The organism is Sinorhizobium fredii USDA 205 (assembly GCF_001461695.1).
GTDB lineage: Bacteria > Pseudomonadota > Alphaproteobacteria > Rhizobiales > Rhizobiaceae > Sinorhizobium > Sinorhizobium fredii.
In genome coordinates this window covers 57,672-103,230 of record NZ_AUTC01000120.1, presented here as the reverse complement: position 1 = coordinate 103,230, position 45,559 = coordinate 57,672, and the positions used below count along the sequence as shown (strand labels likewise).

Here is a 45,559-nt window from a genome sequence, read left to right as displayed (position 1 = left end):
CCTGCAGGGAATCCCATCAGATTCAGTCAAGCAATGAAACGCTCTAGTGGATAGGGAGGCCCGGCGGCGTGGGCTGGGGCTACAGGGGGGCAGCCGGGCCTCCGTTGGGAGGTTTCGATGTCTCAACCAACAACGCCGTTATAGGCACCCCGGCGCTCTCGTGTAACCCGAGAATTTTACTGGATTACGCGCAAACCGCCGATTTTCCTTCTCGGCCCACGACAGCGCCGCGCGTCTTATAAGACACGCAAAGTCGCTGTAGCACTTTGAATTGCTGCATGTTTTTATCCTCGGCTACGATTTAAGGAAACATGCAGTAGGGGAGGCTGAAAAGCCGGGACGAACCCGGCTTTTCCGTTCAGATTCCGAGCATTTTCTTCGCCTCGCCGAGTGCCGCCTGCGAACCGGCGTGATCGCCGGACTGGTGCAGTTGTTCGCCTTGCGCCCGCAATTCCTTGACCTTGGCCATGTCGGCGTCGGAAAGGGACGCGTTCGGCAGAGCCGCGTCGATAGCGGCCATCATCGTGGGGCACTGATTGGCAAAGGCGGTCATCGGCGCGAGCGCCAGCATAAGGGCAATCGAAATCCTGATAATCATTGTCGCTCCTCCGGAGCCGGAGGGCACATGCCTCTCCGGCATTGAAGGAATGATAGTCCAGGACCGTTTCTACGCCAAGCTGAACAGAAAGCGCCGCGCACCCTGCCCGGCGCCCTACAGCGCCGCGCGCCTTATCAGGCGCGCAAAGGTCGCTGTAGCATTTTGAATTGCTGCATGTCTTTGTCCTTAAATCGAGGTCGATTCAAGGAGACATGCAGTAGCCTACAGGATCAGGTGTCGGATCACCATCACCACGATCCAGCCGACGAGCAGCATCCGAAGCGACGAGAGGCGGAGCCCGACCGCAAAGGCGACAAGCATCGACGTGGCCACGTCGAAGCCGCCATAGACGAAGGCGGGCGCCACCAGGGTCGTCAGCACCGCGGCCGGAACGGCGTTCAGCGCCGCCTCGATGCGCGGAGGAATGTGTTTCAACTGCGTGATCAGGACGTAGCCGCCGACCCGGGTGGCGAACGTGGCGACCGCCGCGGCGATGATCAGATAGATCAGGGTGAGGTGCTGGGCGTCCAAGGTTCAGGCCTCCTTTTCGATGGCAGGCATCTCACCTGGTTCCCGTTCCTGCGGCAGGCAGGCGGCAAGCAGGACGCCGGCGAGCGCGCCGATGCTGACATGCCAGGGCGAACCGACGAAATGCATGGCGGCAACCGAGGCAACCGCGCTGGCCGCGACAACGGGAAGGAAGCGGTCACGCTGGCGGAAACCGAGCACCAGGCCGAGGAAATAGATCGGCAAGAGGACATCGAGGCCGATCGCCTTCGGATCGCCGATCAGCTGCCCGAAGACTGCGCCGATCGCCGTGTTGACGAGCCAGGGGAAATAGATGATCAGGCCGAAGCCGAGATACCAGGAGAAGCTGACTGGAAGCCCGCGCTCGGCCCGCCTTTCGCTCTCCGCATATTGCGGATCGATGAGCAGGAAGAAGGCGAAGAACTTCTGGACCAGCGTGAAGTGGCGGATGTGTTTGGCGATCGAGGCCGAATAGAGCACGTGGCGGAAATTGACGGCGAAAACCGAGAGCACCACCAGCCAGGGCTGGACATTGTTGCCGAACAGCTCGATGCCGACCATCTGGCTTGCACCGGCATAGACCGCGGCGCTCATGAACACCGCATCGGCGATGCTAAAGCCGTTGTCGACGGCCAGCGCCCCGAACAAAGCGCCGAAGGGCGACGCCGCCACCATGATCGGGAAGCCGCCGCGCAGGCCTTCGCGGAACTCATCTCTGTTCATGGAATTCCTCCCGTCGGAGCGTCGGCGCGCGACCGACGCACCCGAAAGCTCCTTGTGCGGGACAGATAGGCCCTGCCGCAGGCCGCTACAATTCAATTACACTGATGCACAGATTGAATTTTCTGATGGCTGGACCAGCGCCCATGAGCCGCCAAGGGCTCGTACCCACTCACCCTCGCCGAAGCGACGCGGGATCCCTGTGACAGGACTGGGATGAGGAATTGCGCACAGGATCGGCCAGTTACGCGACGGATGCGCAGCAAGCTCGCCCCATGCGCTCAGCGCTTCACCTGGAACGTATGCTCGATGCCCGGGAAGGTGCGGGCCCTGACCTCGTTGGCATAGTCCTCAACAGCCTTCGAGATCGCCGGGGCGAGCTCGGCAAAATGCTTGACGAAGCGCGGCTTGAAATCGTTGAAAATGCCGAGCATGTCGTCGGAGACGAGGATCTGGCCGTCGCAGGCGGGCGATGCGCCAATGCCGATGGTCGGGCAACGCAGGGTCGCGGTAATCTCGCGGGCGACCGGCTCGACCGTGCCTTCGACCACAATCGCAAAGGCTCCTGCATCATCGATCGCCTTGGCATCGCGGCGGATCTTCGCCACTTCCTTCTCGTTGCGTCCGACTGAGCGATAGCCGCCGGTCGTGTTGACCAGTTGCGGCATCAGCCCGACATGGCCAAGCACCGGAATGCCGCGGCTGACGAGGAAATCGACGGTCTCGGCCATTTCCGCCCCGCCCTCGAGCTTGACAGCGCTGCAGCCGGTTTCCTTCAGGATGCGCGCCGCACTGCGGAAGGCCTGTTCCTTCGATTCCTGATAGGAGCCGAAGGGAAGGTCGATAACGATGCAGGAGCGTTCAGAGCCGCGCATCACCGCCTGGCCATGGGCGATCATCATGTCGAGGGTGACGCCGACCGTCGTGTCGAGGCCGTAAAGCACCATGCCGAGCGAATCGCCGACGAGGAGGAAATCCACATGCGGGTCGAGCAGCCGGGCGATCGGCGTCGTGTAGGCGGTGAGGCTGACGATCGGGCGCTCGCCCTTCAAGGATTCTATACTGGCGGGGCTCAGCCGCCGCTTCGTGGTCTGGACGCTCATTCTCAGGCAACCTTTGCAAAACGGGCGGATTTCGGGGCGATGACGCGATTGTCGAGCAGCTTCGTCGCGCCGAAGCGGACGAAGAGCAGGAGCAGCACCGGCTTCTCGCCGATCTCGCTGACCGGCTCGAGCGTCTGCGGATCGCGCAAGGCCACCACCTCGGGTCGCGCCAACGGCTCGCTCGAAAGGAATTCTGTGACGCCCTTCTCGACCAGGGCCGGGTCGGTGACGCCGCTCGCGATCAACCGATCGGCCTCGTCCAGCGCCTTCGGCACGATCGCCGCCGCCCGGCGCTCGTCCGTGGTGAGATATACGTTGCGCGACGAACAGGCGAGCCCGTCGGCTTCCCGCACTGTCGGGACTCCGACGACGGTAACGGGCTGGGCGAGATCCTCGACCATGCGGCGGATGATCTGGAGCTGCTGGAAATCCTTTTCCCCGAAATAGGCCCGATCCGGCTGGACGATGTTGAAGAGCTTGGTGACCACCGTCGCAACGCCGGCGAAATGCCCGGGCCGAACCGAGCCTTCGAGCTCGGAGCCCAGCTTCGGCAGGTCAACCACCGTCTCCATCGGATGCGGAAACATGTCGGCCACGCCCGGTGCGAAAAGAAAATCGACGCCGCCTTCGGTCAGCATCGTCTCGTCACGGGCAAGGTCGCGCGGATACTTGGCGAGATCCTCGTTGGGTCCAAATTGCAGCGGGTTGACGAAAATACTGGCGACGACCACGTCGTTCTCGCCGCGGGCGCGACGCACGAGTTCCATATGGCCGACATGAAGATAGCCCATCGTGGGCACCAAGCCGATCGTCTTGCCGGCGCGCCGGGACTCGGCAAGGGCTGCGCGCAACTCGGCGATGCTGGTTATGGTCTTCATCTCCGGACCCTCCAATCCGCCGGGGCGGCGAGACACGCCCCGCTCCGCTGATATGGCGCCTAGCCAGCTCCGCGAAAAGGCAATTGCACAAATTTTGGCTGCAAACCTCTATCTTGTGCGGCGCAAAAACACAAATGGAATTGGGCCGACGAAGGATCGCCGGGCCTCGGCTGATCGGGCACTTGAAAGCCGCAAACATGGCGCCAGATAATTTCTCTCCCACCTGTCGGCAGCGAGCATTCGCCTTCGTCCTTGGCACATCAATCATCTTCACGAGGAGCACCCCATGCGCATGATTTTCGTCAACCTGCCCGTCAAGGACCTGAAGGCCTCCCGAGCCTTCTTCTCCGCTCTCGGCTTTACCTTCAACGAACAGTTTTCCGACGAGACCGCCGCCTGCATGGTCATCGACGAAAATATCTTCGCCATGCTCCTGACCGAACCGAAATTCCGCAGCTTCATCATCGGCGAGATCAGCGACACGGCGAAGGGCACGGAGGTCATCACTGCGCTTTCCGCCGCGAGCCGGGACGAATGCGACGACAGGTTCGCAAAGGCGATCGCTGCCGGCGGCAAGCCGTGGAAGCCGGCGATCGACTACGGCTTCATGTACGGCATCAGTTTCCAGGACCTCGACGGTCACGTCTGGGAATTCGTGTGGATGGACATGACGGCGCAACAACAGGCTTGAACGGCCGGACCGACATCGAGGAAAGAACGCCCGCCGGGTCGCTCCCACGCGGGCGTTCTTCGTTCAAGCTGCTGCATGATTCCTTAAATCGGAATCGATTTAAAGAATCACGCAGCATTTCAAAGTGCTACAGCGACCTTAGCGTGTCCGATTGGACGCGCGGCGCTGTACGCGGGCGCGCAAATCGGCTACCCGCCGATCAACGCCAGCCACGCGTCCTCGTCCATGGTCTGAACGCCAAGTTCGCGGGCCTTGTCGAGCTTCGAGCCGGCACCGGGACCGGCGACCACGATGTCGGTCTTCTTCGAGACCGAACCGGCCACCTTGGCGCCGAGGCTTTCCGCCTTCGCCTTTGCCTCGTCGCGCGTCATTTTTTCAAGCGACCCGGTGAAGACCACCGTCTTGCCGGCGACGGGGCTGTCCGTCGCAACCGGCTTTCGGCGCTTTCAGGCCTCACCTCTTCAAGCAGGGCTGACACGACCTTGAGATTGCGCGGCTCCTTGTAGAACTCGACGATGGCGCGGGCGACGACCTCGCCGATACCCTCGATACTGTTGAGCTCGTTCCAGGCATCCCCGGCGAGGCTCCCCGCCTCGACCATCGCTTCGCCGAAATGATCGTAACTGCCATAGGAGCGCGCCAGCAGCTTGGCCGTCGTCTCGCCGACATGGCGGATGCCGAGCGCATAGATGAAGCGATGGAGCGCGATCGTACGGCGCTTTTCGATCGCTTCGAAGAGCTTCTCGACGCTGACCTTTCCAAAGCCATCGATGTTTTCAAGCTTCGTTAGCTCGGACTTCTGTTGCCGCCGCTTAAGTGTGAAAATCTCAGGAGCGGTGCGTATCTGCATCGCAGAATCTTCCGCCTCGAAAAAGAACTCGATCTGCTTTGATCCAAGTCCCTCTATGTCGAAGGCGTGCCGGGACACGAAGTGCTTCAGGTGCTCGACGGCCTGGGCCCGGCAGACGAAGCCGCCGGTGCAGCGGCGTACCGCATCCACCTTGCCGGTCTTCTCGTTGATATCGCGCACCGCATGGCTGCCACAGACCGGGCATGTGGCCGGGAACCGGTAAGGCTCCGCCCCCTCCGCCCGCTCGTCCATCACGACGTCGACGATCTGCGGGATGACGTCCCCCGCCCGCTGGACGATGACCATGTCGCCGATGCGGATGTCGCGCCCTTCGCGGATCGGCTCGCCGCTGTTGCCGATGCCGCGGATATAGTCCTCATTGTGAAGCGTCGCGTTGGTGACGACGACCCCGCCGACCGTGATCGGCTCCAGCCGCGCGACCGGCGTCAGCGCCCCGGTGCGGCCGACCTGGATGTCGATGCCCTTCAGCCGCGTGAAGGCCTGCTCGGCCGGGAACTTGTGCGCCGTCGCCCAGCGTGGGCTGCGCGAGCGGAAGCCCAACCGCGCCTGCAGGTCGAGGCGGTCGACCTTGTAGACGACGCCGTCGATATCGTAGTCGAGGTCCGGCCGCTCGCGCTCGATATGGTGATAGTGCTGAAGCAGCTCGTCTGCGGAAGACAAGCGCTGCATCAGCGGATTGACCGGGAATCCCCAGGCCTTGAAGGTCTCGACCATGCCGAACTGCGTCTCCGCCGGCATTGCGGAGATCTCGCCCCACGCATAGGCGAAGAAGCGCAGCTTGCGGCTCGCCGTCACTTTCGCATCGAGCTGCCGGAGCGATCCGGACGCGGTGTTACGCGGATTGACATAGAGCGGCCTACCCTGCGCCGCCATTTCGGCATTGAGCGCGGCGAAATCGGATTTCGCCATATAGATTTCGCCGCGGACTTCGACAACATCGGGCGCATCGGCCGGCAAGGTCTGCGGGATCATCCGGATCGTGCGGATATTGGCGGTGACGTTCTCGCCGGTCGTACCGTCACCACGCGTCGCCGCCGTGACCAGGCGCCGGTTTTCGTAGCGCAGCGACATCGAAAGCCCGTCGATCTTCGGCTCGGCCGTGAAGGCGATGGAATGATCCGGTAGTTTGCCGAGGAAGCGGTAGACGCCGGCGACGAAATCGCGGGCGTCCTCGTCGGAAAAGGTGTTGTCGAGCGAGAGCATCGGCCGCGCATGGACAACCGGCTGAAAGGTCAGCGACGGCGCCGCGCCGACCTTGCGCGACGGGCTGTCCTCGCGGATCAACGCCGGAAAGCGATCCTCGATCAGATCATTGCGGCGCTTCAGGGCGTCATAGTCCGCATCCGAGATCTCCGGCGCATCCTGTCCGTGATAGAGCGCGTCGTGGCGGGCGAGCTCGCTCGCGAGGAAGGCGAGCTCCTCCGCCGCTTCCGTTTCGGTCAGTTGCTCGACGGGTTTCTTCTCGTTCAGCATGGATGGCGACTCCGGATTGGGAGTCGTTTTGTAGAACAACCTGCGAGAAAGAAAAGCCGCTTTCCGGTGGCGCGAGCAGTCCTGACGGCATGCTTTGGGGCCGTCAACGCAACCGACAATATGCTCGCCTTTAACCGATAAGCATCAACGTCAGAATTGGCTCGCGACCGGCAGTGACACTCCGATTGTTCACCGAGGCGGTGCATTCAATCAGCGCTTCGTATTGCTCCGGACACCGGCGCATGAAGGACACAGCATCATCGATCCGAAGCGCGGCGACTTCACCCACCGCCACGGAAAAGGTCGTCATCCCACTCGAAGGGTCGTCGAGATAAGACATACAATCAATCCAAGCGTCCAGATTGCGGCCGTAGAACGCGGGAAAACCGAGCACCGTTTGGAACACGGAATGAAAACTCTGCCAATCGACGATTTCATTGGCAGGAATGGCGATAAATTTAGTTCTCATGTCCGACCGGATTATTAGTTGGCAAGCGCAGAGTCGTCTTTGTCGCCAGCAGCTATCCGTTTCCCGCCAGCAACCGCGCAGCCGCCGCCCTCGCCTCCTCGGTGATCGAGGCGCCGGCCAGCATGCGGGCGATTTCTTCGGTGCGCGCCTCGTCGTCCATGCGGGCGACGCGGGTCGAAATCATTTCGGCCTTTTGCGCCGATGGACCCTTCGAGATCAGGAGGTGCGTCGCGGCGCGCGCGGCAACCTGCGGCGCGTGCGTGACGGAAAGCACCTGGACGGTCTTGGACAGCCGCTTCAGCCGCTGGCCAATGGCATCCGCCACGGCGCCACCGACGCCCGTGTCGATTTCATCGAAGACCAGCGTCGGCGCCGAACCGCGATCGGCGAGCGCCACTTTCAGCGCCAGCAGGAAGCGCGAAAGCTCGCCTCCCGAGGCCACTTTCATGATCGGTCCCGGCCGCGTCCCCGGGTTTGTCTGCACGTGGAATTCGACGACGTCGATGCCGTCGGCCGACGGGGAATGGGGATTGCTCGCGACCTCGACCATGAAGCGGGCCCGCTCGAGCTTCAGCGCTGGCAGTTCTTCCATTACGGCGGCCGAGAGCGCGGTCGCCGTATTGTGGCGCTTTTCCGATAGCGCGCGTGCCGCGACGTCGAAAGCCGCTTTCGACTCGGCCACCTGCGTTTCCAGTAGCTTCAGCTTCTCCTCGCCGGCATCGAGATCGGCAAGATCGGCGATCATCCGGACGGCGAGCGCCGGCAGTTCAGTGACGGGAACCGAATATTTGCGGCTCGCGGCGCGCAGCGCGAAGAGCCGCTCCTCGACACGCTCCAGTTCCTTCGGATCGAACTCGGTGTCGCGCAGCGCCCGCTCCACCGCCATCTGCGCGTCGGAAAGCTGGTTGAGCGCCCCATCCAATAGCTCCACGGTCTCTTCCAGCAGGCCGGGCGCCTCGTGGCTCTTGCGTTCGAGCCGCCGGACGAGCGAAGCGATCAGCGGCACCGGCGAAGCGTTGCCGTTCAGGAATTCGCATGCTTCGCTGATGTCGCCGGCGATACGCTCGACCTTCATCATGCGCGCCCGGCTTTCGGCCAGTTCCTCCTCCTCGCCGTCCCGCGGAGCCAGCGCCTCGAGTTCCTCGACTGAAGAGCGCAGATAATCCGCCTCGCGTGCTGCCGCCTCGACGCGCTCGCGGTGTTTCTTGAGACCGCGCTCGGTGTCTCTCCAGGCGCGGTAGAGCGTCCCAACCTCTTCGGCCGTTTCGGTGGTCCCGCCGAAGGCGTCGAGCAGCGCCCTGTGCGCGTCGATGTCGACAAGCGCTCGGTCATCATGCTGTCCGTGAATTTCGACGAGCACCTGCCCGGCCTGGCGCATCAGCTGCACACTCACCGGCTGGTCGTTGATGAAGGCCTTGGTTCGGCCGTCGGCCGATTGCACCCGGCGGAAGATCAGGTCGCCGTCGTCGTCGATGCCGTTTTCGCGCATGAGAAGCCGTGCCGCATGGCCAGGCGGGACGTCGAAGACTGCGGTCACCTGCCCTTTATCTTCGCCATGGCGCACGAGCGAGCCGTCACCGCGGCCGCCGAGCGCCAGCGACAGGCTATCGAGAAGAATGGATTTGCCCGCACCGGTTTCACCGGTCAGCACCGAGAGCCCCGCGTCGAAGCTGAGGTCAAGCCGTTCGATCAGGACGATATCGCGGATCGAGAGCTGGGCGAGCATCCGGTGTCATATCTTCGTTGGAAGCGCCGAGGAAATCAGGCGCCGATGAGTTTCTTGCCGGCGCGCGCGATCCAGGACGTGCCGCTTTCGCGCGGTTCGAGACCGCCCGATTGCAGCAGCTTGTAGGAATCGGCGTACCACTGGCTGTCCGGGTAGTTGTGCCCGAGAACCGCTGCCGCCGTCTGCGCCTCCGCCGTCACGCCCATTGCGAAATAGCCCTCGACGAGGCGCGCCAGCGCTTCTTCGACCTGGTTGGTGTTCGGATATTGCTCGACGACGACGCGGAAACGAGAAATGGCGGCAAGATATTCCTTGCGCTCGAGGTAATAGCGCCCGACCTGCATCTCCTTGCCGGCGAGCTGGTCGCGCGCGAAGCGGATCTTTGACTGCGCGTCATCGACATATTCGGAGTCGGGATATTTATCGACGACCACCTGCATCGCGTCGATCGCCCTCTGCGCCGGCTTCTGGTCCTGCGTCACCGACGGGATCTGCTTCGTATAGGCGAGGCCTTGGATATATTGCGCATAGGCCGCGTCTTCCGACTGCGGATAGAGGTTCAGATAACGATTTGTGGAGTTGATGGCGTCCTGGTACTGGCCGTTGCGGTAGGCGACGAAGGCGTTCATCACCAGTGCCTTGCGGGCATATTCGGAGAACGGATGCTGCCGGTCGATCGCGTCGAATTTGCGCCCCGCTTCCGTCGTCTTGCCCGCATTCAGGTTGGCGAGGCCCTGGTTATAAAGCACTTCCGGCGGATCGGTCTCCGCGGTGAGCTTGGTGATATCGATATCCGGGTCGTTCTGGCAGGCGGTGATCAGGGTGCTGCCGGCGACAGCCGCAAGAACGACGGCGACGACGCGTACTGATTTTCTCATGTCAAAAGAAACTGCAAGGACCATCGGATATTCCCGTTTCACCTACAGCGCCGCGCGTCTTACCAGACGCGCAAAGGTCGCTGTAGCACTTTAAATTGCTGCATGTCCCTTAGCTCGAGGTCGATCTAAGGTGACATGCAGTAGCGGTTGGTATCCGCCAGACTTGCGCGTTTTAGAGCAAGTTGCCTCAAGATCGCAACGTCATGATCGGCAATTCATGCAAATTTGTGGCGTTCTGCCGGCTTTCCGCGGGTTGTGCACCCTTTTCCACCCGCAATTCGCCGCATCTTACTCCACTCACTATGAAAAACGCCGGCCTTTCGGCCGGCGACTGGAGAGAAGTGAGCTGTCTTTTTTTATGCCGACCAGGGCGCAAAACCCGGAGCGGCGACCGCGACCAGTTCGCGGGAGCGCGTGCGCTGGCGCTGGGATGCGGTTTCCACGACCTCATAGGCGGTCGGGTCGCTCAACAGAGCTTTGAGGGCATTGGCGTTCATCTTGTGGCCGCCGCGATAGGAGCGATAGCAGCCGAGGAACGGCGCGCCTGCAAGCGAAAGGTCACCCACGGCGTCGAGCGTTTTGTGACGGACGAACTCGTCCGCATAGCGAAGACCTTCGACATTGACGACCGTATCGTCGTCCGAGATCACCACGGAGTTTTCGAGCGAGGAGCCAAGCGCAAAGCCGGCAGCCCACAGCCTCTCGACGTCGCGCATGAAGCCGAAGGTCCGCGCCCGCGACAGTTCACGCTTAAAGACCCCCGGGGTCATATCGCCCTTCCACGCCTGACGGCCGATCAGCGGGCAATCGAAATCGATCTCGACTTCGAAGCGCATGCCGTCATAGGGCGTGAATTCAGACCAGGAAGCGCCCGATTCGATACGAACTGGCTTAAGGATGCGGATGTAGCGGCGCTTCACGGCCAGCGCCCGAATCCCCGCCTGCTCGATGGCGTCGATGAAAGGCTCGGAACTGCCATCCATGATCGGCATTTCCGCGCCATGCACTTCGATCAGCAGATTGTCGAGGCCAAGCGCATAGATCGCCGCCATGACATGCTCGATGGTGGCGATCGATGTCGCCGGCGAAAGGCCGAGGACGGTGCACAGATCGGTGTTGCCAACCTGGGACGAAACGGCCCTGAACTCGCTCAACCGCCCGCCGGCGAGAACCCGCTGAAAGGCAATGCCGGCATCAGCCTCGGCTGGATGAAAGGTGATCTCTACCTCGGCGCCCGAATGGACGCCAATTCCCTTGAGGGTTATCGGGCTTGCAATCGTTGTCTGAAACCCGAGCAATTCGATTCCCATTCTCTTCGTCACTTTCAATCAAATACGGCCGAAGCCAAACTCTTGCGGGACGGCGATTGTCAGCGCAGACCTACCAATCGTGACCGGCGGCTGTCGGCCGAAGCCACGTTCGAACTGACAGCGATGGAATCGCATGCGTCCCTTATCCGATGCTGAAAATAAGAGTTCGGAGGCACCATTCCAAATCACTGTTCGTTTCGCTTTGTTACGCAATTGATATGCGCACAATGGAAATTTCAACCTATTGAAATAAAACAGCAAAATGAAAATGCCCGGGCTATCGCCCGGGCACCGGCAAGGTAAAGGAACGGGTCGAGAATCAGTTCGATTGACGGCGCAGGAACGCCGGAATCTCGAGCTGATCGTCCTCCTGCGAGCGCATTTGCGGCGCTGCGCGACCATGATCGTCGAGCTGGCCGCGACGCGGCGCGTAGAGGCTCGCTTCCGGCGACAGCGGCCGGCGCTGCTGAGAAGCGGCACTCGGCGCCGCCGACGTCATGTCCGACGCGACGTTCTGGCTTTCCCGCTCGCGCAGCCCGAGCGAGCTGGTGATCCGGTTGAGGAGGCCCATCGGGCCGCGCTCTTCCTGAAGCGCCGCCGCGGGCTGTGCGCGGTGGTCGATCTCGGCCTTCACAACGGGCGGAAAGTCCTCGACCTTCGGCATGCGCACCGGTTCGGCGTGCTGGCGAACGACCGGAGCAGGCTCCTGGCGAACCGGCTGCGGTTGAACCTGCGGCTGAACCTGAGCCTGCATCGGAGCTTCGGCGGGCCGCGGCATCGGCTGCGTCGGGCGTGCTACGGCAACGGTTTCCACCGGGGCAGTGCCGGCAAAGAGCTTGCTCTGCGGGCGAAAGGCTTCTTCCTGGACCTGCGGAGCCGGCTGGGTGACCTGGGCGCGCGTGGCGATGTCGAGCTCGCGTTCCATTTCCGCTTCGCGGATAGCAAGGGCGATCTGATCGACCTGCTGGACCGGTTGCGGTGCGACCTGCTGCACCGGCTGCGGCTGGGGTGCCGGCTGCTGGATAGCGACGGGCTGCTGCGGGGCCGGAACGGCGGCAGACGGACGGACGATCGGCTTCGGCGCTACCGGACGAAAGTCGGCGGAACGGCCGGATACCTCGGCGGCTCCACGATCGATACCGGTTGCGACGACCGAAACCCGGATCAGGCCTTCGAGGTCTTCGTCGAAGGTCGCGCCGAGAATGATGTTGGCGTCCGGATCCACTTCCTCGCGGATGCGCGTTGCCGCCTCGTCCACCTCGAAGAGGGTGAGGTCGCGGCCGCCGGTGATCGAGATGAGCAGGCCCTGTGCGCCCTTCATCGAGGTTTCGTCGAGCAGCGGGTTGGCGATCGCCGCTTCCGCAGCGGCCATGGCGCGGCCTTCGCCGGAAGCTTCGCCGGTGCCCATCATGGCGCGGCCCATTTCGCGCATCACCGAGCGGACGTCGGCGAAGTCGAGGTTGATGAGGCCTTCCTTGACCATGAGATCGGTGATGCAGGCGACGCCCGAATAGAGAACCTGGTCGGCCATGGCGAAGGCGTCCGCGAAGGTCGTCTTGTCGTTGGCGATCCGGAAGAGGTTCTGGTTCGGGATGACGATCAGCGTATCGACCGACTTCTGCAGGTCGGCAATACCCTGGTCGGCGATACGCATGCGGCGCCCGCCTTCGAATTGGAACGGCTTGGTAACGACGCCGACGGTCAGGATGCCCTTGTTGCGGGCGGCCTGGGCGACGATCGGCGCAGCACCCGTGCCGGTGCCGCCGCCCATGCCGGCGGTGACGAAGCACATATGCGTACCCTGCAGGTGATCGATGATCTCATCGATGCATTCTTCGGCGGCCGCACGGCCGACTTCGGGCTGCGAGCCGGCGCCGAGGCCTTCTGTGACGGCAACACCCATCTGGATGATCCGTTCGGCCTTGGTCATGGTGAGTGCCTGCGCGTCCGTGTTGGCGACGACGAAGTCGACGCCCTGCAGGCCCGCGGTGATCATGTTGTTGACGGCGTTACCGCCGCCGCCGCCGACGCCGAAGACCGTGATACGCGGCTTCAGCTCGGTAATGTCCGGCTTTTGCAAGTTAATGGCCATAGTACCGTTCCTTCTCTTTTTCTGGCCGCCTTGCCGAGCCGGCCAAATCCTTCAAACTCAAATACCCGTCTGCCCGGCGCCCGACGTGCGCCGGTGAAACTCAGAAACTCTCTTTCAACCACTGGCCCATCCGGGCGATACGGCTGTTGCCGCCGCCCAGGGCGGAGAACACGCCGCCTTGGCTGGCATGCGTCTCGAGATCGGCGACCTGCGGATAGATCATCAGCCCGACGGCCGTGGAGAATGCCGGGCCCTTGGCGGCGGCCGGCAGGCCGGCAACGCCAAGCGGGCGGCCGATGCGGACGTTGCGCGCCAGGATCCGTCGCGCCGATTCCGGCAGGCCGGTCAACTGGCTGGCGCCGCCCGTCAGCACGATGCGCTTGCCGACGATCGGGCTGAAGCCGGACCGTTGGATGCGATCGCGGATGAGCTCCAGCGTTTCCTCGATCCGGGCGCGTACGATGCGCGAGACAAGCGCGCGCGGCACGTGGGTCGGCTGGTCGCGGTCGTCCTCGCCGATCGGCGGGACGGAGACGATGTCGCGTTCGTCGGCGCTGTTCGGGAGCGCCGAGCCATGCACGACCTTCAGGCGCTCTGCATCCTCGATCCGCGTCGAGAGTCCGCGCGCCAGATCGGTCGTCACGTGATGGCCGCCGAGGTTGACGGCATCCGCATGGACAAGCTTGCCTTCGGCAAAGACCGAGATGGTCGTCGTACCGCCACCCATGTCGATTGCCGCGCAGCCGAGCTCGACCTCGTCGTCGACAAGGGCGGCGAGCCCGCTCGCATAGGGAGTGGCAACAATGCCTTCGACGGAGAGATGGGCGCGATTGACGCAAAGCTCGAGGTTCTTCAACGCCGCCCGTTCGGCGGTCAGAACATGCATGTCGACGCCGAGCACGTCGCCGAACATCGCCAGCGGGTCGCGGATGCCACGCTCTCCGTCGAGCGAGAAGCCGGTCGGCAGCGAATGGAGAATGGCCCGATCGGTCCTGAGCGACTGCTGGCCGGCAGCGGCGAGCACCTTCTTGAGGTCGTTCGCGTCGACTTCCTGGCCGCCGAGATCGATCGTCGCCGTATAGACGTCGCTCTGCAGGCGGCCGGCCGACACATTGACGATCAGGCTGTCGATTGTCAGCCCTGCCATCCGCTCGGCTGCGTCGACGGCGAGCCGTACGACGCTTTCGGCGGCATCCAGGTCGGCGATGACGCCATTCTTCACACCGCGCGACTTCTGGTGGCCGATGCCGATGATCTCGATATTGTGAGTGCGGCCGGGCAGGATCTGGCTCTCGGCGCGCGGCGTCAGCCGGCCGATCATGCAGACGACCTTGGTCGAGCCGATGTCGAGCACCGAAACGACGTGCGACCGCTTCGAGGAGAGCGGCTTCAGACGCGGCAGGCCGAAACTGGCGGAACCGAACAGACTCATATCCGCTTCTCCTGCGCCTTCAGCATCTTCTCCCTCGCCTTCAGCGCCACTTCCCGGCGCGCAACCGCTTCTGGTGTGAGCTGCACCGTCGTGCGGTCCTCAAGCCTCAAATCGACAGCAGCGATATCGCGCTCGAGAAGCTGATGACCCTCTTCCATCCCTGCGAGAACCCGCATCGCCCGGGCGACGTCCTTCTCCGGAAGTTTGACGACGACGCCGTTGTCGAGGCGCAGATCCCAGCGCCGGCCAGAGACACGCACGAAGGCCTTGACGCGCGAGCGGAATTCCGGCCAGCGGGAAAACTCGTCATAGAAGGTAGCCGCAGCCGTCTCGGCATCGCGGCCGACGAAGAGCGGCAGTGCGGCGAACTTGTTGTCCCGCAAAGGGGCAATCACGCTGCCGCTGCGCTCGATAAGCGACAGGTCAGAGCCGTGCTGCCAGATGCCGAAGGCCTGGCGCTCCTTCAGGTTCACCTCGATGGTCGCCGGGTAGATCTTGCGCACGGTCACGCTCTCCACCCACGGCAATTCGCCGATCAGGCGGCGCGCCTCGGCGATATCGAGCGCCACGAGCGAGGTTGTCCCGTCAAGTCCGAGCTGCTGGAGAATGTCGATCTCGGAGGTCTGCTCGTTGCCGGAGACCCGAACGTCTTCGATGGCAAAGCCCGCAGCCGTCGTCGAAGCCTGCGCGAAGTTCTGCGTGTGACCGCCGAGCGACATGCCGTAGAGGCCGGTCGCCAGAAGAAAAGCTGCAGCGGCGACCGTACCGGTATGGGCGGGAAAGCGGACGCGGCCAGCCCCGAGGCTGACCAGAAAGCGGACGCCCTTGCGCAGCGGGCGCGGCAAAACGAATGCCTCGTCACCCTCGGCGGCGACGCCGAGCGCAGGACGAACCCTTCTGCCCCTTCTGCCCCTCAACGCAAGCACGATGCGTCCTCCACCATCCACCTTAGAAACTCACCAAACTGAAGGCCCGCATGCTGCGCCATTTCAGGCACCAGGGAGGTCGGGGTCATGCCGGGCTGCGTATTGATCTCCAACCAGATCAACTCGCCCTCGCCATCGCCGCGATCATCGAATCGGAAATCGGATCGACTGACGCCGCGGCAACCGATCGCCTGATGCGCCTTCACCGCCAATGATTGTATTTTTTGGTAAATATTTGGTGAAATCTGCGCCGGAATGACGTGTGTCGAACCGCCTTTTACGTATTTGGAATCATAGTCGTAGAAGGCATGCCCCTGCGGGATGATCTCGGTGACGCCAAGCGCCACGTCGCCCATGACGCCGCAGGTGAGTTCGCGGCCGGCAATGTAACGCTCGACCATGACCCGGTCGCCGTAGCGCCATTCGCCGGAGGTGATGACCTGGGGCGGATGCGACTGGTCTTCCTTGACGATGACCACGCCGAAACTCGACCCTTCACGGACCGGCTTCACCACGTAGGGCGGCTTCATCGGGTGGACATTGCCGAAGTCGCGGCGGTCCATGATCAAAGCCTCGGCAACGGGAATGCCGGCGGCCTTGGCGACGTGCTTGGCCTGCGCCTTGTCCATCGCAAGCGCCGAAGCGAGCACGCCGGAATGGGTGTAGGGAATCTCCAGATATTCCAGAATGCCCTGGATCGTCCCGTCCTCGCCGAACGGTCCATGCAGGGCGTTGAAGACGACATCGGGACGCAAATCGGCGAGCACGGCGGCCACATCACGCCCGACATCGACGCGGGTGACGCGGTAACCCTCGGCCTCCAAGGCATCTGCGCAAGCCGCCCCGGAAGACAGGCTCACCGGCCTCTCCGAGGAAAATCCGCCCATCAGGACAGCAAGATGCCTGCCGCTCATTCAGACCCCCAAACAGTACGCCACTATCGCAAAGCTTGCTTGCGTCTGGCTGTTTCCGACAGCCCGAGTCGCGAGATCTCCGCGTAGGGCCACTACAACGACATTATGGTTAATGAATCGTTTACTTTGGTTAACTCTTGTTGCGGTGCCCGCAGTCGCCGTCAGCGAGAATCGACCAATACACAGGGCTTCGACGCTGAATCGGCACTTTGTAAGGCGGACGCGAGAAATGTCCCGCACGTCCCGCGAGCCTTTCGGCGGAGGCTCAAGAAACAGCAAAAAGCCGCGGCGGTTTCCCGTCGCGGCCCTACCGCATGTTTCATTATGGCCGTCTCGCCTCAGCCCGTGGCGCGGCCGAGGAATTCCTTGATCTCGTAGCCCGGCATGAAATTGCCGATCCGCTTGATTTCCCATTCCAGCTTGATGCCGGAATGCTCCAGCACTTGCGCGCGCACCGTCTCGCCGAGATATTCGAGTTCGTAGCCGCTCGCCTGGCCGGTATTGATCATGAAGTTACAGTGGAGCGGCGACATCTGCGCGCCGCCGATCATCATGCCGCGGCCACCAGCTTCGTCGATCAGCTTCCAGGCCGAATGCCCCTCCGGATTCTTAAAGGTGGAGCCGCCGGTCTTCTCGCGGATCGGCTGCACCGTCTCGCGATGCTGGCGCACCGCATCCATGTCGTGGCGGATCTTCGCCTTGTCTTCCGGAAAGCCCTCGAAGATCGCATGGGTGAAAATCAGATCCTTGGCGGCGGCGGTGTGCCGGTAGGAGTAGCCCATGTCGGCATTGCTCAGCACATACCTGTTGCCCTTGCGGTCGACCGCGTGGACCTCGACGACGCGTTCGCGCGTTTCGCCGCCATTGGCGCCGGCATTCATCCTCAGCGCGCCGCCGATCGAGCCCGGGATGCCGTAATAGAAATAGAAACCGCCGATACCATGGTCGAGCGCCATCGCCGCGATGTTCTTGTCCGGGCAGATCGCCCCCGCCTTGATGCGGTTGTCCCCGACGATTTCCAGGTCGCCGAAGCCCTTGGCGGAGAGGCGAATGACGACGCCTGGAATGCCGCCGTCGCGCACCAGCAGGTTCGAGCCGACGCCGATCACCATCACCGGCACTTCCTCCGGCACCAGCTTCAGGAATGCGACGAGATCGTCGGTGTCGTGCGGCTGGAACATGAGCTCGGCGAGCCCGCCCGCGCGAAACCAGGTCACCCGGTCCATCGGGGCATCGGGCGTGATTCGACCGCGGATTGCACTGACGCCGCTTCCGAGCGCGTCCAGGAGTTTCTGACCGTTAACCTGCTTCATGCTTCAACTTCCTGAAATTTCCGCGAGTTCCTTGGGAAGCGCCGCGGCCCAATAGGTGATGCTGCCAGCCCCCAAGAGAACCACAAAGTCACCCGGCTGCGCAATCTTCGAGACGACCGGCGCGAGTGCTTCCGGGCCGGTGAGGTAGCGGGCATCGCGATGGCCGGCGGCCTTGATACTGTTGACGAGCGTCTCTGAATTGGCGCCGTCGATCGCATCCTCGCCTGCCGCATAGACCGGCGCGATCAGGATTGTATCCGCATCGTTGAAGCAGGCGGAGAAATCCTCGAACAGGCTCGACAGTCGCGAATAGCGGTGCGGCTGGTGAACGGCGACGATGCGCCCCTGGCAGGCCTCGCGCGCCGCCCGCAGGACCGCCTTGATCTCGACCGGATGATGGCCGTAATCGTCGAAAATGCTCGCCCCGTTCCATTCGCCGGTAAGCGTGAACCGGCGCTTGACGCCGCCGAAGGAGGCGAGTCCCCTGGCGATCGCCTCCGGCTTCATGCCGAGGCGCTGGGCGACGGCGACGGCGGCCGTGGCGTTCGAGACATTGTGGCGGCCGGGCATCGGCAGGCGCAAGTCCTTGAGCTGGATCACCTGGCCGGTGCGGCGGCGGCGGATCTCGACATCGAAGATAGAGGTTGCGCCGTCCATTCGGATATTGTGATAGCGCACGTCGGCCTGCGGGTTCTCCCCGTAGGTCACGACCTTGCGGTCCTCGATCTTGCCGACCATGGACTGGACTTCCGGATGATCGAGGCACAGAACTCCGAATCCGTAGAAGGGCACGTTCTCGACGAACTGCCGGAAGGCAGCACGCACGGCGTCGAAATTGCCGTAGTGGTCGAGGTGCTCCGGGTCGATATTGGTGACGACGGCGATGTCGGCCGGGAGCTTCAGGAAAGTACCATCGGATTCGTCCGCCTCGACGACCATCCACTCGCCGGCGCCCATGCGCGCATTCGTGCCATAGGCATTGATGATGCCGCCATTGATCACCGTCGGATCAAGGCCGCCCGCGTCGAGCAGCGCGGCCACCATCGAGGTCGTCGTCGTCTTGCCGTGCGTGCCGCCGATGGCAATCGCATTGCGGAAGCGCATCAGCTCGGCCAGCATCTCGGCGCGGCGCACCACCGGAAGGAACTTCTCGCGCGCCGCGATCAGCTCGGGATTGTCCTTCTTGATCGCCGTCGAGACGACCACCACTTCGGCGTCGCCGAGATTCTCCGCCTTGTGGCCGACCGAGATCCTGATGCCCTTTTCGCGCAGGCGCTGCACATTGGCGCTGTCCGACTGGTCCGAGCCCTGCACCCGATGGCCGAGATTATGCAGCACCTCGGCGATGCCGCTCATGCCGATGCCGCCGATCCCAATGAAATGTACGAGCCCGATGGTCTTCGGCATTTTCATGAGCGTGCTTCCTTGAATTTCGCGACTGTCGAGCCGCTCGCAATAGCCTCTACCAGGGAGGCAAGCAAGCGCGCGGCATGCGGTTTGCCGGTTTCGCGGGCGTTCGCCGCCATCTGCGCCAGCGCCTCGGGGGTGTTCATGGCGTCGGACAGGATGCCGGCGAGCCGTTCGGCGCTGAGCTCCGCCTGGGCGATGACCCGCGCCCCGCCCTTGGCGGCAAGTGCCGCGGCATTTGCCGCCTGATCGTGATCGAGCGCGTAGGGATAAGGAACGAGGATGGCAGGGCGACCAATCACGGAGATTTCCGAAACGGTCGAAGCGCCGGAGCGGCAAACCACCAGATGCGCCGAAGCGATGCGCGCGGCCATATCGGTAAAGAAGGGCGACACGTCGGCCGGGACGCCGAGCTTGTCATAGGCCGCAGTCACGCCTTCCCGGTCTTCCGGCCGCGCCTGCTGCGTCACCCTGAGCCGCTGGCGTTGCGCGTCGTCGAGACGGCAGATCGCCTGCGGCACCGCCTTCGAGAAAAATTGCGCGCCCTGGCTGCCGCCGAAGACGACGAGACGGAATGGCCCGCCATTCGGCGCCTTATAGGCGACGCCGGCCGCCTCCAACACGGCGGGTCGAACCGGGTTTCCGGTCGTCACGGTTTTCGCCGCGAAGGTTCCAACCCCCTCGGGAAGAAAGCCGCCGGCAATCGCCTGTACCCGCGAAGCCAGCATCTTGTTGGCGCGGCCCATGACGGCATTCTGCTCGTGAATGACCGACGGAACGCCCAAGCCGGTCGCCGCAAGCAGCGGAGGCACCGTTGGATAGCCGCCGAACCCGACGACCGCCTTGGGCCTGTGACGGGCAATCAGACGCCGCGCAGCGCGCAGACCTGTCCAGAGTTTCCAGACCGACTGCGCGAACTTGATCGGATTCTTCGAGCCGATCGTGGCGGATGGGACGATGTGTACCTCGTCGGCCGGGAACTTTCCCGCATAGCGCTCGGCACGGCTATCGGTCACGAGATGCACGGCGTAGCCGGATGCCTTCAGCTCATGCGCAAGCGCCTCCGCGGGAAAGAGGTGCCCGCCGGTCCCTCCGGCTGCCAGAAAAATGATGCCCTTGTCCATGTCTTACTCCGCCGGCACGCCGACGCCGGATCGAAAGAGGCTGCGCTCGACGGCGCGCTTTTCCGGCCGGTGACGGGTGAGCGCCAGGACGAAGCCGGCGGTCACGCAGATCGCCACCATCGACGAGCCGCCATAGGAAATCAGCGGCAGCGTCATGCCCTTGGCCGGGAGCAGTTCGAGATTCACGCCGATATTGATCATCGACTGGATGCCGATCTGCAGCACCAGTCCGGCAACGGCAAAGCGGTTGAAATCGTTGCGTTCGCGGAAAGCATGGTTGAGCCCGCGCATCACCAGAAAGGCGAAGATCAGCACGATGACCATGCAGAACACGATGCCGAACTCTTCCGCCGCAACCGAGAAGACGAAGTCGGTGTGGCTGTCGGGAATGATGCGCTTGACGATGCCCTCGCCCGGCCCGCGGCCGAACCAGTCGCCACGGATGATGGCGTCGCGCGCCGTATCCACCTGGAACGTGTCGCCCTCGCCGGTCATGAACCGGTCGATACGACCGGCGACGTGCGGCAGCATCGTATAGGCGACGAAGAAGCCGCCGGCAGCCGCCCCGGCCAGCACGACGATCCACAGCCAAGGCATGCCGGCCATGAAGAACATGCCGCCCCAGACTGCGGCCGTAAGGATCGTCTGACCAAGGTCCGGTTGGGCGACGAGCAACGCGCCGACGATGCCGAAGAGCAGGATCGACAGCAGGTTGCCGGGAATTTCCGGCTGCTTGGCGTGCTCGGCAAAGAGCCAGGCGCAGACGACGACGAAGGCGGGTTTCATGAACTCGGACGGCTGGATCGAGATGCCGGCGATCGAAATCCACCGAAGCGAGCCCTTGACCTCCTCGCCGACGAAGAGGACGAGAACCATCATGCCGAGCGACGCACCGAGCAGGATGATCGCCGCGCGCCTGACCTGTCGCGGCGACAGGAAGGATATGCCCACCATCACCACCAGCGAGGGCAACAGGAAGACCGCATGACGCTTGACGAAATGGAAACTGTCGAGCCCGAGGCGCTCGGCGACCGGAGGACTGGCGGCAAAGGAAAGCATGAAGCCGACGCCCATCAGGAGGATGAAGGTCGCCAGGAAGAACCTGTCTATCGTCCAGAACCAGTCGGCCACGGGGCCACGTTCGGCTCGGCTTACCATCTGTCTGTCCCCTTTTCCGGCGCACTATACGCCAACTTCCGAAATCCCGGCTCCGCCGCGCCGATCCCGACCGGGAAAGCGCGCCTCAGATGAGCATGGTGACGCCTTCGAGCGCCGCCACATGGCCAACAAAGGCATCGCCCCGCACCTCGAAATTCTTGTACTGGTCGAAGCTTGCGCAAGCCGGGGAAAGCATCACGGCGGCCGGGCCCTCATGATCCCGTGCTGCATCCGCCGCCGCATGCGCGACAGCCTTTTCCAGGGTACCGGAAATCTCGTAGGGCACCGCCTCGCCGAGCGTCGCAGCGAAGGCGGGCGCCGCCTCGCCGATCAGGTAGGCCTTGACGATCTTCGGGAAGTACGGCGTCAGCGAACTGATGCCGCCCTCCTTCGGCAGGCCGCCGGCGATCCAATAGATCCGCTCGTAGCTCGAAAGCGCGGGGGCCGCCGCATCGGCATTGGTCGCCTTGCTGTCATTGACGAAGACGATGTCGTCCCTTTTGGCGATCGGCTGCATCCGGTGCTTGAGGCCCGGAAAGCTCTGAAGTCCGCGGACGATGTCCTGCTCGTCGACGCCGACGGCAAGGCAGGCGGCAACGGCTGCCGCCGCATTCTGGGCGTTGTGGCCGCCCCGCAGCGTCTCGATGCCGGCAAGATCGGCGAAGAGTGCCCGCGTCCCGCCGTCGGCACGCAGGAGAGACGAGCCTTCGGCATAGATCCCGTCAACCAGCCCATGACGGCGCGAGATCCGCACGACCTTGGTTCCGGCCCGCTCCACCCGGTCGGCGATCAGGCTCGAGAAACTGTCGTCGACGCCGACCACGGCCGTGCCGCTTCCCGCCACCAATCGTTCCTTGATGTCGGCATAGTGCTGCATGGTGCCGTGCCGGTCCAAATGGTCGGGCGTCACGTTGAGGAGGATACCGGCCGTGGGGTCGAGCGTCGGCGCAAGGTCGATCTGGTAGGACGAGCATTCGACCACAAAGAAGCGCTCTGCCCTCGGCGGATCGAGTGTCAGCACGGCCCTGCCGATATTGCCGCCAAGCTGGGTGTCGCGTCCGCTCGCCTTCAGGATATGGGCGATCAGCGCCGTCGTCGTCGACTTGCCGTTGGTGCCGGTGATGGCGATGAATGGGCAATCGGGAGCATGGGCGCGTCGCTCGCGCACGAAAAGCTCGACGTCGCCGATGATCTCGACGCCGGCTCGATGGGCGAGATCGACCGTCCAATGCGGCTTCGGATGGGTCAGCGGCACGCCTGGCGACAGCACGAAGGCGGAAAACGCGTTCCAGTCGACATCGCGCAAATCGGCCGTCGCGATCCCGGCAGCAGCGGCTTTGGCGACGCTGTCGGGATTGTCGTCCCAGGCGGTGACCTGTGCGCCGCCCGCGACCAGCGCCTCGGCTGTCGCCAACCCGGAGCCGCCGAGGCCGAACAGCGCGACCTTCCTGCCCTTGAATGTGGTGACCGGGATCATCGCATTACCGCAACTTGAGGGTCGAAAGACCGACCATTGCCAGAATGACCGCGATGATCCAGAAGCGGATCACCACCTGGCTCTCCGTCCAGCCCTTCTTCTCGAAGTGATGGTGGATCGGCGCCATCAGGAAGACGCGTCGGCCGGTGCGCTTGAACCAGAAGACCTGGATGATGACCGACAGCGTTTCGATGACGAAGAGGCCGCCGATGATGATCATGACGATCTCGTGCTTGGTGGCGACGGCGACGGTGCCGATCAACCCGCCGAGGGCAAGCGACCCCGTATCGCCCATGAAGATCGCCGCCGGCGGCGCATTGAACCAGAGGAAGCCGAGGCCCGCGCCGATCACGGCGCCGAGGATGACCGCCAGTTCGCCGGTGCCGGGCACGAAATGGATCTGCAGGTAGTTGGCGAACACTGCGTTACCGGCGAGATAGGCGATCAGCCCGAAGGCGGCGGAGGCGATCATTACCGGCACGATGGCGAGACCATCGAGACCGTCCGTCAGGTTCACGGCATTGCCCGCACCGACGATGACGAAACCGCCGAAGAGCACGAAGAAATAGCCGAGATTGAGCATCAGGTCCTTGAAGAACGGGAAGGTCACCGACGACCCGAAGGTCGACCCCGCGCTGCCGGCGGACTGCGCCGCCTGCATCATGAAGAAGACCGCGATGGCTGCGATAATGAACTCGATGCCGAGGCGCGCCTTGCCGGAAAAGCCCTTGTCCGACTGCTTGGTGACCTTGAGATAGTCGTCATAGAAGCCGATCGCACCGAAGCCGAGCGTCACCAACAGCGTCGACACGACATAGATGCTCGAGAGATCGGCCCAGAGCAGCGCCGAGCCGACAATGCCGGCGAGGATCATCAGCCCGCCCATGGTCGGCGTGCCGGCCTTCTTGAAATGCGTCTGCGGCCCGTCGGCCCGGATCGGCTGACCCTTGCCCTGGCGAATGCGCAGCGAGGAGATGATGGCCGGCCCGAACAGGAACACGATCAGCGCGGAGGTGAAGAGAGCTGCCCCCGTGCGGAAGGTGATGTAGCGGAAGAGATTGAAGAATTGAAAGTGGTCCGCCAGTTCCACGAGCCAGATCAGCATAAGGGACCTTTCCCCAAAGGTTTAGAATCGGACATCGCCCAACAGAATCGTCTGGCGAACGATACCCACTTGCGTTTGACTATGTTAGGCCAATTCCCCTGGCCCGGGCCTTATCCACCAGCATTGGTGGCACTGCCCCTATACTTCCCCCGCTTCCGACGTCTCTTCGGAATAGGCATCGAAAAGAGCCTGAACGATCTTGGCGCAGCCGGTACCCTTCGATGATTTGACCATTACCACATCCCCGGCAGCAATCTCGCCAAGCGCGTAGGAGGTAAGATCGCCGACCGCCTCGCGGTAAACGACCGTAACCTCGGCCGGCAACGCGTCACGCAGATGCGCCATATCGGTCCCGGCGAGCCAGACGTCGGTAATGCCAGCTTCCACGATCGGCTCCGCCAGAGCGGCGTGGACAGCCGCCGCGTGCTCGCCCATCTCCAGCATGTCGCCGAGAATCGCGATACGGCGGCCACCGGCCCGTGGCTCGGCGTCACGCAGGAGGGCGATCGCCGCCCGCATCGACGCCGGGTTGGCATTGTAGCTTTCGTCGATGAGTGTCAGGTGGCCGCCACCGATCTTCAGACGGTGCCGCAATCCCCTTCCCTTCTCCGGCTGCATGGTGGCAAGCGAGGCAAGCACACGGTCGAGGTCCGCGCCGGCGAGTTGCGCTGCGGCAATCACCGCCAGGGCATTCTCGGCAATATGCCTACCCGGCGCGCCGATCGTCACCTCCCGCGTCCTGCCGCCGATTCCGGCCCATAGACCGGAACTCTCGGCTCCTCCGGCGAACTCGATCAGCCGATACTCCGATTTCGGATTGGCGCCGAAGGAGTGGATATGGCTGACGCCCGCCGTCGCGGCTGCCCTCTCGAGAAGGTCAAACTGCGGGCTGTCGCGGTTGATGACCGCATGTCCACCCTTGACGACCCCCTCGAAAATCTCCGCCTTCGCCGTGGCGATTTCGTCGAGACTGGCGAAGTTGCCGAGATGGGCAGCGGCAATGCTGGTGACGACGGCCACATGCGGACGCACCATCGCGGTCAACGGCCGGATCTCGCCATGATGGTTCATGCCGATCTCGAAAATGCCGAACTCGGTCGTCTCCGGCATGCGCGCCAACGTCAGCGGCACACCCCAATGATTGTTGAACGATGCGATCGAGGCGTGGACACGCCCGAGCGGCGACAGGACATGCCTCAGCATCTCCTTCGTCGTCGTCTTGCCGACCGAGCCGGTAACGGCGATGACTTTCGCGGCGCTGCGGTCGCGGGCCGCGCAACCGAGACGGATCATCGCCTCGAGGACATCGTCGACGACGATCATCGGTGCGATCAACCGCCCGAGCGCCGGAAGCTTTCCTTCGCTGACGACGAGCAGAGAGGCTCCATTGGCAAGGGCGATGCCGGCATAGTCGTGGCCATCGACGCGATCGCCTCTGATCGCGAAAAAGGCCTCGCCCTTGGCGATCGTGCGGCTGTCGATTGAGATGCCGATGATCCCTTCGGGCAGGTTCCCGACCGGGCGGCCGTTCATCGCCGCCAGCAGATCGCTGCATGTCCAGAGCCAGTTCAAATCACTGCCCTCCCAGCGCCTTGCGTACTTCCGCATGATCGGAGAACGGCAGCGTCACGGAGCCGATCGTCTGCCCCTCCTCGTGCCCCTTGCCGGCAACGATCAATGTATCGCCGGCCTTCAGCATGCCGACGGCGGTACGGATCGCCTCGGCGCGGTCGGCGATTTCGGTAGCGCCCCTGGCGCCCGCCATGATCTCCGAGCGGATCACCTCGGGGACTTCCGAGCGCGGATTGTCGTCGGTGACGATCACGACATCGGCAAGCCGGGCGGCAATTTCGCCCATGATCGGCCGCTTGCCCTTGTCACGGTCGCCGCCGCAGCCGAAGACGATGATCACCCGGCCAGTCGTGAACGGGCGCACCGATTCCAGCACGTTTTCGAGCGCGTCGGGCTTATGGGCATAGTCCACATAGGCAAGCGCGCCATCCTTGGTCTGCCCGACCAGTTCCAGCCGGCCGGAGGCGCCCTGCAGCTTTTCGAGCGCCGAGAAGGCTGCCTTGGCTTCAATCCCCGTCGACATGGCAAGGCCGGCGGCGACCAACGCGTTGGCCACCTGGAAATCGCCGGCGAGCGGCACGTGGATTTCGAAGATGTCGTCGCCGACGTGGACTTCCGCCGACTGCTTGTGGCGGAAATGCTCGACCCGCTTCAAGCTGATGAAATCGCCGTTGCGGCCGACGGTGCGCACGTCGTGGCCCGCCTTGCGGGCCGCGGCGATCGCCTCGGCCGACCATTGGTCGTCGGCGAAGATCACCGCCGGCGAACCTTTCGGCAGCAGCGCCCCGAAGAGGCGCATCTTCGAGGCCATGTAGTGCTCGACGGTCGGATGGTAGTCCATGTGGTCGCGGCCGAGATTGGTGAAGGCGGCGGCGGCGAGCCGAACCCCGTCGAGCCGGCTCTGGTCGAGGCCGTGGCTGGAGGCCTCCATCGCCGCGTGAGTGACGCCCTCGTCGGCGAGTTCGGCAAGCAGCTTGTGCAGCGACACCGGGTCCGGTGTGGTCAGCGAACCATAGTCGTTACGGCCCGGCGCGGTGACGCCCGTCGTGCCAATCATCGCGGCCGCGAGGCCGGAATGCGCCCAGATCTGCCGCGTAAACGAGGCGACCGAGGTCTTTCCGGCCGTCCCGGTCACCGCCACCATCGTCTCGGGCTGGCGCCGATAGAAGCGAGCCGCGGCCTGTGCAAGGAAACGGCGCGGTTCGGAAAGCTCGAAGACCGGTGCACCGGCCGCCGCGCCGGATCCTTTTGCGACAATCACCGCCGCTGCGCCGCGCGCCAGGGCGTCGGCGATATAGGCGGTGCCGTTCGCTTTCGTGCCGGCGACGGCGACGAAGAGATCGCCCGGCTTGACCTGCCGACTGTCGGCGGTAATGCCGGCAATGTGGATCTCCGAGGCATTGCCCTTCAGTTGAGCCGAAAGTTCCGGGAAATTCGTTCCCGCCAGGTCCTTGATCTTCATGAACTGCACGTCTCACACCGATATCGATCGCCGAAATCGCGAATCGTCCGCATTCTCATTTCACGGTCAATAAGACACAAGCAAGGCAGAGCCGTCTTCTCCGAATTTCGGCTCGACGCCGAGCAGCGGCGCGGAGCGGCTGATGATGTCGCGTACCATCGGGGCGGCGTTGGAGCCAGCGGTCCGCCCGCCGCCCTCACCGGTCTTTGCTGCGTCGATGAAGGTCAGGACGATGTATCGGGGATCGTCGATCGGGAAGGCGGCCAGGAAGGCGTTGAAGTTCTGGTCATTGACGTAGCGGCCGTTGACGACCTTGTCGGCCGTTCCGGTCTTGCCGCCGACGTTGAAGCCCGGCACGAGCGCCCGCTTGCCGGAGCCGGCAATGCCGTTCCAGCGGAGCAGGAACCGCATGTCGTCGCTCGTGCTCTTCTTGACGACCGCGGTCGCAAGTTCGTTCGCCTGCTCCTCCGTGCGCGGCAGGAAGGTCGGCGGGATGAGCTTGCCGCCATTGACCAGCGCCGCGCCGGCGACCGCCGTCTGCAGCGGCGTGGTCGAGACGCCGTGGCCGAAGGAGATGGTTATCGAGTTGATCTTCTTCCATTCGCGCGGCTGGGTCGGCGTTTTGACCTCCGGCAGTTCCGTCGGCAGCTTGGAAAGCAACCCGAGGCGGGTGAGGAATTCCTTGTGCCCGGGGATGCCGACGAGGTCGGCAACCTTCGCGGTGCCGATGTTCGAGGAATACTGGAAGATTTCCGGCACGGTCAGAACCCGCCGCTTGCCATGAAAGTCCTTGATGGTGAAGCCGCCGATGCGGATTGGCGCCGTCGCATCGAAACTGCTGTTGAGCGTCACCTTGCCGGAATCGAGGCCCATGGCGATGGTGAAGGTCTTGAAGGTGGAACCCATCTCGAACGTGCCGTTCGACATGCGGTTCATCCAACCCTCTTCGGCGCCTTCGGCGGGCTTGTTCGGATCGTAGTCCGGCACCGATGCCATCGCCAGCACCTCGCCGGTGTGGACGTCCATGACCACGGCACCGGCGGCGATCGCCTGATAGTTCTTCATGCCGGAATCGATGACGTCGCGCACGATGTTCTGGACGCGCACGTCGATCGAGAGCTTCACCGGCTCGAGCTTGGCGTCGCTGGTCATGCCGATCGCCGCCAGGTCGGCGAGCCCCTGGCTGTCGATATAGCGCTCCATGCCGGCAACGCCGCGGTTGTCGATGTTGACGTGGCCGAGGATATGGGCGGCAGTCGGCCCGCCGGGATAGAAGCGCCGCTTTTCGGGCCGGAAGCCGATCCCCGGAATGCCGAGTGCCAGGATTTCGCTCTGCTGCTTGGGCGTCAATTGCCGGCGCAGCCATTGGAAACGCGAGTTCGATTTGAGCTTGTTGTAGATCTCGCGCGCGTTGAGGTCGGGCAGAACCGTCGCCAGCCGCTCCACCGCCTCGTCGGCATCGACGATCTTGTGCGGCTCGGCATAGAGCGAAACGGTGCGGATGTCGGTCGCGAGGATCTCGCCATTGCGATCGAGAATGTCGGGACGCGAGGCCATGAGATTGTCGGCGCGCCCGATCGACGACACCGTCTCCGGCTGCGCCACACCGTATTGCACGAGGCGACCGCCGATCACCGCATAGGCGATGCCGAAGCTTGCGATGACGATCGCAACGCGGCTTTTCGCCTGGCTGGCGCTCTTCTTGCGCGTCCCTTGGAAGGTCACGTTGACACCCGTCTCTCCGGGACGGTTGTTGCCGCCGGCAGAGAAATGTGCCTTGCTCTTCAGCACCATGATACGGGAGAGAAACGACATCAGCGCGCCACCGAACCTGTTGCGATATTATCGGCATTGATGACGGCGGCGATGCCATCGTCCTTCTTGCCTTTGCCCTTCTTGTCCTTGCCCTCCTCCGGAGGCGGCACATCCGCTTTCAGCATCGGCAGTTCCTCGGGCCTGGCAAGTTGTGTCGAGGGCGTCGGCGCGAGTTGCAGGTCGGCGGCGAAGGCACCGACGAGCCGCTCCAGCCGGTTCGGCTGGGTCAGCAGCGCCCAGTCGGCCTTGAGCAGGTCGATCGTGTCCTCCTCGAGCTTGATCGCGGCGTCGAGCCTGCGGACCTCCTCGAGCTTGTTCTCGGCCTGATGCTTGATCGTGTAGGTGACCGTAGCGGCCCCCGTCATGACGACTATCAGTACAATATCGAGCGTTCTGAGCATCGTCTCTTAGCCCCCTAGTCTGGCAAGGCTTGCCAGCTCCGGCAGATTGAAAATCGACAGATCGTTTCCCGGCGACGCAGTGGGTGTGCGGATACCAGCCCTGAGTTTCGCCGACCGGGCGCGCGGATTTTGGGACGCCTCCTCCTCGCTCGCCGCAACCATAGGCTTGCCGACTGGAGTGAAGGTTGCGTCCCGTGCCGTCACCAGCGGAAGATGGCGTGAGCCGCCCGCCTTGCCCGAGCGGTCCTGGAAGAATGTCTTGACGATCCTGTCCTCGAGAGAATGAAAGGTGACGACGACGAGGCGCCCGCCGGGCTTCAGGACCCGTTCGGCCGCAAAAAGCGCATTGGCGAGTTCGCCGAGCTCGTCGTTGACAAAGATGCGCAGCGCCTGGAAGACGCGCGTCGCCGGATGGATCTTGTCCTTCGCCTTGCGCGGCGTCACCGTCTCGATGAGGTTGGCAAGATCGCGGGTCGTTTCGAAAGGCACCTCGGCGCGGCGCCTCTCGATCGCACGCGCGATGCGCCCCGCCTGCTTCTCCTCGCCCAGGAAGCCAAAGATGCGGATGAGATCGGAGACCTTGGCCCGGTTGACGACATCGGCGGCGGAGACGCCGGCGGCCGACATGCGCATGTCGAGCGGCCCCTTCTTCTGGAAGGAGAAGCCGCGCTCCGCCTCGTCGATCTGCATCGACGAGACGCCGATATCAAACACGACGCCATCGAGTCCGCCGTCCGGTACATGATCCGCCAGCTCGGAAAAACGCGAATGAATGAGTCTGAGCCTGCCTCCGGCAGCGGCGACCATGGGCTGGCCCGCGGCGATCGCCGTCGGATCTCGGTCGAGCGCGATGACGTCGGCACCCGCATCCAGGATCGCGCTCGTGTAGCCGCCGGCGCCGAAGGTTCCGTCGAGGATGACCTTGCCGGGCGCCGGATCGAGCGCCGCCAGCACCTCGGCGAGCATGACGGGAATGTGACGAACCGGTCCGCCATCGGCTTCAGAAGCTCTGTCGCCTTGATCCGTCACCATTCCGCCTCTCCACTCTATTCTGAACGCAGCCCCCGTTGCTTGCGCCCTTCCCGGGCCTCCGCCTGCGCCCTCGCAAACGCCTGCGGCTCCCAGAGCTGAAAATGATCGCCCCGCCCGACGAACGTCACGTCGGTCGAGATGCCGGTGAAGTCGCGGATGAAATCCGTCACCATCAACCGGCCCTCCGGGTCGAGCTTCACGAAGACGCCGCCCCCATGAACGAGGAGCGACATCTGGTTGGCCGCATCCGAAAACGGATCCTCGGCGGCCATCTGTTTCTCGAACCGGTCCAGAAGCTCCGGACCACCGACGCTCACCGCCGGAAAGACGAAGTCCTGGAAGCAGTATAGCTCCCGAACACCCGCCTCCAAAAGCACGGCGCGAAACGCCGAAGGCACGGAAACCCGCCCCTTGGCATCGATCCGGTTCGTAGCATGTGACAAGAAGCGGTTCATGACGCGAAACGGCCGCCCCCGACTGGCGGGCCATGATCATCGACCCACGCGAACACTGGGCTGCGCACGCAAAAGACCCCCGCCGGACACGAACGTGCCCGCCTGAACCTTCCGAGGAAGGACCCCTGGAATTTCGCGATGATGGGCCACGACGCAGCCCTTGCGCAGTACCATTATGGGATAACATGGGACCATATGGGCGTCAATGGGAGAAGCTCGTAAACAGCCTCACGAATGATCAAATATTGATAGGTTGTTAAGTTTAACAAAGAGTTACGATCGAGGATCCTAACGCCTTGGAATGCCGCGTAAAAGCAGCGCAGGAGGGCGTGTCAGCGCGCCCTGACGCCCTGGTTTGCTCGGGCATGACGGAAAGCCTCGGTTCCCGGCGCTCACGCCCGAAACCGCGCTCTGAATGTGCTGAGGAAAAATCGCCAGTTGGCCTGTAAGCCGGGTTCTGTATGGCTCCGCCTCCGAGGAAGCGGAACGTGGCAGCCATTCATCTGGGACTGCGCTTGCGCGCAGCCTCGTGCAACCCACCCGGATGACCGGCCTGGAAACCGGCTGGACGCTTGCGCGCCCGTGTCATCCCTATTCGGTTTTGCTCCCGGTGGGGTTTACCGTGCCGTCCATGTCGCCATGTCCGCGGTGGGCTCTTACCCCACCCTTTCACCCTTACTCCGCGAGGCGGAGCGGTTTGCTTTCTGTGGCACTTTCCCTGGGGTCGCCCCCGCCGGACGTTATCCGGCACCGTGTTTCCGTGGAGCCCGGACTTTCCTCACCCCGCGGCCTTTCGGCGCTTGCGAGGCGCGGCTGCCCGGCCAACTGGCAGAGGCTCATTAACCGACCGGGGCGAGAAGCGCTAGAAAAATCGACGCCTCACCTCGGCTGGAGCGGTGCCGCCTATCGATAGGCGACGGCGAAATCGGTCTCGTATTCCCCGGCATCGAGCCGGCCGTTCTTCACCAGCGCCGCGCCGAGCCGGCCGATCTCGTCGGAACTCTTGGCCGCCTGACCATTGCCGCCGGTGAGCACGGCGACACGATCGCTGACAAAGCCGATATAGGGGTAGCCGTGCCGCGTGAACGAGGTGACGCATGGCGAAAAATGCGTCGATACCGGTCTGAGCCCCGACATCACGCCGGCAAGCAAGCCACGCATATGGTTTGCCGCCTCGGCGCTCGCAGCGCCGCGGAACCATGCCCGGACCGCCGCTTCACCGGCAAGGATCTGGTCCGTCGGGTCACCGCCGATCTTGATGTAGTGTTTGCCGTCGGCGTAGGCAACCGGCGGCAGCAGATAGTAGCTTTGGTCCTGCGCGGGTGCAGCGCCGATCAGCGACGGCATGCCGTCAAACCCGGCGAGGTCGTCGGGGCTGATTTCTGCGAAGAGCACCGTGCGGGCCTTTACCGTCAAATCGATCGGCTTTGGCAGCAGCGCCTCGGAGAGTGAAAAGCCGCCGGCCGCCACGAGGACGCGCCCTGTCCGAAGCGTGTGCCCCTCGATAGTCGAAACATTCACCGCACCGGCCGCCTCCTCGACGCAAACGACCTCTTCGCGGATGACGCGCGCACCCAGTCTCTCCGCCGCGACCGTCTGTGCCCGGACCAGGGCGCGAGGATTGACATAACCGGCGCCGCGCACCTCGTGGATGCCGGCATAGCCCTGCGGAAAGCGAAACCAAGGAAAGCGCTCGGCGAGATCCCCGCCGACCATCAACGGCGCCTCGACCCGAAGCCTGTCACGGGCACAGGCAACCCTATCGAGATAGTCGAAGCCGCTGCTCGGCGCCGGCGCGGCGATCAGGCAGCCCACCTCGTAGTAGAAATCGATCCCGCTTGCCTCTGAAATCTCGCGATAACGCTCGATCGATCGGTGGGCGAGACGTGCCCAAGGGGGATCGTTGTCGATCGTGCGGGTAATACGGGCATTGTCGTAGTGGCTGGAGAAGACGCCGCGATGGTTCGCCCAGTCGTCCGGCTCGTCCGGCCCGACAAGAGCGACGCGGGCACCTGCCAGGCTCAAATGGCGCGCCGCCGCAGCGCCCATCATGCCCTTGCCGACGATAACGAAATCAAAGCTTTCCGACATGGATATTCCTCGACGCTTCGCTGCGGGAATAGCATGCCGCCCGGGCAATGACACCGAGCTCTTTCAAAATTTAGTACGCCGGAACGCGAGACCTATCCGGCCGTGTCCTAGAACCCGCATGAGTTCCAGAGCTTATCGGCCGCCCACCCCGGAGCGGCTCGTTTTTTCGACTTTAATTGAGGATGTTCTGGACCTTGCCGCAATAGCGCTTCGATACGGGGTTCATGCGCTTGGCAGCATGGCCGGCGTTGTATTTGAGGATGGTGCCGCAGGTCGTGCCGTCCGAGAGCTCCTGGGCCTTCGCCAGATACATCATGCCGAACTTGATATTGGTTTCCGGGTCGTAGAGGCCCTTGGCGGAACCGGAATAGCCCATCATGCGGGCCGTGGCCGGCTTGATCTGCATGAGGCCGATTTCACCGGCGCTGCCCCGGGCGCTCGCATCGAAATTGCTTTCGACCTTGACGATGGCATGCGCCAGATCAGCAGCGATCCCGTACTGCTTCGCATAGGACTGGATGAGGATCGTGTACTGGGAGCCGCGCGTGAGGTCGAATTGGGGAGCAGGATAACCTGTCGTTCTGGTCACCGACTGCAACGACGAAGTCTTGATGGTCTTGTCGACACCCCCTGCGTACGACGTACCCATCCCGGCGATGAACATGCCAAGGCATGCCGCCGCCGCAGCAACAAACGATATTCTCATGTAGTTTGAAGTCTCCGGTCTGGGGAACTGGCCGGACGGCGCACCCCACCGTCACGACCGATTTTCCTGATCGATTTCATTGACAGGAGCACCGGCGCCAGACGCCGCATCTCCTGCGTTGATGCACCGGAAATGAAGGGCCTAACATGGTAAACATGTGGCAAACGCAAAAAAATCGCGCGGCAAGGCGTCGAGGCCGCTAAATCAGTGCGGCCGAAAATTGCAGCCTAGGCAGCGAAATTCGGCAGTTCCGAGAGCAATCGATGTAGCGTATCGATGGTGGAGACGTCGGCGATGCCGTCTACCCGAGATTGACGGAAATGCCGCTGGAAAGCGGCCACCACGCCTTCCGTCCGCTCGCAGAAATCTCCCGTAACTTCAATGTTGTAGCCATAGAGCGATAGCATCGACTGCAGAGCTTCGACCGGCTGCCCGCCGTCGCCGCGCTGAAAGAAGCGGCCGCCGCCGACCGGCGCCGGCTCGACCCAGTGGCCGACCCCGCGGCGATGTAGCACATCCCAGGGAAAATTTTCTCCCGGATCGACCTTGCGAATCGGCGCCACATCGCTGTGCGCGAGCACCCTTTCGGGGGCAATATGCCAGCGCTCGCCACAGTCACGACACAATTCGACGACCGCATCGATCTGCGCTTCAGGGAAGTCCGGCAGCCCGGCCGGGTGACCGCCATTGGCGATTTCAATACCGATGGAACAGGAATTGATGTCCGCCTCGCCCTTCCAGAGGCTCTTGCCGGCGTGCCAGGCACGCCGCTCTTCAGGCACGAGCTGGTCGATCCGGCCGTCCTCGTGAACGAAATAGTGGCTGGATACCTGGCTTTCCTCGCGACAGAGCCAATCGAGCGCCGAGATCGCCGTTTCCATTCCGGTATAGTGGAGGAGGATCATGTCCGGCCGGCGCCCACCGGCCCGCTCGCTGTGGTTGGGCGACGGCACGAAGCGAGCGCCCGGAAAGTCGCAGGTCCTCAAAGTCATGCTGCGCGGCGTTCTCTCTCGATCGCCTCGTAAGCGGCATTCAACGCCGCCATGCGGTCATTGGCGATTGCATGGAATTCCTCCGGCACGCCCCGCGCGACCAGCATGTCAGGATGATTCTCGGAAACGAGCACCCGATAGCGCCGACGGATATCGGAGAAATCATCCTTCGGCGAAACACCGAGAACCTGATAGGGATCGCGACCGTCGCCATGGACATGGCGTGCCATGATGCGCTCGAAATGCGGCTCGTCCATGTTGAAGATTTCCGCAACGCGCATCAGGTAGGCAAGTTCCTTGTCGTGCACCGCGCCGTCGGACTTGGCGATATGGAAGAGTCCGTCGACGATGTCCTCGAGGATCGGGCAGTTGCGCTCGCAGGACGAGCAGAGCGACGCCATCTTCTCCGCATAGGCCCCGTAGCCCGCCACATCCTGGCGGGCGAGGTTGTAAAGCCGAGCGACGTTCTTCGCCTGGTCCGCAGGGAACTTGAAGATATCGCGGAAGGCGGCGACTTCGGCTTCGTTGACGATACCGTCAGCCTTCGCCATCTTCGCCGACAAGGCAATCATAGCCACCGAGAAAGCCACCTTGCGGCGCGTCTCGGGATCCCCTTCGAAGAGTGTACGGACCGCCTCGACCACACCGGCGAGCGCATTGCCGGTGGCCGTTACGATCTTGATGAGGCTATCCCAGAATGACATGAGTGCGATTGTTCCCTGTCCACGACCAAGCATGGCCCGATGTGGTGGCATATTGCAAGCGGCCGACGATGCCAAAACGTCACGGATGACGGAATTGTGATGGCCCCTCAATAAATCACCTCGCCGTAAATCTCAAGGTGAATTGCATTGATCGAGTCTTTTGCCGGGCTGATGGGTCCCTTTTCAGACATCCACAGCCCTGTCATTTTATTTCCGTCGGAATTGCGTTAGACCACCGGTGGTCTTTGACCTACGCATAAATTGAGAATGCGGTCGATCTCCCGAACGATCGCATGATGCCGAAATCCGAGGAGGAAACATGGCCAAGAAGAAAGTCGCAATGCTGACGGCGGGGGGGCTCGCGCCCTGCCTTTCATCCGCTGTCGGCGGACTCATCGAACGCTATACGGATATCGCCCCCGACTACGAGCTGGTGGCCTACCGTTCCGGCTATCAGGGCCTGCTTCTCGCCGACCGCATCCAGATCACGAAGGACATGCGCGAGCGGGCGCATGTCCTTCACCGCCACGGCGGGTCGCCGATCGGCAATAGCCGCGTGAAGCTCACCAACGCGGCCGACTGCGTCAAGCGCGGCCTCGTGAAGGAAGGCGAGAACCCGCTTCGTGTCGCAGCCGAAAGGCTCGCTGCCGATGGCATCAACATCCTGCACACGATCGGCGGTGACGACACCAACACGACCGCCGCCGACCTGGCCGCGTATCTTGGCGCGAACGGCTATGACCTGACCGTCGTGGGCCTGCCCAAGACCGTCGACAACGATGTGGTGCCGATCCGCCAGACGCTCGGCGCCTGGACCGCCGCCGAATACGGCGCACGCTTTTTCGACAATGTGAGCAACGAGCAGAGCGCCGCGCCGCGCACGCTGGTGGTGCACGAAGTGATGGGCCGGCACTGCGGCTGGCTGACCGCAGCGACAGCGCGCGCTTACATGCAGATGACCGCCGACAAGGAATATGTCGATGGTTTCATGATGGATGCGCAGTTGAAGAACATCGACGGCCTCTATCTGCCGGAGGTGAAGTTCGATCTCGAAGCCGAAGCCGAACGCCTGCGCCAGACGATGGACCGGAATGGCTATGTCACGCTGTTCGTCAGTGAAGGTGCCTGCCTCGACGCGATTGTCACCGAGCGTGAAGCCGCCGGCGAAACGGTCAAGCGCGACGCCTTCGGCCATGTGAAGATCGATACGATTAATGTCGGCAACTGGTTCTCGAAGCAGTTCGCCGCCCTGCTTGGCGCCGAGCGGTCGATGGTCCAGAAGTCCGGCTACTATGCCCGCTCCGCGCCGGCGAACGGCGACGATCTGCGCCTGATCCAGAGCATGGTCGACCTTGCGGTCGAGAGCGCGCTCAACAAGGTCTCCGGCGTCACTGGCCACGACGAAGACCAGGGCGGCAAGCTGCGCACGATCGAGTTCCCCCGCATCAAGGGCGGCAAGCACTTCGACACCTCGGCCAAGTGGTTCGGCGAGGTGATGGGCGCGATCGGCCAGAAGTGGCAGGCGGCAGACTGATCTGATCCTTCTTCTGGAGGCTCAATAGCAGTTGACGGCTCCGCGTTTGAATGGCTCCCTCCGATTTCTCGGCGGGACGCCGTTCAAACGCGGAGCTCTTTCATGTCTTTCGAACACTGGTTTGCCTTCGTCGCCGCCTCGGCCCTGTTGCTCGCCATCCCCGGCCCGACGATCCTGCTGGTCATCTCCTATGCGATCAGCCACGGGCGCAAGGCAGCGGGCGCAACCGTTGCTGGCGTGGCGCTTGGCGATTTCACGGCGATGACCGCCTCCATGCTGGGCTTGGGCGCGCTGCTGGCCGCCTCGGCCACCATCTTCACGGTCCTGAAATGGATCGGCGCCGCCTATCTCGTCTGGCTCGGCATCAAACTCTGGAAAGCCCCGGTTCCCGCCAACGGCGAGAATGACAGTGAAGGGCCTGCCGCGGAACGGCCTCTCAGGATATTCCTGCACGCCTATGCCGTGACCGCGCTCAATCCGAAGAGCATCGTCTTCTTTGTCGCCTTCCTGCCGCAATTTCTGGATCTGTCGCGGCCCCTTCTTGCTCAGATGGCGATCTTCGAGACAACATTCCTTGCCCTCGCAGCCGCGAATGCAATGCTCTACGCATCGCTTGCCTCGGCCGCCGGAAACACGATTCGCAAACCGAATGTCCGGCGGTTCGTGAACCGCACCGGTGGCTCGCTGCTCATCGGCGCGGGGCTGCTGTCGCTCGGCCTGAAACGGGCGACGGCGTGAAATTCGCCCGCGCGCTTCCGCAACTGGCGGCATAGGTTAATGGAAATTCAAGCGCAGTGGTTGGCAGCCGCTGATTTGCACGGGGCTACGGGGCCCAGAAGCACGAAAGTGACCGCATGGCGAAGATCCGTATCTCCCTTTCGAAACAGGCATTTACCGCCATCGCACTGACATCGGCACTTGCTTCGGGATGCTCCACGGTCGAGCGCACCTCCCTCGAAGAACTGACTGCCGTGCAAACGGTCACCCCGATCGCGAAACCCGGAACGGAGATGACGGCTTACGCTCTCCCGGCGCCGATCGGCGTCGCGTCGAGCACCTCGGCGGCACTGAGCACGCAGACGGCGGCAACCGCCGCCGCGCCGACGGATGCCGCAACGGCCGCAATCGCTGCCGCTCCGGCCGGCCAGGCCGGCATCACGCCGGCGACGGATGCGACGCTCGCCTTCGCGGCTCCGCAGACCGTTGCCGTACCCACGGCCAAGCCGGGCCAGGCCTTCGAAGTGGCCATGGCAGCGCCCGTCCCAGCCGATCTCTCGCCAGCCGCGGCTTCAACAGCCGTTGAAAAGAGCGCCGAGTCGCCCGCCGTACCGTCCCTCGGAGTTGCCGCCCTGTGGGAATCGGATTTCGACACCGGCGAACCGGTCGGCCTCGAGACGCTGGTGGCCAAACGCATGATCGTCCCGACGGAGCGTCCCAGGACCGGCGTCATCGGCTCGGCCGTCGGCGCGGTCGCAAGCGTCATTCCCGATTCGCTGAAGCTGACGAAATCGCCCACCAGTTCCAAGCCCGAGCTCGACCGGCTGATCAAGCACTATGCCGAGCTCAACGGCCTTCCGCTCGAACTCGTGCATCGGGTCGTCAAGCGCGAGAGCAACTACAATCCGCACGCCTATAGCAAGGGCAATTACGGCCTGATGCAGATCAGGTACAACACGGCTCGGGGCCTTGGTTACGACGGACCGGCCGAGGGTCTTTTCGACGCGGAAACCAACCTCAAATACGCGACCAGGTATCTGCGTGGTGCATGGATGGTCGCCGACAACCAGCACGACGGTGCCGTGAAGCTCTATGCCAGCGGTTATTACTACCACGCCAAGCGCAAGGGCATGCTCGACATGCTGGATATGCGCTGACGGCAACGCCTTCGCTTTGCCAATCCACAACTGTGACCGGTGCGGCGCTCAATCGAGCGCCTCGATTATTTTGGCGTTCAGTTTCTGCACGTCGTGGCCGGTACGCGAGGGCGTGAGGCCGAGCCGAACGACCGCCAGCCGCAGCGACGGAACGAGCATGATCGCCTGTCCGTCATGCCCGAGCATCCAGAACGTATCGGACGGGAAATTGCCCGTGCCGGCGCGGATGCCGTTCTCCATGAGCCAGACCTGGGCGGAGCCATAGTCGCCGCCCGATGCGGCAGTGGGGGCTCGCATGAACTCCACAAAGCCGTCGGGCAAAAGCGCCCTTCCCTTCCAACGGCCATCGTCCAGCAGGAACTGCGCAAATCGCGCCCAATCCTGTGCCGTGGCGTACATGTAGGACGAACCCACAAAGGTGCCGCTCGCGTCCGTCTCCATGACCGCGCTGGTCATGCCGAGCGGATCGAACAGGGCTTGGCGGGGATAGGCGAGCGCCGCAGCCGGTCCGTCGAAAGTCCCCATCCACAGGCGCGACAGGAGGTTCGTCGTGCCCGTCGAATAGCTGAACCGGGCACCCGGCGCCGCTTCGAGCCGCTTCGATGCGGCGAACCCTGCCATGTCGCCTTCGAGAAAGAGCATCCGCGTCACGTCGGTGACGTCGCCGTAATCCTCGTTAAAGGCGAGCCCGCTCTGCATCGCCAGGAGGTCCGCAAGCTTGATCCGCGCGCGGTCATCGCCGCTCCATTCTGGAATAAGGTTGGCCTTTTCCGGATCCATACGCCCGTCGGCGACCCGCAAACCCACGAGTGCAGCCGTGACGGACTTCGTCATCGACCAGCCGAGCAACGGCGTATCGCGGTCGAAACCACTGCCATACGCCTCCGCCACCAGGCGCCCATCCCTGATGACGGCGACCGCACGCATGCCTGGGCCGGCCAGTTCCGGATCATCCACCAGACTCTGGAATGCCGGTTCGATGTCCGCCTTGCTTCCCTCGGGCCAGTTTATGTCCGGGCTCGGTAGAGCGCCCGCGCCGCCGGCGGTGTTCCCGATTGCCGGCGCAGCCAGCGCCTGCATGGTCGCGCCTGCGGTGACCGTGCAGCCAAAACCCGGGCGATGGACAGCCCGAACGGGTGCGGCGAAGCCGAAGATGCGCGCCGTCACCGTCTGCTGATCGCGATCGACCGCCACACCGACGAACTTCAGCAATGGATGACCGGGCGCCTGTACGTCCTCGGCGAGAACCGCCTCAGGCTCCCGCCCCGCCAGGAAGACGTTGGAGCAAACGATCTTGGCGGCATAACCATCGCCGACCTTGAGCAACTCCGGTGGAAAGAAGGCCAGCCAGCTGGCGGCCGCCGCCGCGACCGCGACGGCCAAGGTACCGGATTTCCGCAACAAACCCTTCATAGCCGCCTCCTGCCGACGACAGGAAAACAGGTTTCCAGAGAAAGGAAAAGCCTCTTCGGTGCTTAGGAAGCCCGTGGGCAACTCGTCATCAAAGTGTAGTCGAGTCACTCTAGAAGCGCCTCCAGTTTCAACTGGATGGCAGACAAATGACGGAACTCGCCCCCGATGCCGGCTTCGGCGGAAAGAATGCGAAGCTGAAGAGCGCGCTCCTCCAACACAAGGCCCTGTCCTTTGCCGGGCTGTCGGAGCGCCTGTTCGGATTGCTATTCTCCGGGCTCGTCTACCCTCAGATCTGGGAAGATCCGATCGTCGACATGGCGGCGATGCAAATCGAGCCCGGCCACCATATCGTGGCGATCGGTTCGGGTGGCTGCAACATGCTGACCTATCTCTCCGCCGGACCAGCGCGCATCGACGTCGTCGATCTCAACCCCCATCACATCGCCTTGAACCGGCTGAAGCTCGCCGCCTTCCGTCACCTACCGAGCCATAAGGATGTCGTACGGTTCCTCGGCAGCGCCGGCACGCGCTCGAACGACGAGGCCTTCGATCTCTTCATCGCGCCCAGGCTCGACGCCGGCACGCGCGCCCACTGGAACGGCCGCGACCTGACAGGCCGACGCCGCATCGGCGTCTTCGGCCGCAATATCTATCGTACCGGCCTTCTCGGCCGCTTCATCGCCGCCAGCCATATTCTGGCGCGGCTCCACGGCGTCAACCCGGCAGATTTCGTCCAGGCGCGCTCGATGCGCGAGCAGCGGCAGTTCTTCGACGACAAGCTCGCGCCGCTCTTCGACCGGCCCGTCATCCGCTGGATCACCGGCCGCAAGAGCTCGCTTTTCGGCCTCGGCATTCCGCCGCAACAATTCGACGAGCTCGCCAGCCTGAGCGAGGAACGGTCGCTCGCCGCGGTGCTTCGCCACCGCCTCGAAAAGCTCACCTGCCATTTTCCACTGCGCGAGAACTACTTCGCCTGGCAGGCTTTTGGCCGGCGCTATCCGCTCCCCCACGAAGGCGAGTTGCCGCCTTATCTGCAGGCATCGAACTACGAGGCGATCCGCAATCACGCCGATCGCGTCGCGGTCCATCACGAGAGCTTCACGGATTTGCTCGGCCGCAAGCCGGCATCTTCGGTCGACCGCTACGTGCTCCTCGATGCACAGGACTGGATGAGCGATCGGCAATTGAACGATCTCTGGAGTGAAATAACCCGCACCGCCGCGCCGAACGCCGCGGTGATCTTCCGCACGGCGGCAGAAGCGAGCATTCTGCCCGGGCGTCTTTCTTCGGCCCTCATCGACCAGTGGCACTATGACGCCGAGACCTCGTCAAAGCTCGGCATCGAGGACCGGTCGGCGATCTATGGTGGCTTCCACGTCTACCGGAAGAAAGCATGAGCGCCGCGCAGTCTGCAGGCAATAGCCACGCCAAACTCATGGACCGGATGTATCGCTACCAGCGATACATCTACGATTTTACCAGGAAGTACTATCTGTTCGGGCGCGACACGCTGATCCGCGAGCTGAGCGTCCCATCGGGCGGTTCCGTGCTCGAAGTCGGCTGCGGCACGGGGCGCAACCTGGCGATGATCGGCGATCTTTACCCCGACGCCCGGCTTTTCGGTCTCGACATCTCCGCCGAGATGCTGGCGACCGCCAAGGCGAAACTCCGGCGCCTGGGTCGCACGGATGCAAATCTGCGCATCGCCGACGCCACGAACTTCACGGCCGCATCCTTCGGCGAAAATGGCTTCGACCGAATCGTCATCTCCTATGCGCTGTCGATGATTCCCGACTGGCAGAAGGCGATCGACGCGGCGATCGGTGCGCTCAACCCGGGCGGCTCGCTCCATATCGCCGACTTCGGCCAGCAGGAGGGATGGCCGGGCGGCTTCCGCCGCTTCCTCCAGACTTGGCTTAAACGCTTTCACGTCACGCCGCGCGAATCGCTGTTCGACGTCATGCGTGCCAAGGCAGACCGTGACGGCGCCGCACTGGAGCTGAAGTCGATCGGCAGGGGCTATGCATGGATCGCCGTGTACCATCGAGCGACAATTGACCGGGTGCAATGATCCGCAGACACGGCGCCGATGCAATTGCCGCTTGAGCTAACTCAATTTTTACGATGATATGGTGAAAAGGAGGTAACGCCTCCCTGGGGGACATCACCGTCATGGAAACCATCGCGTGAGGCAGGATCGTCGTTCGTCTCGTAACGGAACCCTCATGCGCCGGCTTCTCCTGGCTTTGCTGCCCATCGCCACCATCCTCTCCGCCTGCACGTCGACCGACTACGACCTCGTGCGGACCGCCTCCATACCGCCGCGCTTCCGGGACACCGACCCGCAGGATTTCGGCGGTCGGACGCCACATCACCACAGCATCCACGGCATCGACGTTTCCAAATGGAACGGCGACATCGACTGGATGAAGGTGAAGAACTCCGGCGTTTCCTTCGCCTTCATCAAGGCCACAGAAGGCAAGGACCGCGTCGATGCGCGCTTCCAGGACTATTGGCCGCGGGCGCGCGCCGCCGGCCTCGCCTACGCCCCCTACCATTTCTACTATTTCTGCTCGAGCGCGGACGCACAGGCCGACTGGTTCATCGCCAATGTGCCGAAGAGCGCCGTCTATCTGCCGCCCGTGCTTGATGTCGAGTGGAACGGCGAATCGAAGACCTGCCGTTACCGCCCGTCGCCGGAGACCGTGCGCTTCGAGATGAAGCGCTTCATGGACCGGCTGGAAGCGCATTACGGCAAGCGGCCGATCATCTACACCTCCGTCGATTTCCACCGCGACAACCTCGTCGGCGCCTTCAACGACTATCACTTCTGGGTCCGTTCCGTCGCCAAGCATCCCAAGGACATCTACGTCGATCGGCGCTGGGCCTTCTGGCAATACACCAGCACCGGCGTTATTCCGGGCATCCAAGGCCACACCGACATCAACGCCTTCGCGGGCTCCCCCAAGAATTGGAAGAAATGGGTGGCAGCCGTTTCGCAATAGGCGGGAATTGCCGCGCGCATTGAAGCCGTGGCGGACCGACTTCTTCATTCGGTCATAATGCTCTGAGAAAGCACCTGCATATTGACCTGCGACACAGCGCAAGCCCGACGGCCACGCCAAGCCGCCCCGGGGCATGGAAAGGAACTATGATGATCGGCAAGGCCCGCAACGCTCTTCTCATTATTGGCCTGCTCGCCCTCTCCACCACGTCGGTCCTGGCGCAGACGCAACCTCAACCGCAGTCCTCTCCGGCCTGCGGCGGCGACCTCGCCGCCTTTCTCGACGGTGTAAAATCCGAGGCGGTCGGCAAGGGCATTCCGGCCGATGTCGTGGATCGGGCGCTCGCCGGTGCTGCCATAGACCAAAAGGTGCTGAGCCGCGACCGCGCCCAGGGCGTCTTCAAGCAGACCTTCACCGAATTTTCCAAGCGTACCGTCAGCAAGGCGCGGCTCGACATCGGTGTGCAGAAGATGAAGGAATATGCCGACGTCTTCGCCCGCGCCGAAAGCGAGTTCGGCGTGCCGGCGCCGGTGATCACCGCTTTCTGGGCCATGGAAACAGATTTCGGCGCCGTTCAGGGCGACTTCAACACCCGCAACGCGCTGGTGACGCTGGCGCATGACTGCCGCCGGCCGGAAATGTTCCGGCCGCAACTGCTTGCGGCCATCGAGATGGTTCAGCACGGCGACCTCGATCCGGCGATGACCGCAGGCGCCTGGGCCGGCGAGATCGGCCAGGTGCAGATGCTGCCGGAGGACATTATCGCCTACGGCGTCGACGGTGATGGCGACGGCCACGTCAACCTGAAGAAGAGCTCGCCTGACGCGATCCTCACCGCGGCAAAGTTCATCAAGAGCCTCGGCTTCACGGCGGGGCAGCCCTGGATCCAGGAAGTCAGCGTGCCGGACCAACTGCCGTGGGAGAAGACCGGGCTGCAGCCGGGCATGACGGCCAGCGATTGGTTCGCTCTCGGTGTCGCGCCGCGCGACGGCAACACATCCCACGGCGCGCTTGAAGCAGCCCTGGTCCTGCCGCAGGGACGCAAGGGCGTCGCCTTCCTGACCTATCCGAATTTCAAGATCTACCTCGAGTGGAACCAGTCGTTCATCTATACGACGTCCGCTGCCTATTTCGCCACCCGTCTCGCCGGCGCCCCGCCCTATCAGGCCGGCAATCCGGAGCCGGGACTTGGCGACACGGAGATGAAGGCGCTTCAGGCCAAGCTGCAGGCGCTCGGCCACGACGTCGGCAAGATCGACGGCATTCTCGGCTCGGGTACACGCACCGCGCTGCAGAAGGAGCAGTTGAAGCTCGGCCTGCCAGCGGACGGCTGGGCGACACCGGATCTGCTCCAGGCACTCTGACACGAATTTCGGAAACGGCCGGACAATATTGCAAGAAGCGGGTGGCAACGCCCGCGTCTTCGCATTAACGCTTGCGCAATCGCAAATTGCTGGATTGGATACGCTACTGCATGATTCCTTAAGTCGGTACCGACTTAAGGACAAAATCATGCAGCAATTCAAAGTGCTACAGCGAACCTTTGCGCGTCCGATTGGACGCGCTGCGCTGTAGGCGAATCCAATCCGGCTTCGATCGCAGCAGGGCCGACATGCTTTCATCCACCACAACCGCCACCACGCACATGACCCTGCGGCTTTGGCTGCTGCTGATGCTGCTCGGCCTGATCTGGGGCGGCTCTTTCTTTTTCGCCCGCGTCGCGGTTGCCCATGTCCCGCCTTTTACGCTCGTATTTCTGCGCTTGAGCCTCGCAGCAATCGCCCTGCACATTTACTTGCGCGGCAACCATGGCCTCTATCCGGCGCTCGCCGCGCGTTGGCGCGAGTTTTTGGTCATGGGGCTCATCAACAACGCCATTCCGCACGCTTTCATCTTCCTCGGCCAGACGCATATCGGCGCCGGGCTTGCGGCCATCCTGAACGCGACGACGCCGGTCTGGACGGTGCTTATCGCCAATGTCGCAACGGAAGACGAAAGGCTGACCGCTGCCAAGCTCAGCGGCTGCCTGCTCGGGCTCGCCGGCACGGTGGCACTCATCGGGCCGAGCGCGCTCGCCGGTCTTTTCGGGGCCGCCGGCGACGTGCCGCTCTGGGCGCTCGTGCTGCCGGTTCTGGCGGCCGTGAGCTATGGCTTCTCCGCCACCTATGGCAAGCGCTTCCGCAACCTGGCGCCGCCGGTGACCGCCGCCGGACAACTGACGGCTTCGACGATCGTCATGCTGCCGGTCGCCGCTTTCGCGGACATGCCCTGGACCCTGCCCATGCCGCCCCTCTCCGCCGTGCTGGCGAT

At 63.3% G+C, this 45,559-nt stretch carries 39 protein-coding genes, 1 other RNA gene and 1 pseudogene (1 of these 41 running past the window's edge); 9 read left to right on the top strand and 32 right to left on the bottom strand.

Going from position 1 to position 45,559, the window contains the following annotated elements:
• Positions 1-358: 358 nt before the first annotated feature.
• The 5 genes from N181_RS12710 to panC all read right to left on the bottom strand — a co-directional run bounded on the left by N181_RS12710 (position 359) and on the right by panC (position 3,827).
• The gene (locus N181_RS12710; protein ID WP_037396893.1) at positions 359-598 is read right to left on the bottom strand and encodes a hypothetical protein; all 240 of its coding nucleotides are present in this window, start codon (positions 596-598) and stop codon (positions 359-361) included.
• 222 nt (positions 599-820) lie between these two features.
• Positions 821-1,129 (bottom strand): AzlD family protein, encoded by a 309-nt coding sequence (locus tag N181_RS12705; RefSeq protein ID WP_037396897.1) that lies wholly within the window; start codon positions 1,127-1,129, stop codon positions 821-823.
• Positions 1,130-1,132: 3 nt separating this feature from the next.
• Complete coding sequence (locus N181_RS12700; RefSeq protein WP_037396901.1) at positions 1,133-1,849, bottom strand: AzlC family ABC transporter permease; 717 nt, start codon at positions 1,847-1,849, stop codon at positions 1,133-1,135.
• 278 nt (positions 1,850-2,127) lie between these two features.
• Positions 2,128-2,949 carry a 3-methyl-2-oxobutanoate hydroxymethyltransferase gene (gene panB, locus N181_RS12695; RefSeq protein WP_037469262.1) on the bottom strand — a complete coding sequence of 274 codons (822 nt, stop codon included), beginning with the start codon at positions 2,947-2,949 and terminating at the stop codon, positions 2,128-2,130.
• A 2-nt stretch (positions 2,950-2,951) separates the two neighbouring features.
• Positions 2,952-3,827, bottom strand: coding sequence for a pantoate--beta-alanine ligase (gene panC, locus N181_RS12690; RefSeq protein WP_037396909.1), 876 nt, complete (start codon positions 3,825-3,827; stop codon positions 2,952-2,954).
• Positions 3,828-4,113: 286 nt separating this feature from the next.
• On the opposite strand from panC, the gene N181_RS12685 reads away from it, so the two are divergent.
• Entirely contained in the window at positions 4,114-4,518 is a 405-nt protein-coding gene (locus N181_RS12685) for a VOC family protein (protein WP_060563414.1), read from the top strand.
• Between the two features lie 188 nt (positions 4,519-4,706).
• Here N181_RS12685 and ligA read toward each other — a convergent pair.
• From ligA to N181_RS12555, 26 genes and pseudogenes are all read right to left on the bottom strand, one after another.
• A pseudogene (gene ligA, locus N181_RS12680) lies at positions 4,707-6,862 on the bottom strand (NAD-dependent DNA ligase LigA).
• A gap of 130 nt (positions 6,863-6,992) precedes the next feature.
• Positions 6,993-7,331: a barstar family protein gene (locus N181_RS12675; protein WP_037396919.1), complete on the bottom strand. Its 339-nt coding sequence runs from the start codon at positions 7,329-7,331 to the stop codon at positions 6,993-6,995.
• Between the two features lie 52 nt (positions 7,332-7,383).
• Positions 7,384-9,057, bottom strand: a complete 1,674-nt coding sequence (recN, locus tag N181_RS12670) for a DNA repair protein RecN (RefSeq protein WP_037396922.1) — start codon at positions 9,055-9,057, stop codon at positions 7,384-7,386.
• Positions 9,058-9,092: 35 nt separating this feature from the next.
• The gene (locus tag N181_RS12665; protein ID WP_037431034.1) at positions 9,093-9,959 is read right to left on the bottom strand and encodes an outer membrane protein assembly factor BamD; all 867 of its coding nucleotides are present in this window, start codon (positions 9,957-9,959) and stop codon (positions 9,093-9,095) included.
• 332 nt (positions 9,960-10,291) lie between these two features.
• Positions 10,292-11,245, bottom strand: a complete 954-nt coding sequence (gene lpxC / locus N181_RS12660; RefSeq protein ID WP_037396927.1) for a UDP-3-O-acyl-N-acetylglucosamine deacetylase — start codon at positions 11,243-11,245, stop codon at positions 10,292-10,294.
• A 319-nt stretch (positions 11,246-11,564) separates the two neighbouring features.
• Complete coding sequence (gene ftsZ, locus N181_RS12655) at positions 11,565-13,337, bottom strand: cell division protein FtsZ (RefSeq protein WP_037431030.1); 1,773 nt, start codon at positions 13,335-13,337, stop codon at positions 11,565-11,567.
• Between the two features lie 100 nt (positions 13,338-13,437).
• Entirely contained in the window at positions 13,438-14,769 is a 1,332-nt protein-coding gene (gene ftsA, locus N181_RS12650; RefSeq protein WP_037396948.1) for a cell division protein FtsA, read from the bottom strand.
• Positions 14,766-15,695, bottom strand: coding sequence for a cell division protein FtsQ (ftsQ, locus tag N181_RS12645; RefSeq protein WP_037396952.1), 930 nt, complete (start codon positions 15,693-15,695; stop codon positions 14,766-14,768). The genes ftsA and ftsQ overlap by 4 nt, the downstream gene beginning before the upstream one ends.
• Positions 15,683-16,609, bottom strand: a complete 927-nt coding sequence (locus N181_RS12640; RefSeq protein ID WP_037396955.1) for a D-alanine--D-alanine ligase — start codon at positions 16,607-16,609, stop codon at positions 15,683-15,685. The genes ftsQ and N181_RS12640 overlap by 13 nt, the downstream gene beginning before the upstream one ends.
• 338 nt (positions 16,610-16,947) lie before the next feature.
• Positions 16,948-17,922 carry a UDP-N-acetylmuramate dehydrogenase gene (gene murB, locus N181_RS12635; protein ID WP_037396958.1) on the bottom strand — a complete coding sequence of 325 codons (975 nt, stop codon included), beginning with the start codon at positions 17,920-17,922 and terminating at the stop codon, positions 16,948-16,950.
• A gap of 3 nt (positions 17,923-17,925) precedes the next feature.
• On the bottom strand, positions 17,926-19,335 hold the full coding sequence (gene murC, locus N181_RS12630) for a UDP-N-acetylmuramate--L-alanine ligase (protein WP_037396961.1): 1,410 nt from the start codon (positions 19,333-19,335) through the stop codon (positions 17,926-17,928).
• On the bottom strand, positions 19,332-20,453 hold the full coding sequence (murG, locus tag N181_RS12625) for an undecaprenyldiphospho-muramoylpentapeptide beta-N-acetylglucosaminyltransferase (RefSeq protein WP_037396962.1): 1,122 nt from the start codon (positions 20,451-20,453) through the stop codon (positions 19,332-19,334). The genes murC and murG overlap by 4 nt, the downstream gene beginning before the upstream one ends.
• Before the next feature lie 3 nt (positions 20,454-20,456).
• Positions 20,457-21,611 carry a putative lipid II flippase FtsW gene (gene ftsW, locus N181_RS12620; protein WP_012708634.1) on the bottom strand — a complete coding sequence of 385 codons (1,155 nt, stop codon included), beginning with the start codon at positions 21,609-21,611 and terminating at the stop codon, positions 20,457-20,459.
• A gap of 85 nt (positions 21,612-21,696) precedes the next feature.
• Positions 21,697-23,088 carry a UDP-N-acetylmuramoyl-L-alanine--D-glutamate ligase gene (murD, locus tag N181_RS12615; RefSeq protein WP_060563412.1) on the bottom strand — a complete coding sequence of 464 codons (1,392 nt, stop codon included), beginning with the start codon at positions 23,086-23,088 and terminating at the stop codon, positions 21,697-21,699.
• A 4-nt stretch (positions 23,089-23,092) separates the two neighbouring features.
• The gene (gene mraY, locus N181_RS12610; protein ID WP_014328954.1) at positions 23,093-24,193 is read right to left on the bottom strand and encodes a phospho-N-acetylmuramoyl-pentapeptide-transferase; all 1,101 of its coding nucleotides are present in this window, start codon (positions 24,191-24,193) and stop codon (positions 23,093-23,095) included.
• A gap of 138 nt (positions 24,194-24,331) precedes the next feature.
• Entirely contained in the window at positions 24,332-25,765 is a 1,434-nt protein-coding gene (locus N181_RS12605) for a UDP-N-acetylmuramoylalanyl-D-glutamyl-2,6-diaminopimelate--D-alanyl-D-alanine ligase (protein ID WP_042777133.1), read from the bottom strand.
• Position 25,766: 1 nt separating this feature from the next.
• Entirely contained in the window at positions 25,767-27,227 is a 1,461-nt protein-coding gene (locus N181_RS12600; protein WP_014328956.1) for a UDP-N-acetylmuramoyl-L-alanyl-D-glutamate--2,6-diaminopimelate ligase, read from the bottom strand.
• 66 nt (positions 27,228-27,293) lie between these two features.
• Complete coding sequence (locus tag N181_RS12595; protein ID WP_037396975.1) at positions 27,294-29,042, bottom strand: peptidoglycan D,D-transpeptidase FtsI family protein; 1,749 nt, start codon at positions 29,040-29,042, stop codon at positions 27,294-27,296.
• Entirely contained in the window at positions 29,042-29,443 is a 402-nt protein-coding gene (gene ftsL / locus N181_RS12590; RefSeq protein WP_012708640.1) for a cell division protein FtsL, read from the bottom strand. Before ftsL ends, N181_RS12595 begins: the two co-directional genes overlap by 1 nt.
• Positions 29,444-29,449: 6 nt before the next feature.
• A complete protein-coding gene (gene rsmH, locus N181_RS12585; protein ID WP_037396977.1) occupies positions 29,450-30,475 on the bottom strand; it encodes a 16S rRNA (cytosine(1402)-N(4))-methyltransferase RsmH in 1,026 nt (341 codons plus the stop codon).
• A gap of 14 nt (positions 30,476-30,489) precedes the next feature.
• Complete coding sequence (mraZ, locus tag N181_RS12580) at positions 30,490-30,930, bottom strand: division/cell wall cluster transcriptional repressor MraZ (protein WP_012708642.1); 441 nt, start codon at positions 30,928-30,930, stop codon at positions 30,490-30,492.
• A gap of 430 nt (positions 30,931-31,360) precedes the next feature.
• An RNA gene (rnpB, locus tag N181_RS12575) (RNase P RNA component class A) lies at positions 31,361-31,759 on the bottom strand.
• 74 nt (positions 31,760-31,833) lie between these two features.
• Positions 31,834-33,021 carry an NAD(P)/FAD-dependent oxidoreductase gene (locus N181_RS12570; RefSeq protein WP_014328959.1) on the bottom strand — a complete coding sequence of 396 codons (1,188 nt, stop codon included), beginning with the start codon at positions 33,019-33,021 and terminating at the stop codon, positions 31,834-31,836.
• 172 nt (positions 33,022-33,193) lie between these two features.
• A complete protein-coding gene (locus tag N181_RS12565) occupies positions 33,194-33,727 on the bottom strand; it encodes a lytic transglycosylase domain-containing protein (RefSeq protein ID WP_014328960.1) in 534 nt (177 codons plus the stop codon).
• Between the two features lie 227 nt (positions 33,728-33,954).
• A complete protein-coding gene (locus N181_RS12560) occupies positions 33,955-34,719 on the bottom strand; it encodes an N-acetylmuramoyl-L-alanine amidase (protein WP_014328961.1) in 765 nt (254 codons plus the stop codon).
• Positions 34,716-35,423: a J domain-containing protein gene (locus tag N181_RS12555; protein ID WP_060563411.1), complete on the bottom strand. Its 708-nt coding sequence runs from the start codon at positions 35,421-35,423 to the stop codon at positions 34,716-34,718. The genes N181_RS12560 and N181_RS12555 overlap by 4 nt, the downstream gene beginning before the upstream one ends.
• Before the next feature lie 319 nt (positions 35,424-35,742).
• On the opposite strand from N181_RS12555, the gene N181_RS12550 reads away from it, so the two are divergent.
• The 3 genes from N181_RS12550 (at position 35,743) to N181_RS12540 (ending at position 38,831) form a co-directional block, all read left to right on the top strand.
• Positions 35,743-36,957 (top strand): pyrophosphate--fructose-6-phosphate 1-phosphotransferase, encoded by a 1,215-nt coding sequence (locus N181_RS12550; RefSeq protein WP_014328963.1) that lies wholly within the window; start codon positions 35,743-35,745, stop codon positions 36,955-36,957.
• A 102-nt stretch (positions 36,958-37,059) separates the two neighbouring features.
• The gene (locus N181_RS12545; RefSeq protein ID WP_037396980.1) at positions 37,060-37,695 is read left to right on the top strand and encodes a LysE family translocator; all 636 of its coding nucleotides are present in this window, start codon (positions 37,060-37,062) and stop codon (positions 37,693-37,695) included.
• Positions 37,696-37,811: 116 nt separating this feature from the next.
• Positions 37,812-38,831: a lytic transglycosylase domain-containing protein gene (locus tag N181_RS12540; RefSeq protein ID WP_037396982.1), complete on the top strand. Its 1,020-nt coding sequence runs from the start codon at positions 37,812-37,814 to the stop codon at positions 38,829-38,831.
• 48 nt (positions 38,832-38,879) lie between these two features.
• Here the strand turns inward: N181_RS12540 and N181_RS12535 are convergent, their stop codons facing one another.
• The gene (locus N181_RS12535; protein WP_037396985.1) at positions 38,880-40,244 is read right to left on the bottom strand and encodes a serine hydrolase domain-containing protein; all 1,365 of its coding nucleotides are present in this window, start codon (positions 40,242-40,244) and stop codon (positions 38,880-38,882) included.
• A gap of 146 nt (positions 40,245-40,390) precedes the next feature.
• On the opposite strand from N181_RS12535, the gene N181_RS12530 reads away from it, so the two are divergent.
• The 5 genes from N181_RS12530 to N181_RS12510 form a co-directional block, all read left to right on the top strand.
• Positions 40,391-41,641 carry a BtaA family protein gene (locus tag N181_RS12530; RefSeq protein ID WP_014328967.1) on the top strand — a complete coding sequence of 417 codons (1,251 nt, stop codon included), beginning with the start codon at positions 40,391-40,393 and terminating at the stop codon, positions 41,639-41,641.
• Positions 41,638-42,315 carry a class I SAM-dependent methyltransferase gene (locus N181_RS12525; RefSeq protein WP_014328968.1) on the top strand — a complete coding sequence of 226 codons (678 nt, stop codon included), beginning with the start codon at positions 41,638-41,640 and terminating at the stop codon, positions 42,313-42,315. The genes N181_RS12530 and N181_RS12525 overlap by 4 nt, the downstream gene beginning before the upstream one ends.
• Before the next feature lie 154 nt (positions 42,316-42,469).
• Entirely contained in the window at positions 42,470-43,249 is a 780-nt protein-coding gene (locus N181_RS12520; protein ID WP_037396987.1) for a glycoside hydrolase family 25 protein, read from the top strand.
• Between the two features lie 149 nt (positions 43,250-43,398).
• Positions 43,399-44,613: a lytic murein transglycosylase gene (locus N181_RS12515; RefSeq protein WP_014328970.1), complete on the top strand. Its 1,215-nt coding sequence runs from the start codon at positions 43,399-43,401 to the stop codon at positions 44,611-44,613.
• A 248-nt stretch (positions 44,614-44,861) separates the two neighbouring features.
• A protein-coding gene (locus N181_RS12510; protein ID WP_014328971.1) for a DMT family transporter crosses the window boundary here: on the top strand, positions 44,862-45,559 show its 5' portion. Its footprint extends 241 nt past the window's final position; 698 of the gene's 939 nt are visible here — the first part of the coding sequence; its start codon is at positions 44,862-44,864; the stop codon falls past the right edge of the window.

Coding starts and splice junctions, on each gene's coding strand:
- N181_RS12710 (WP_037396893.1), bottom strand. CDS start 598: ATGATTATCAGGATTTCGATTGCCCTTATGCTGGCGCTCGCGCCGATG.
- N181_RS12700 (WP_037396901.1), bottom strand. CDS start 1,849: ATGAACAGAGATGAGTTCCGCGAAGGCCTGCGCGGCGGCTTCCCGATC.
- panB (WP_037469262.1), bottom strand. CDS start 2,949: ATGAGCGTCCAGACCACGAAGCGGCGGCTGAGCCCCGCCAGTATAGAA.
- panC (WP_037396909.1), bottom strand. CDS start 3,827: ATGAAGACCATAACCAGCATCGCCGAGTTGCGCGCAGCCCTTGCCGAG.
- N181_RS12685 (WP_060563414.1), top strand. CDS start 4,114: ATGCGCATGATTTTCGTCAACCTGCCCGTCAAGGACCTGAAGGCCTCC.
- N181_RS12675 (WP_037396919.1), bottom strand. CDS start 7,331: ATGAGAACTAAATTTATCGCCATTCCTGCCAATGAAATCGTCGATTGG.
- recN (WP_037396922.1), bottom strand. CDS start 9,057: ATGCTCGCCCAGCTCTCGATCCGCGATATCGTCCTGATCGAACGGCTT.
- N181_RS12665 (WP_037431034.1), bottom strand. CDS start 9,959: ATGGTCCTTGCAGTTTCTTTTGACATGAGAAAATCAGTACGCGTCGTC.
- lpxC (WP_037396927.1), bottom strand. CDS start 11,245: ATGGGAATCGAATTGCTCGGGTTTCAGACAACGATTGCAAGCCCGATA.
- ftsZ (WP_037431030.1), bottom strand. CDS start 13,337: ATGGCCATTAACTTGCAAAAGCCGGACATTACCGAGCTGAAGCCGCGT.
- ftsA (WP_037396948.1), bottom strand. CDS start 14,769: ATGAGTCTGTTCGGTTCCGCCAGTTTCGGCCTGCCGCGTCTGAAGCCG.
- N181_RS12640 (WP_037396955.1), bottom strand. CDS start 16,609: ATGAGCGGCAGGCATCTTGCTGTCCTGATGGGCGGATTTTCCTCGGAG.
- murB (WP_037396958.1), bottom strand. CDS start 17,922: ATGAAGCAGGTTAACGGTCAGAAACTCCTGGACGCGCTCGGAAGCGGC.
- murC (WP_037396961.1), bottom strand. CDS start 19,335: ATGAAAATGCCGAAGACCATCGGGCTCGTACATTTCATTGGGATCGGC.
- murG (WP_037396962.1), bottom strand. CDS start 20,453: ATGGACAAGGGCATCATTTTTCTGGCAGCCGGAGGGACCGGCGGGCAC.
- ftsW (WP_012708634.1), bottom strand. CDS start 21,611: ATGGTAAGCCGAGCCGAACGTGGCCCCGTGGCCGACTGGTTCTGGACG.
- murD (WP_060563412.1), bottom strand. CDS start 23,088: ATGATCCCGGTCACCACATTCAAGGGCAGGAAGGTCGCGCTGTTCGGC.
- mraY (WP_014328954.1), bottom strand. CDS start 24,193: ATGCTGATCTGGCTCGTGGAACTGGCGGACCACTTTCAATTCTTCAAT.
- N181_RS12600 (WP_014328956.1), bottom strand. CDS start 27,227: ATGAAGATCAAGGACCTGGCGGGAACGAATTTCCCGGAACTTTCGGCT.
- N181_RS12595 (WP_037396975.1), bottom strand. CDS start 29,042: ATGTCGTTTCTCTCCCGTATCATGGTGCTGAAGAGCAAGGCACATTTC.
- ftsL (WP_012708640.1), bottom strand. CDS start 29,443: ATGCTCAGAACGCTCGATATTGTACTGATAGTCGTCATGACGGGGGCC.
- rsmH (WP_037396977.1), bottom strand. CDS start 30,475: ATGGTGACGGATCAAGGCGACAGAGCTTCTGAAGCCGATGGCGGACCG.
- mraZ (WP_012708642.1), bottom strand. CDS start 30,930: ATGAACCGCTTCTTGTCACATGCTACGAACCGGATCGATGCCAAGGGG.
- N181_RS12570 (WP_014328959.1), bottom strand. CDS start 33,021: ATGTCGGAAAGCTTTGATTTCGTTATCGTCGGCAAGGGCATGATGGGC.
- N181_RS12565 (WP_014328960.1), bottom strand. CDS start 33,727: ATGAGAATATCGTTTGTTGCTGCGGCGGCGGCATGCCTTGGCATGTTC.
- N181_RS12560 (WP_014328961.1), bottom strand. CDS start 34,719: ATGACTTTGAGGACCTGCGACTTTCCGGGCGCTCGCTTCGTGCCGTCG.
- N181_RS12555 (WP_060563411.1), bottom strand. CDS start 35,423: ATGTCATTCTGGGATAGCCTCATCAAGATCGTAACGGCCACCGGCAAT.
- N181_RS12550 (WP_014328963.1), top strand. CDS start 35,743: ATGGCCAAGAAGAAAGTCGCAATGCTGACGGCGGGGGGGCTCGCGCCC.
- N181_RS12545 (WP_037396980.1), top strand. CDS start 37,060: ATGTCTTTCGAACACTGGTTTGCCTTCGTCGCCGCCTCGGCCCTGTTG.
- N181_RS12540 (WP_037396982.1), top strand. CDS start 37,812: ATGGCGAAGATCCGTATCTCCCTTTCGAAACAGGCATTTACCGCCATC.
- N181_RS12535 (WP_037396985.1), bottom strand. CDS start 40,244: ATGAAGGGTTTGTTGCGGAAATCCGGTACCTTGGCCGTCGCGGTCGCG.
- N181_RS12530 (WP_014328967.1), top strand. CDS start 40,391: ATGACGGAACTCGCCCCCGATGCCGGCTTCGGCGGAAAGAATGCGAAG.
- N181_RS12525 (WP_014328968.1), top strand. CDS start 41,638: ATGAGCGCCGCGCAGTCTGCAGGCAATAGCCACGCCAAACTCATGGAC.
- N181_RS12520 (WP_037396987.1), top strand. CDS start 42,470: ATGCGCCGGCTTCTCCTGGCTTTGCTGCCCATCGCCACCATCCTCTCC.
- N181_RS12515 (WP_014328970.1), top strand. CDS start 43,399: ATGATCGGCAAGGCCCGCAACGCTCTTCTCATTATTGGCCTGCTCGCC.